At 72.0% G+C, this 55433-nt stretch carries 54 protein-coding genes and 1 riboswitch (2 of these 55 cut by a window edge); of the genes, 27 read left to right on the plus strand and 27 right to left on the minus strand.

The window, feature by feature from the left end; translation table 11 throughout:
- The 3 genes from glk to zwf form a co-directional block, all read right to left on the minus strand.
- A protein-coding gene (gene glk / locus AB0J71_RS08390; RefSeq protein ID WP_352330445.1) for a glucokinase crosses the window boundary here: on the minus strand, positions 1-281 show its beginning. It extends 685 nt beyond the left edge of the window; the window shows 281 of its 966 coding nt (coding positions 1-281); its start codon is at positions 279-281; its stop codon lies off the left edge, out of view.
- Positions 282-369: 88 nt separating this feature from the next.
- Positions 370-2313 carry a phosphogluconate dehydratase gene (gene edd / locus AB0J71_RS08395; RefSeq protein WP_352330447.1) on the minus strand — a complete coding sequence of 648 codons (1944 nt, stop codon included), beginning with the start codon at positions 2311-2313 and terminating at the stop codon, positions 370-372.
- Entirely contained in the window at positions 2310-3788 is a 1479-nt protein-coding gene (gene zwf / locus AB0J71_RS08400; protein ID WP_358009482.1) for a glucose-6-phosphate dehydrogenase, read from the minus strand. The genes edd and zwf overlap by 4 nt, the downstream gene beginning before the upstream one ends.
- A gap of 140 nt (positions 3789-3928) precedes the next feature.
- Between zwf and AB0J71_RS08405 the strand changes: the two genes are divergently transcribed.
- Positions 3929-5140 (plus strand): ROK family transcriptional regulator, encoded by a 1212-nt coding sequence (locus AB0J71_RS08405; protein WP_364389748.1) that lies wholly within the window; start codon positions 3929-3931, stop codon positions 5138-5140.
- On the opposite strand, the gene AB0J71_RS08410 is transcribed toward AB0J71_RS08405, so the two are convergent.
- Positions 5137-6711 (minus strand): ATP-binding cassette domain-containing protein, encoded by a 1575-nt coding sequence (locus AB0J71_RS08410; RefSeq protein ID WP_364413416.1) that lies wholly within the window; start codon positions 6709-6711, stop codon positions 5137-5139. The two genes, AB0J71_RS08405 and AB0J71_RS08410, sit on opposite strands and share 4 nt — an antisense overlap.
- 52 nt (positions 6712-6763) lie before the next feature.
- On the opposite strand from AB0J71_RS08410, the gene AB0J71_RS08415 reads away from it, so the two are divergent.
- Positions 6764-7390 carry a TetR/AcrR family transcriptional regulator C-terminal domain-containing protein gene (locus tag AB0J71_RS08415; protein ID WP_364413418.1) on the plus strand — a complete coding sequence of 209 codons (627 nt, stop codon included), beginning with the start codon at positions 6764-6766 and terminating at the stop codon, positions 7388-7390.
- Positions 7391-7439: 49 nt separating this feature from the next.
- Here AB0J71_RS08415 and AB0J71_RS08420 read toward each other — a convergent pair whose 3' ends face one another.
- Positions 7440-8048 (minus strand): hypothetical protein, encoded by a 609-nt coding sequence (locus AB0J71_RS08420; RefSeq protein ID WP_364413420.1) that lies wholly within the window; start codon positions 8046-8048, stop codon positions 7440-7442.
- A 79-nt stretch (positions 8049-8127) separates the two neighbouring features.
- Entirely contained in the window at positions 8128-8844 is a 717-nt protein-coding gene (locus AB0J71_RS08425) for a DUF2470 domain-containing protein (RefSeq protein WP_364413422.1), read from the minus strand.
- Between the two features lie 52 nt (positions 8845-8896).
- Here AB0J71_RS08425 and rpsD point away from each other — a divergent pair, with 52 nt between their 5' ends.
- Both rpsD and AB0J71_RS08435 read left to right on the plus strand, forming a co-directional pair.
- Complete coding sequence (gene rpsD / locus AB0J71_RS08430) at positions 8897-9511, plus strand: 30S ribosomal protein S4 (RefSeq protein WP_352330645.1); 615 nt, start codon at positions 8897-8899, stop codon at positions 9509-9511.
- Between the two features lie 2 nt (positions 9512-9513).
- Positions 9514-10755 (plus strand): low temperature requirement protein A, encoded by a 1242-nt coding sequence (locus tag AB0J71_RS08435; protein ID WP_364389752.1) that lies wholly within the window; start codon positions 9514-9516, stop codon positions 10753-10755.
- On the opposite strand, the gene AB0J71_RS08440 is transcribed toward AB0J71_RS08435, so the two are convergent.
- Positions 10729-11520, minus strand: coding sequence for an ion transporter (locus tag AB0J71_RS08440; protein WP_352328274.1), 792 nt, complete (start codon positions 11518-11520; stop codon positions 10729-10731). The genes AB0J71_RS08435 and AB0J71_RS08440 overlap by 27 nt on opposite strands.
- A 118-nt stretch (positions 11521-11638) precedes the next feature.
- Between AB0J71_RS08440 and AB0J71_RS08445 the strand changes: the two genes are divergently transcribed.
- Complete coding sequence (locus AB0J71_RS08445) at positions 11639-11947, plus strand: DUF4190 domain-containing protein (RefSeq protein ID WP_352328275.1); 309 nt, start codon at positions 11639-11641, stop codon at positions 11945-11947.
- Here the strand turns inward: AB0J71_RS08445 and AB0J71_RS08450 are convergent.
- Positions 11876-12580, minus strand: coding sequence for a TetR family transcriptional regulator (locus AB0J71_RS08450; protein ID WP_352328276.1), 705 nt, complete (start codon positions 12578-12580; stop codon positions 11876-11878). The two genes, AB0J71_RS08445 and AB0J71_RS08450, sit on opposite strands and share 72 nt — an antisense overlap.
- A 66-nt stretch (positions 12581-12646) precedes the next feature.
- Between AB0J71_RS08450 and AB0J71_RS08455 the strand changes: the two genes are divergently transcribed.
- Both AB0J71_RS08455 and AB0J71_RS08460 read left to right on the plus strand, forming a co-directional pair.
- Positions 12647-13384: an ATP-binding cassette domain-containing protein gene (locus tag AB0J71_RS08455; protein ID WP_364389755.1), complete on the plus strand. Its 738-nt coding sequence runs from the start codon at positions 12647-12649 to the stop codon at positions 13382-13384.
- The gene (locus AB0J71_RS08460) at positions 13384-14109 is read left to right on the plus strand and encodes an ABC transporter permease (RefSeq protein WP_364413424.1); all 726 of its coding nucleotides are present in this window, start codon (positions 13384-13386) and stop codon (positions 14107-14109) included. Before AB0J71_RS08455 ends, AB0J71_RS08460 begins: the two co-directional genes overlap by 1 nt.
- Before the next feature lie 54 nt (positions 14110-14163).
- Here the strand turns inward: AB0J71_RS08460 and AB0J71_RS08465 are convergent, their stop codons facing one another.
- On the minus strand, positions 14164-15522 hold the full coding sequence (locus tag AB0J71_RS08465; RefSeq protein ID WP_352328279.1) for a S8 family serine peptidase: 1359 nt from the start codon (positions 15520-15522) through the stop codon (positions 14164-14166).
- Positions 15523-15707: 185 nt separating this feature from the next.
- On the opposite strand from AB0J71_RS08465, the gene AB0J71_RS08470 reads away from it, so the two are divergent.
- The gene (locus AB0J71_RS08470; RefSeq protein WP_352328280.1) at positions 15708-17744 is read left to right on the plus strand and encodes a spermidine synthase; all 2037 of its coding nucleotides are present in this window, start codon (positions 15708-15710) and stop codon (positions 17742-17744) included.
- Between the two features lie 204 nt (positions 17745-17948).
- The gene (locus AB0J71_RS08475) at positions 17949-19295 is read left to right on the plus strand and encodes a hypothetical protein (protein ID WP_364413426.1); all 1347 of its coding nucleotides are present in this window, start codon (positions 17949-17951) and stop codon (positions 19293-19295) included.
- Between the two features lie 63 nt (positions 19296-19358).
- Here the strand turns inward: AB0J71_RS08475 and AB0J71_RS08480 are convergent, their stop codons facing one another.
- Positions 19359-20912, minus strand: coding sequence for an LCP family protein (locus AB0J71_RS08480; RefSeq protein WP_352328089.1), 1554 nt, complete (start codon positions 20910-20912; stop codon positions 19359-19361).
- Positions 20913-21046: 134 nt separating this feature from the next.
- Positions 21047-22120, minus strand: coding sequence for a neutral zinc metallopeptidase (locus AB0J71_RS08485; protein ID WP_364413428.1), 1074 nt, complete (start codon positions 22118-22120; stop codon positions 21047-21049).
- Here AB0J71_RS08485 and AB0J71_RS08490 point away from each other — a divergent pair.
- On the plus strand, positions 22119-22274 hold the full coding sequence (locus tag AB0J71_RS08490) for a hypothetical protein (protein WP_364413430.1): 156 nt from the start codon (positions 22119-22121) through the stop codon (positions 22272-22274). The genes AB0J71_RS08485 and AB0J71_RS08490 overlap by 2 nt on opposite strands.
- A gap of 516 nt (positions 22275-22790) precedes the next feature.
- Positions 22791-23660, plus strand: a complete 870-nt coding sequence (locus tag AB0J71_RS08495; protein WP_352328087.1) for a LysR family transcriptional regulator — start codon at positions 22791-22793, stop codon at positions 23658-23660.
- A 67-nt stretch (positions 23661-23727) separates the two neighbouring features.
- Here AB0J71_RS08495 and AB0J71_RS08500 read toward each other — a convergent pair whose 3' ends face one another.
- Positions 23728-25074: an ATP-binding protein gene (locus tag AB0J71_RS08500; RefSeq protein WP_364413432.1), complete on the minus strand. Its 1347-nt coding sequence runs from the start codon at positions 25072-25074 to the stop codon at positions 23728-23730.
- On the minus strand, positions 25067-25741 hold the full coding sequence (locus tag AB0J71_RS08505; RefSeq protein WP_364413434.1) for a response regulator transcription factor: 675 nt from the start codon (positions 25739-25741) through the stop codon (positions 25067-25069). Before AB0J71_RS08505 ends, AB0J71_RS08500 begins: the two co-directional genes overlap by 8 nt.
- A 127-nt stretch (positions 25742-25868) precedes the next feature.
- Between AB0J71_RS08505 and AB0J71_RS08510 the strand changes: the two genes are divergently transcribed.
- The 3 genes from AB0J71_RS08510 to AB0J71_RS08520 are packed head-to-tail and all read left to right on the plus strand — an operon-like array spanning position 25869 to position 29033.
- On the plus strand, positions 25869-27029 hold the full coding sequence (locus AB0J71_RS08510) for a DUF2092 domain-containing protein (RefSeq protein WP_352328084.1): 1161 nt from the start codon (positions 25869-25871) through the stop codon (positions 27027-27029).
- Complete coding sequence (locus AB0J71_RS08515) at positions 27026-28003, plus strand: ABC transporter ATP-binding protein (protein WP_352328083.1); 978 nt, start codon at positions 27026-27028, stop codon at positions 28001-28003. Before AB0J71_RS08510 ends, AB0J71_RS08515 begins: the two co-directional genes overlap by 4 nt.
- Positions 27990-29033 carry an ABC transporter permease gene (locus AB0J71_RS08520; RefSeq protein ID WP_364413436.1) on the plus strand — a complete coding sequence of 348 codons (1044 nt, stop codon included), beginning with the start codon at positions 27990-27992 and terminating at the stop codon, positions 29031-29033. The genes AB0J71_RS08515 and AB0J71_RS08520 overlap by 14 nt, the downstream gene beginning before the upstream one ends.
- Positions 29034-29091: 58 nt before the next feature.
- On the opposite strand, the gene AB0J71_RS08525 is transcribed toward AB0J71_RS08520, so the two are convergent.
- Entirely contained in the window at positions 29092-29823 is a 732-nt protein-coding gene (locus AB0J71_RS08525; RefSeq protein WP_364389763.1) for a YcnI family protein, read from the minus strand.
- A gap of 49 nt (positions 29824-29872) precedes the next feature.
- A complete protein-coding gene (locus tag AB0J71_RS08530) occupies positions 29873-30409 on the minus strand; it encodes an MFS transporter (protein ID WP_352329536.1) in 537 nt (178 codons plus the stop codon).
- A 132-nt stretch (positions 30410-30541) separates the two neighbouring features.
- Between AB0J71_RS08530 and AB0J71_RS08535 the strand changes: the two genes are divergently transcribed.
- Positions 30542-31033, plus strand: coding sequence for a hypothetical protein (locus AB0J71_RS08535; protein ID WP_364413456.1), 492 nt, complete (start codon positions 30542-30544; stop codon positions 31031-31033).
- Here AB0J71_RS08535 and AB0J71_RS08540 read toward each other — a convergent pair.
- From AB0J71_RS08540 to AB0J71_RS08555, 4 genes are all read right to left on the minus strand, one after another.
- The gene (locus AB0J71_RS08540) at positions 31027-31770 is read right to left on the minus strand and encodes an ATP-binding cassette domain-containing protein (RefSeq protein ID WP_352329538.1); all 744 of its coding nucleotides are present in this window, start codon (positions 31768-31770) and stop codon (positions 31027-31029) included. The two genes, AB0J71_RS08535 and AB0J71_RS08540, sit on opposite strands and share 7 nt — an antisense overlap.
- A 2-nt stretch (positions 31771-31772) precedes the next feature.
- Positions 31773-32561 (minus strand): ABC-2 family transporter protein, encoded by a 789-nt coding sequence (locus AB0J71_RS08545; RefSeq protein WP_352329540.1) that lies wholly within the window; start codon positions 32559-32561, stop codon positions 31773-31775.
- Entirely contained in the window at positions 32554-33249 is a 696-nt protein-coding gene (locus AB0J71_RS08550) for an ABC-2 family transporter protein (protein ID WP_352329542.1), read from the minus strand. Before AB0J71_RS08550 ends, AB0J71_RS08545 begins: the two co-directional genes overlap by 8 nt.
- 189 nt (positions 33250-33438) lie before the next feature.
- Positions 33439-33849: a hypothetical protein gene (locus tag AB0J71_RS08555; protein WP_364413438.1), complete on the minus strand. Its 411-nt coding sequence runs from the start codon at positions 33847-33849 to the stop codon at positions 33439-33441.
- 103 nt (positions 33850-33952) lie between these two features.
- Here AB0J71_RS08555 and AB0J71_RS08560 point away from each other — a divergent pair, with 103 nt between their 5' ends.
- From AB0J71_RS08560 to AB0J71_RS08575, 4 genes are all read left to right on the plus strand, one after another.
- Positions 33953-34927: an alpha/beta hydrolase gene (locus tag AB0J71_RS08560; protein WP_352329546.1), complete on the plus strand. Its 975-nt coding sequence runs from the start codon at positions 33953-33955 to the stop codon at positions 34925-34927.
- A 148-nt stretch (positions 34928-35075) separates the two neighbouring features.
- On the plus strand, positions 35076-35912 hold the full coding sequence (locus AB0J71_RS08565; protein ID WP_364389767.1) for a siderophore-interacting protein: 837 nt from the start codon (positions 35076-35078) through the stop codon (positions 35910-35912).
- A gap of 221 nt (positions 35913-36133) precedes the next feature.
- Positions 36134-37696 (plus strand): serine/threonine-protein kinase, encoded by a 1563-nt coding sequence (locus AB0J71_RS08570; protein ID WP_364413440.1) that lies wholly within the window; start codon positions 36134-36136, stop codon positions 37694-37696.
- 73 nt (positions 37697-37769) lie between these two features.
- Complete coding sequence (locus tag AB0J71_RS08575; RefSeq protein WP_352351545.1) at positions 37770-38123, plus strand: hypothetical protein; 354 nt, start codon at positions 37770-37772, stop codon at positions 38121-38123.
- Positions 38124-38236: 113 nt separating this feature from the next.
- On the opposite strand, the gene aceA is transcribed toward AB0J71_RS08575, so the two are convergent.
- Positions 38237-39523: an isocitrate lyase gene (aceA, locus tag AB0J71_RS08580; RefSeq protein WP_364389771.1), complete on the minus strand. Its 1287-nt coding sequence runs from the start codon at positions 39521-39523 to the stop codon at positions 38237-38239.
- Between the two features lie 267 nt (positions 39524-39790).
- Between aceA and AB0J71_RS08585 the strand changes: the two genes are divergently transcribed.
- Together AB0J71_RS08585 and AB0J71_RS08590 are read left to right on the plus strand one after the other, a co-directional pair.
- Positions 39791-41263, plus strand: coding sequence for a helix-turn-helix domain-containing protein (locus tag AB0J71_RS08585; protein ID WP_352351541.1), 1473 nt, complete (start codon positions 39791-39793; stop codon positions 41261-41263).
- A gap of 34 nt (positions 41264-41297) precedes the next feature.
- A complete protein-coding gene (locus AB0J71_RS08590) occupies positions 41298-42245 on the plus strand; it encodes a glucosyl-3-phosphoglycerate synthase (RefSeq protein ID WP_352329061.1) in 948 nt (315 codons plus the stop codon).
- Positions 42246-42321: 76 nt separating this feature from the next.
- Here the strand turns inward: AB0J71_RS08590 and AB0J71_RS08595 are convergent, their stop codons facing one another.
- Positions 42322-42894 carry a TetR family transcriptional regulator gene (locus tag AB0J71_RS08595; RefSeq protein ID WP_352329063.1) on the minus strand — a complete coding sequence of 191 codons (573 nt, stop codon included), beginning with the start codon at positions 42892-42894 and terminating at the stop codon, positions 42322-42324.
- 87 nt (positions 42895-42981) lie between these two features.
- On the opposite strand from AB0J71_RS08595, the gene AB0J71_RS08600 reads away from it, so the two are divergent.
- Entirely contained in the window at positions 42982-44184 is a 1203-nt protein-coding gene (locus AB0J71_RS08600; protein ID WP_364413442.1) for an MFS transporter, read from the plus strand.
- Positions 44185-44303: 119 nt separating this feature from the next.
- On the opposite strand, the gene AB0J71_RS08605 is transcribed toward AB0J71_RS08600, so the two are convergent.
- Positions 44304-45491, minus strand: a complete 1188-nt coding sequence (locus tag AB0J71_RS08605) for an MCE family protein (RefSeq protein ID WP_364413444.1) — start codon at positions 45489-45491, stop codon at positions 44304-44306.
- 140 nt (positions 45492-45631) lie between these two features.
- Here AB0J71_RS08605 and AB0J71_RS08610 point away from each other — a divergent pair, with 140 nt between their 5' ends.
- On the plus strand, positions 45632-46840 hold the full coding sequence (locus AB0J71_RS08610; protein ID WP_358292788.1) for an acyl-CoA dehydrogenase family protein: 1209 nt from the start codon (positions 45632-45634) through the stop codon (positions 46838-46840).
- A 136-nt stretch (positions 46841-46976) separates the two neighbouring features.
- On the opposite strand, the gene AB0J71_RS08615 is transcribed toward AB0J71_RS08610, so the two are convergent.
- Together AB0J71_RS08615 and AB0J71_RS08620 are read right to left on the minus strand one after the other, a co-directional pair.
- Positions 46977-47411 carry a GNAT family N-acetyltransferase gene (locus tag AB0J71_RS08615; RefSeq protein ID WP_352326063.1) on the minus strand — a complete coding sequence of 145 codons (435 nt, stop codon included), beginning with the start codon at positions 47409-47411 and terminating at the stop codon, positions 46977-46979.
- 147 nt (positions 47412-47558) lie between these two features.
- Positions 47559-48971 carry an MFS transporter gene (locus AB0J71_RS08620; RefSeq protein ID WP_364413446.1) on the minus strand — a complete coding sequence of 471 codons (1413 nt, stop codon included), beginning with the start codon at positions 48969-48971 and terminating at the stop codon, positions 47559-47561.
- A 92-nt stretch (positions 48972-49063) separates the two neighbouring features.
- On the opposite strand from AB0J71_RS08620, the gene AB0J71_RS08625 reads away from it, so the two are divergent.
- The gene (locus AB0J71_RS08625) at positions 49064-49654 is read left to right on the plus strand and encodes a helix-turn-helix domain-containing protein (RefSeq protein WP_364413448.1); all 591 of its coding nucleotides are present in this window, start codon (positions 49064-49066) and stop codon (positions 49652-49654) included.
- A 24-nt stretch (positions 49655-49678) separates the two neighbouring features.
- On the opposite strand, the gene AB0J71_RS08630 is transcribed toward AB0J71_RS08625, so the two are convergent.
- Positions 49679-49822 (minus strand): hypothetical protein, encoded by a 144-nt coding sequence (locus AB0J71_RS08630; protein ID WP_352331354.1) that lies wholly within the window; start codon positions 49820-49822, stop codon positions 49679-49681.
- Between the two features lie 373 nt (positions 49823-50195).
- Positions 50196-50348: riboswitch (cyclic di-AMP (ydaO/yuaA leader) on the plus strand.
- Between the two features lie 13 nt (positions 50349-50361).
- Between AB0J71_RS08630 and AB0J71_RS08635 the strand changes: the two genes are divergently transcribed.
- The 3 genes from AB0J71_RS08635 to AB0J71_RS08645 all read left to right on the plus strand — a co-directional run bounded on the left by AB0J71_RS08635 (position 50362) and on the right by AB0J71_RS08645 (position 53488).
- The gene (locus AB0J71_RS08635; protein ID WP_352331352.1) at positions 50362-51024 is read left to right on the plus strand and encodes a CHAP domain-containing protein; all 663 of its coding nucleotides are present in this window, start codon (positions 50362-50364) and stop codon (positions 51022-51024) included.
- Between the two features lie 240 nt (positions 51025-51264).
- Positions 51265-51618, plus strand: a complete 354-nt coding sequence (locus tag AB0J71_RS08640; RefSeq protein WP_352329950.1) for a VOC family protein — start codon at positions 51265-51267, stop codon at positions 51616-51618.
- Positions 51619-51703: 85 nt separating this feature from the next.
- Positions 51704-53488 carry a DUF4132 domain-containing protein gene (locus AB0J71_RS08645; protein WP_364413450.1) on the plus strand — a complete coding sequence of 595 codons (1785 nt, stop codon included), beginning with the start codon at positions 51704-51706 and terminating at the stop codon, positions 53486-53488.
- A 130-nt stretch (positions 53489-53618) separates the two neighbouring features.
- On the opposite strand, the gene atpE is transcribed toward AB0J71_RS08645, so the two are convergent.
- Positions 53619-53852 (minus strand): ATP synthase F0 subunit C, encoded by a 234-nt coding sequence (gene atpE / locus AB0J71_RS08650; RefSeq protein WP_352329951.1) that lies wholly within the window; start codon positions 53850-53852, stop codon positions 53619-53621.
- 206 nt (positions 53853-54058) lie between these two features.
- A protein-coding gene (locus tag AB0J71_RS08655) for a M28 family metallopeptidase (protein WP_364413452.1) crosses the window boundary here: on the minus strand, positions 54059-55433 show its 3' portion. 197 nt of this gene lie beyond the right edge of the window; the window shows 1375 of its 1572 coding nt (coding positions 198-1572); the start codon falls outside the window, past its right edge; it ends in the stop codon at positions 54059-54061.

The raw sequence follows: 55433 nt of genomic DNA on the forward strand, positions 1-55433 counted from the left end.
GGGATGCCCAGGTCGCGTACGGACCCGGCCCACGCCGAGTTCGTCAGCCGGTAGCGGTCGCCGTCGATCGGCCCGGCCAGCGCCAGGCACGCCGCGCCCGGCCGCGCCCCGCCCGCGTGCTCGGCGAGGTAGGCGTCGACGGCGTCGGGCAGGGTGGGGTAGGCGGAGCCGGCCAGCACCGCGACGTTCGAGGGCCGGGCCTGCGGCGAGGTGACCAGCCCGAACCGGGCGTTGGTCCCCCCGATGTCGGCGACCAGCCACGGAAGGTCAAAGGCACTCATCTCACACCTCCGATGCTCACGCCTCCGATGCCCACGACGACGGGGCCAAGATCGTACGCCGTCGTCACCGGAAGGATGCCACGCACGCTCACCGGCTCCGCCCGGCGGCCCGCGTGCTCACGGGCGCGCCGCTCTCCAGGTGGGAGGCGCCCGCCTCGGCGGGGAAGCCCAGCCCGGGGCCGTGGTGCGGCGACTCGGCGCCGCTCACCCCGAAGATCCCGGCGCCCTGCTCGGCGTGCCCGGCCATGCGGCGGAACGTGGCGAACAGCTCGCGTCCCGTGCCGACCCACTCCGCGTCGCTCAGCGGCCGGCCCTCGGGCGTGCGCCGGGCCAGCTCCTCGGCCGGCACCAGCAGCTCCAGCGTCCCGGCGGCCGAGTCGAGCCTGATCACGTCGCCGTCGCGGACGATCGCGATCGGACCGCCGTCGGCGGCCTCGGGCGACAGGTGGATGGCCGCGGGGACCTTGCCCGACGCGCCCGACATGCGGCCGTCGGTGACGATCGCCACCCGCTGCCCGCGGTCGAGCAGCACGGCCATCGGCGGCGTGAGCTTGTGCAGCTCGGGCATGCCGTTGGCGCTGGGGCCCTGGTAGCGGATGACGGCCACGAAGTCCTGGCCGTCCAGCTCGCCGGCCTCGAAGGCGCGCAGCAGGTCGAGCTGGTCGTCGAACACCTTGGCCGGGGCCTCGATCACCAGGTGCTCGGGCTTGACCGCCGACACCTTGCTGACGGCCCGGCCGAGGTTGCCCTCGACCATGTGGATGCCGCCGTCGGCCGAGAACGGCTCGGCGACCGGGCGCAGCACGTCGCGGTCCTTGCTGCCGCCCGTGACCGGCTCCCAGACCAGCTCGCCGTCCACCAGCGAGGGCGCCTGGCGGTAGCGGTCGAGGCCGGGGCCGGCGACGGTCAGCACGTCGCCGTGGAGCAGGCCCTCGTCCAGCAGGTCGCCGATGAGCACCTGCATGCCGCCGGCGTCGCGGAAGTGGTTCACGTCCGCCTGGCCGTTGGGGTAGATCTTGGTCAGCGACGGCACGACGCGCGACAGGCAGGCCAGGTCGTCCCAGGTCAGCACGATGCCCGCGGCGGCGGCCATGGCGACCAGGTGCAGCGTGTGGTTGGTGGAGCCGCCGGTGGCCAGCAGCGCCACACAGGCGTTCACGATCGACTTCTCGTCCACCAGCTCGCCGATCGGCGTGTACTCCGGGCCGTGGGCGGTGATCTCCACCGCGCGGCGGCCGGCCGCCTCGGTCAGGGCGTGGCGCAGCTCGGTGTGCGGGTTGACGAACGTCGAGCCGGGCAGGTGCAGGCCCATGACCTCCATCAGCGCCTGGTTGGAGTTGGCGGTGCCGTAGAAGGTGCAGGTGCCGGGGGAGTGGTAGGACTTGGCCTCGGCGTCCAGCAGCTCCGCCCGTCCGACCTTGCCCTCGGCGAAGAGCTGGCGGGTGCGCGCCTTGACCTTGTTGGGCAGGCCGGAGGTCATCGGCCCGGCCGGCACGAAGATCGCCGGCAGGTGCCCGAAGTGCAGCGCGCCGATGAACAGGCCCGGCACGATCTTGTCGCAGACGCCCAGCAGCAGCGACGCGTCGAACATGTCGTGCGACAGCGCGATGGCGGCCGCCATGGCGATCACGTCGCGGCTGTAGAGGGACAGCTCCATGCCGGCGCGGCCCTGCGTGATGCCGTCGCACATCGCGGGCACACCGCCGGCGACCTGCGCCACGCCGCCCGCCCTGCGCACCGCCGCCTTCAGCTCGGGCGGGTAGGTCTCGTACGGCTGGTGGGCGGAGAGCATGTCGTTGTAGCTCGTCACGATCGCCACGCCGGGTTTGGCCGTGCCTCGCAACAAGGGCTTGTCCTCATCGGAGGCGGCGGCGAACCCGTGCGCCAGGTTCGCGCAGCCCAGGTGGGCGCGCGCCGGGCCCTTGGCCCGCGCCGCCTCGCCGTCGCGCCGGATCCGCGCCAGGTAGGCGGTACGGCTGGCCGCGCTGCGCTCGGCGATCCGATCGGTGATCTCCTGGATGACGGAATTCACAGGTCTTCCTCCTCGTGCCAGGCGCGACCGCTGCGGCCGAGCAGTTCGTGGGCCCCGGCGGGGCCGGTGGTTCCTGCGGGGTAGGGCTCGGGCAGGTCGGCGGAGGACTCCCAGGCCGCCAGGATCGGATCGATCCAGCGCCAGGCCGCCTCCACCTCGTCACGCCGCATGAACAGCGTCGGGTTGCCCGCCAGCACGTCGGTCAGCAGCCGCTCGTAGGCCTCCGGCACCCGCGCGGTGAACGTCTTGCCGAAGCTGAGCGACAGCGGCACCGGCTTCAGCGTCACCTCGCCCGCGCCCGGCTCCTTGGCCATGATGTGCAGCTCGATGCCCTCCTCGGGCTGCAGCCGCAGCACCAGGCGGTTGGGCGTGCCGCCGGGGAAGATGGAGTGCGGCACGTCCTTGAACTGCACCACGATCTCCGACCGCCGGTACGGCATACGCTTGCCGGTCCGCAGGTAGAACGGCACCCCCGCCCAGCGCCAGTTCTTGATCTCGGCCCGGATCGCGGTGAACGTCTCCACCCGCCGCGAGGCCTCGGTCGTCGGCGTGGAGGCGGGCTCGTCCAGGTAGGACGGCATGCCGCCGGCCTCGGTGTACTGGCCGCGCACGGTGAACCGGTCCACCTCGGTCCCCACGATCGGCCGCAGCGACTGCAGCACCTTGACCTTCTCGTCCCGGATGGACTCGCGGTCGTTGCGCGACGGCGGTTCCATCGCGGTCAGCGTGAGGAGCTGGAGCAGGTGGTTCTGCACCATGTCGCGCAGCGCGCCCGCGTGGTCGTAGTAGCCGCGCCGTCCCGGCGTGCCGACGGTCTCGGCGGCGGTGATCTGGACGTGGTCGATCCACAACGAGTTCCAGATCGGCTCGAGGAAGGCGTTGGCGAAGCGCAGGACCAGCAGGTTCTGCACCGTCTCCTTGCCCAGGTAGTGGTCGATGCGGAAGATCTGGCGCTCGTCGAAGATGGCGCCGACCTCGTCGTTGATCCGCTGGGCGCTGGGCAGGTCGCGGCCGAGCGGCTTCTCCAGCACCACCCGCGAGAGCGGGGTGACCAGGCCGGCCTCCTCCAGCTCGCGGCAGAAGGGGCCGAACGTCATCGGCGGGCTGGCCAGGTAGAACACCCGGTCGCGCTGCTCGTGACCGGCCAGCAGCCTGGTCAGCGCGCCCCAGCCCGACTTGTCCTCGCCGCCGACGTCCACCGAGACGTGGTGCAGGCGGCCCAGGAAGCGCTGCCAGACGGCGGGGTCGTCCACGGGGACCTGGTCGCGTACCTCGGCGTCCACCTTGCCGCGGAAGTCGGCGTCGGTCAGCCCGCCCCGGGACATGGCGATGACGCGGGTCTCGGGGGACAGCCGGCCGTCCCTGTCGCTGTGGTAGAGCGCCGGGATCAGCTTGCGCATGGACAGGTCGCCGGTCCCGCCGAAGACGACGAGATCGGCGGTATGGGCGGGGCTGGCGGTCGAGAGGGGGGACAAGGCGAAGCTCCGTTGATCTACCAAGGAAGGACAGAACGGACACTAACGAGAGTTTGGGTCGTGCACAAGCAGGGTTTTGGCATCTGAGATGAAAAAGTCTTCACTTTTCATTACCGAAGCCCATGTGATTCACTTGGCCGATGCCTCGACGTACCGCCGCGACCCTCGCCACGAGTGGCGAGGTGCTCCGCCTCATCCGCACAGGTGAGGCCGTCACGCGCGCCGACCTCGGCCGGGTGACCGGTCTGTCGCGCCCGGCGGTGCAACTGCGCGTCGGCGAGCTGCTCGACCGCGGCCTGGTCGTCGAGCGCACCGACGCCCCCTCGACTGGCGGGCGCCCGCCGGTCCGGCTGGAGTTCAACGCCGGGGGCGGCGTCGTCCTGGTCGCCGCGCTGGGCGCGAGCCGCACCCGGGTCGCGGTCTGCGACCTGGCCGGGCGCGAGCTGGCCGGCCGCGACTTCTTCATCGACGTCGAGCAGGGCCCCGACGTCGTGCTCCCGCTGCTCATGGACACCTGGGACGAACTGCTCGGCGACCGCCCCCGCTCCTGCGTCAGGGGCGTCGGCATGGGCGTGCCCGCCACCGTCGAGTTCGCCCAGGGCCGCACCGAGAGCGCCCGGGTGATGGCCTCGTGGACCGGCGTGGTCATCCCGCCGATCATCCGCGAGCGGTTCCCCGTGCCGGTGCTCGTCGACAACGACGTCAACGTGCTGGCCATCGGCGAGCACCGCGGCGCCTACCCCGACCTCGGCGACCTCATGTTCGTGAAGGTCTCCACCCGCATCGGCGCGGGCGTGATCGCCGGCGGCGAGATCCTGCGCGGCGCGCTCGGCGCGGCCGGCGAGATCGGCCACATCCCCGTGCTCGACGGCGGCGGCGTGCTCTGCCGCTGCGGCAACACCGACTGCGTCGACTCCGTCGCCAGCGGCACCGCGCTGCTGCGCGACCTGCGCGAGGCGGGCAAGGACGTCGGCACCATCGCCGACGTGACCGCCCTGGTCCGCGCGGGCGACGCCGAGACGATGGCCATCGTGCGCACGGCCGGCCGCCGCATCGGCGAGGTGCTGGCCGGGGCGGTCAACATCCTCAACCCCTCGGTCGTGGTGCTCGGCGGCGACATGGCCGAGGCGTTCGGCCCGCTGGTGTCGAGCATCCGCGAGGTCGTCTACCGCCGCTCCACCGCCCTGGCCACCCGGCGGCTGCGCATCGAGCCGAGCCGGCTCGGCGCGGGCGCGGGCATCAGCGGCTGCGCCGTGATGGTGCTCGACCACGTGCTCTCGCCCGAGGCGGTCGACGAGACGATGACGGTCTCGACGCTGCGCCGCGAGCGCGGGCTGGCCGGCGCCGGCTAGAGGTCCCAGCGCGGTTCGGGGCTCTCCCGCACCACGCCGTCCGCGCCGAAGATCAGGTGGCGGTCCAGGTCGTCGGCGAACCAGCGGTCGTGGGTGACCGCCAGCACCGTGCCGGCGAAGCCGTCCAGGCCCTCCTGCAACGCCTGCGCGCTGGCCAGGTCGAGGTTGTCGGTCGGCTCGTCGAGCAGCAGCAGCGTCGCCCCCGACAGCTCCAGCAGCAGGATCTGCAGCCGTGCCTGCTGGCCGCCGGACAACGTCTCGAACCGCTGCCCGCCCGCCGGGGCCAGCTCGTAGCGGGCCAGCGCGGCCATGGCGTCGTTCCTGGTCAGCGCGAACGTCTCCGACACCAGCTCGCCGATGGGCCGACCGTGCAGGTCGGGCCGCAGGTGGGTCTGCGCGAAGTGGCCGGGCAGCACGCGGGCGCCCAGGCGGGCCACGCCGGTGTGCGCGACGGGCTCGCCGGCCAGCAGGCGCAGGAAGTGGCTCTTGCCGGTGCCGTTCAGGCCGAGCACGCCGACCCGCTCGCCGTAGGCCACCTCGGCCGAGAAGGGCCGCACCAGCCCGGTCAGCTCCAGATCCACGCACGTCACGGCCCGCTTCCCGGTACGCCCGCCGCGCAGCCGCATCCGTACGTTCTGCTCCTTCGGCGGCCGGCTCGGCGGCCCCGCCCGCTCGAAGCGCTCCAGCCGGGACACCGCCGACCGGTACGCCCCCGCCAGCGCGTCGTTGTTCGCCGACCGCTGCCGCAGCACGTGCAGCAGCCGGCGCAGCCGGGCCCGCTCGTCCTCCCAGCGCCGCCGCCGCTCCTCCAGGCGCTCGCCGCGCCGCCTGCGGGCCTCGGCGTAACCGGCGAAGCCGCCGCCGTGCACCCACACCTCGCGGCCCTCGACGGTGACGACGCGGTCGGCCGCCTCGGCCAGCAGCCGCCGGTCGTGCGAGACCAGCAGCACGGTCTTGGCCGAGCTCCTGATCGCCCGCTCCAGCCACTGCTTGGCCGGCACGTCGAGGTAGTTGTCCGGCTCGTCGAGCAGCAGGATCTCGTCGGGGCCGCGCAGCAGCGCCGCCAGCATCAGCCGTTTCTGCTCGCCGCCGGACAGCGTGGCCAGCCCCCGGCCGGCGACCTGTTCGTAGGGCAGCCCGAGCGCCTCGGTCGCGCACGCGTCCCACACCACCTCCAGCTCGTAGCCGCCCACGTCGGCGTAGTCGGCGACGGCCTGGGCGTAGGCGAGCTGGCGGGGCTCGTCGTCGCACAGCGCGATCGCCGCCTCGGCGCGGGCCCGCTCGGCCGCGGCCGCCCGCACCCGCGCGGGCGCGACGCCCAGCAGCAGGTCGCGCACGCTGCCGGTGCCGAGGAACTGCCGCATCACCCCGACGCCGCCGCCGGTGGTGATGCGCCCGTCGTCGGGCCGCAGGTCGCCCGCGATCAGCCGGAGCAGCGTCGTCTTGCCCGCGCCGTTGGGGCCGACCAGCGCCGCCTTGGCGCCGTCGCCCACCTTGAACGACGCCTCCAGCAGCAGCGGACGCCCGTCCGGCAGCAGGTACGTCACGCCGCTCACCTCGATATGACCCATGTTCCATTACTAGACCATCGATCCGGTTCGCGTACAACGTATTATCCGTCGTGTGGACAACGTTTGGGTTCGCCCCCGCAAGGACGCCAAGCCGAGGCTGACGCTCGACCGGATCGTCGCCGAGGCCGTCGCGCTGCTCGACGAGGAGGGCGTGGCCCGGCTGACCATGCGCCGCCTGGCCGAACGCCTCGACACGGGCTCGACCACCCTCTACTGGCACGTCCGCACCAAGGAGGACGTGCTGGACCTGGCGCTCGACGCCGTCTTCGGCGAGGTGCCGCTCCCCGGCGGGCACGACGACTGGCGGGCCGCCGCGCGCGACCTGATGAACGGCTGGCGCGCCGCCCTGCTGCGCCACCCCTGGTCGGCCACCATCCTCGACCGCCCGCTCCTGGGCCCCAACGCCCTGGAACGTACCGACTTCCTCTACCGCACCCTGTCCGGGGCCGGCCTGGACGGCCCGCAGGCCGCCTACAGCCTGTCCAACTACGTCATGGGCTCGGTCATCATGCAGGTCACCTGGCAGCGCCGCGAAGGGCTCGACACCGACGCCTTCCTGCGCGAGGGGGCCGCCAGCTACCCGGCGCTGGCCGAGCACGGCCTCGGCCACGACTGGGACGCCACCTTCGCCACGGGCCTCGGCTACCTGTTGCGCGGCATGACGCACGACGCCGCCTGAACCGCCCGCAGCGGGCCGTCAGCAGCCGTCGCACCCCGGCGACAGGCGGTCATCCCCTGGGCTTGTGGGTCCTGGACGGGTGGCGGCCCGGCGGCGTGCCGTGCGGGTGTGACGACGGAGTCGCCGCCGGATCGCCGCTCCAGGACGGCGTCGGCGCAGTGCTGGGGCGAGAGCCGTGCGAGGGCGACGACGACGATGGCGAGGACGGCGAGGGGGCCGGGGTCCGGCCGGGGGAGGCGACGACGGCGCCGGGGGTGGCGCCGGCGACGGTGCCGGACGTGGTCGAGCGCGGCCTGCGCGTGCCCCGCCCGCCCTCGGGCCGGACGCCGTCAGGCGTGGAACCGGTCACGGCGGGCCCCGTGCGAACCCGGGTGGGCCGGGCCGTGGCGGTGGCAGCAGGCGTGAGGGGGGTGGCCGTGGCCCTCTCGGAACCCACGGCGACGGGCCCCGGATCGCCGGAGGTGCGGCCCGGACCGTGCGGCCAGTGCACCGGGTCGAGGCCGGGCGAGCTGAACGCGTCGCCCATCAGCGCCCCCGCCCCGGCCAGCATGAGCGTGCCGAGCAGCACCCCGGCGGCCATCAGCGCCCGGCCGCGCCGCGCGCCCCCCTCCGCCGGGGAGGAGGCGGTCCGCGTCGTCGATCGATGGGTTCCGCTCACGTACCCCGATGGTAGTGACGTGCGGGCATGGGTCGGGCCGTGGCGGACGTCCAGGGGGAAAATTCAGCGTCAATCGTGATCAACAGCCGCACAGCAGCCCGCGCAGCGCCGTCTCCAGGCACAGCCCGGACCGGGCGGGGACCGGCCACGGGAAGCGCACCAGCGACTCGTCCACCCGCACGGTGGCGCCGTACCGGTCGAGCTCCCACAACCACACCTCGCCGGGCTCCTCGCCGAGCTGCCTGGCCACGCCCGCGGTGAGCTGCGGCCGGTGGGAGTCGTTGACGTGCGCGATCACCCGTTCGGCCGTCTCGGTGAGCGGGTCGGGGGCCGCGCCGAGGTAGTCGTCGGCGTCCAGCAGGCCGGACTCCTGGCCGGTCAGGTAGACGACCTGGGCCACGTCCAGGCGCAGCAGGCGCGGGGCGCCGGGACGGCCGTACCGCTCCAGGGCCTCGAACAGGCCCTCGTCGGCGCTGTGCGCGGCCACCGCGACCGCCGCGGAGCGGGCCTGCGACTCCGGCACGGCCTCCGCCCACCCGTGCACCTCGATCATCGCCCGCGGATGTGTCACCGCGCCGAGCTGCCGCATGGCCGTCAGGTTCACCGCGACCACGGCGTCCTCGCGCAATCCGTGCAGGGGTTCGCCGGGCCGGACCAGCAGCACCGGGCGGCCGCTCTCGTCCACGCCGCCCCGGGCGGGGGCGCAGGCGCCGTCCACCGTGAGTTTGGCCAGCGTCGAGGTCGAGGCGAGAGTACGGATCCGCTCGGCGAGGGGCAGCATTGAGATCACATCCATTGGTAGGTTAGGCTCACCTAAGTAAGGATTACCTAACCACATCGAGGTGAACGTGCGCTACACCGGCCCGAAGGTGCGACTGTCGCGTCGCGCGGGCGTCCCGCTGACCAGGAAAGCCGTCCGCTACTTCGAGCAGCGCCCCTACCCGCCGGGCGAGCACGGCCGCAAGACCAACCGCCGCACCACCGGCGACTACGGGCTGCGGCTGATGGAGAAGCAGAAGCTGCGCTGGTACTACGACGTGTCCGAGCGGCAGCTGCGCCGCTACTGGGACCTGGCGGTGCGCAAGCCGGGCGCCTCGGGCGCCGAGCTGGTCACCATCCTGGAGACCCGCCTGGCCTCCCTGGTGCTGCGGGCCGGCCTGGCCCCGTCGATCTACGCCGCCCGCCAGTACGTCAACCACGGCCACATCGCCGTGGACGGCCGCAAGGTGGACATCCCCAGCTACCTGGTCAAACCAGGCCAGATCATCACCGTGCGGGAGCGCTCGCGCCGGATGCAGCCCTTCGTGGCCGCCGCCGAGGGCGTGCACGCCGACGAGCGGATCGCGCCCTACCTGTCGGTCGACCACGCCGAGCTGCGCGTCACCCTCCTGCACCGGCCCGAGCGCGAGCAGATCGCGGTCCCCGTGGACGAGCAGCTCGTGGTGGAGTTCTATTCTCGTTAGCCGTGACTGAAGCGGGAGAGCGCCACGCGAGCTGGCTTGAGCTGTTCTTCGACCTGGTCGTCGTCGTGGCGGTCGCCCAGCTCGCCCATCGGCTCCAGCATCCGACCTGGACGAACGTCGTCCTGTTCGTGGTGCTCTACTACGCGGTGTGGAGCGTCTGGACGTCCTTGACGCTCTACTCCAACGTCCGGGCCGGCAAGACGCGGGTGCGCAGCATGCTGGTCGGCATGTTCGGCATCGCGGTGATGGCCGCCGCCGCGCCCGACGTGGCCCACGAGATCGACAAGGCGGCCGGCACGCACGACGGGTGGTTCATCGCGGCGTACATCGTCTGCCGGATCAGCGCCTCCCGGTCGATCCAGCACGCCGGCACGATCATGACGGCCTGGCCGGCGGCCCAGCTCGGCGCCGGGCTGTTCCCCTGGGTCGCCTCCATCTGGGCGGACGGCTCGACCCGCTACGGCCTGTGGGCTCTCGGCATCCTGCTCGACGTGGTCTTCTCCGTCGTCAACAGCCGTCGGCCCGAACGTTTCCTGGCCGAGATGCGCGGCCAGGCGCACCGGCTGGCCGCGCGCGAGGAGCGCCGGGTCAGGGCCGGCCGCCCGGCCCGCCCGCTGCCCCGGCCCGCCGCCGCCGTGCTCGACCCGGCCCACCTGGGGGAGCGGCTCGGCCTGTTCGTGATCATCGTGCTGGGCGAGGCGGTCATGCAGGTCGTCGTCTCGGCGTCGGGCCACTCGTGGGGGCCGGAGCTCGCCGTCGCCGCCGCGGCCGGCTTCGGGCTGATCGTCGCCCTGTGGTGGCTGACCTTCCAGTACGGCCTGACCACCGTGCCGGGGGCCGCCGAGCGCGGCCTGCCGCCGTACGTCGCGCTGCCCGCACACTTCGCCATGACCGCCGGGGTGACGGCCACGGCCGCCGGGCTCGGCGTCGTCGCCGCCGAGCCGGCGCAGTCCCTGCACCACGGCGCCGGCTGGGTGCTGGGCGGCGGGCTGGCGCTGTACTTCGCCGCCTCGGCCGTGCTCGGCGTGGCCCTCCGCGCCGGGTGGCGGTGGATCTGGGGATGGGCGGTGCCCACCGCCCTCGCGCCGCTGGGCGTCGCCGCGCTGTCGGGGCTCGTCCCCGGGTACGTCTCGGTCACGCTGCTGCTGGCCGTGGCCCTGTGGCGGCTGGTCTACCGGTCCGGCCGGACCGGCTCCGAACATTCTGACCAGGTGCGCTCAGCCGGTGACGTCCTGCCGGCGTAGCTCGGCGACCTCGCGGCGCAGGGCGGTCAGCTCCTCCAGGATGCGCTGGGTGTGCAGGTTGTTGTCCTGCTCCAGCGCGGCGCGCTCCTCGGCCGACTCCTCGTCCATGGCGCTGACCACGACCGCCATGAACAGGTTCAGCACCACGAATGTGCAGACCAGGATGAAGATGGTGAAGAAGATCCAGGCCGTGGGGTGGGCGCCCATCACCTCGCGGGCGATGTTGCCCCAGTCGTCCCCGGTCATCGTCTGGTAGAGGGTGAACAGCGAGGTCGGCAGGCTGCCGAAGCGCTCGGGGGAGTCGCCGCCGTACAGCTTGGTGGCCATGACGGCGGCGACGTACAGGACCAGGGAGAGCAGCAGCACGATCGAGCTCATCCCGGGCAGGGCGCGCAGCAGCGCCGAGACCACCCGGCGCAGGCTCGGCACCACCGACAGCAGCCGCAGGGCCCGCAGGATGCGCAGCGAGCGCAGCACCGACAGCCCGCCGGTCGCCGGGACCAGGGCGATGCCCACGATCAGGGTGTCGAACAGGTTCCACGGGTCGCGCACGAACGCCGAACGCTCGACGTAGACCTTGGCCAGCAGCTCGGCCACGAAAATGTAAAGGGCGGTGTGGTCGATCACGACCAGCAGGTGGCCGAACTCCCCGACGACGGCGGGAACGGTCTCCAGGCCGAGGGTGGCCGCGTTGACCAGGATGACGCCGACGACGAAGCGCTGGAAACGCCGGTCGGCGAGGAGGGCGCGGACGCGTTCACGCACGGGGGCAAGCTCCTAAAGATCGGTCATGTGCCGTTCCATGATGCAGCAACATGATCAAGGAGGTGCCTGTGGTATAAATCGCACCTGACAGTCACAGGGGCAAGGGGGCACAAGGGGCATGTCGTATCCGAACTACGGTCCGTCCTATTACGGCCCGCCGCCCCAGAGCCACCCCAACGGCACCACGATCCTCGTGCTCGGCATCCTCAGCCTGGTGGTCTGCGGCATCCTCGGCCCCTTCGCCTGGTCGATGGGCAACAAGGCGCTCAAGGAGATCGACGCCAGCGGTTACGCCTACGACAACCGCGGGGCGGTGCAGGCCGGCCGCATCTGCGGCATGATCGCCACGATCCTGCTAATCCTCGGGGCCGCCTTCATGGTCCTCGGGCTCGGGGCCGGCCTCCTGTCGGCCGTCTTCTCCAACTGAGGGCCGCACGCAGTAGTCCCCGATGCCCGACTCCAGCAGGTCGAAGGCCGCCGTGGCCTGGGCCCGCAGGTCGGGCGCGATCGTCTCCCAGCTCTCGCCGGCCAGCATCCGGGTCACCGCGTGCGTGGTGAGGATCCTGGTCGTGCCGAGGATCTGGGTGGCCACCATCTGCGGGGTCAGGTCGTCGGGGTCGGCGTCGAGCTCGTCGGCCAGGGCCCGGGCCAGCGCCTGCTCCCGCGCGACGTGCAGCTCGCGCAGCTTGGCCACCAGTGACGGGCTGCCGTTGACGATGCGGGCGAACACGTCGCCGCCCTCGTTGAGGCCGTAGCGCCAGTGGCGTGAGTCGAGGGCCTCCAGGAAGTCGCGCCGGAAGGCCCGCGCCACGCTCTCGCCGGGCCGCCGCCCGCGCACCACCTGCTGCGGCAGGTCGGTCACCAGCTCCTGCCGGTCGGCGAACAGGTCTTCCTTGGTCGGGAAGTAGTTGAACACCGTGTTGACGGACACGTCCGCGGCGCGGGCGATCTCGGCCACCGTCACGGGGTCGAACCCGCGCGTCATGAACAGGCCCATCGCCACGTCGGCGATGCGCTGCCTGGTCTCCCGCTTCTTGCGCTCCCGCAGCCCCTCTTCCATGCCGCCATGATACCGAACTTGCAGTGACTTCAAAATTGTGGCTACTCTAATTTTGGAGGCGATCACATGTTGAGAACCACAGGTCTGACCAAGACCTTCGAAGGCGGCGTGGAGGCCGTCAAAGGCGTCGACATCTCGGTGGAGGCGGGCGAGATCGTCGGCTTCCTCGGGCCCAACGGCGCCGGCAAGACCACGACCATGCGCATGCTGACGACCCTGCTCCGCCCCACCTCGGGCACGGCCACCGTGGCGGGCCGCGACCTGCTGGGCGACCCGCGCGAGGTGCGCCGCCGCATCGGATACGTCTCGCAGGGCGGCGGCGTCAACGTCATGGCCCCGCTCGCCGAGCAACTGGAACTCCAGGGCATGCTGTACGGCCTGAGCCGCGCCGAGGCCAGGTCCCGGTACCGCGAGGTGCTGGCCCGGCTCGGCCTGGCCGGCATGGAGGAACGCGTGGGCGCCGCGCTGTCGGGCGGCCAGCGGCGCCGCTTCGACATCGCCTTCGCCCTGCTGCACGACCCCCGTCTGCTCTTCCTCGACGAGCCGACCACCGGCCTGGACCCCCAGAGCCGCGCCAACCTGTGGGAGCACGTCCGCTCCCTGCGCGAGGAGCACGGCGTGACGATCTTCCTGACCACCCACTACCTGGACGAGGCCGACGCGCTCTGCGACCGGCTGCTGATCATCGACGACGGCCGGATCGCCGCCGCGGGCACCCCGGCCGAGCTCAAGGCGGGCCGCACCCTCGACGAGGCGTTCCTCGACATCACCGGCCGGTCGCTGCGCGAGGAGGCGGGGGTCTGATGCTGCGCGACACCTGGGTGCTGTTCCGCCACTCGCTGCGCGCCACCCTGCGCCAGAAGCTCGGCATCGTCTTCGGCGCCGTCCAGCCGCTGCTGTTCCTGGTGCTGTTCGGGCCGATCTTCGCCACGTTCGGCACCTGGGAGGTGCTGGTGCCGGGGCTGATCGTCCAGCTCGGCCTGATGAGCATGGGGCTGGCCGGGTTCGGGGTGGTCTTCGACAGGCGCTTCGGCGTGCTGGAACGGCTGCGCGTCACCCCGGCCAGCCGCCTGGCCCTGCTGCTCGGGCGGGTGCTGGACAACGTCGTGACGATGGCCGTGCAGACGACGATGGTGCTGGCCGTCGGGTTCGCCTTCGGGATGCGGGTGCCGGTCGCCGGGCTCGCGGCCGGGTTCGTGCTGGTCGTGGTGCTGGGGGCGAGCCTGGCCGCCCTGTCGTACGCCGTCGCGCTGACCATCGGCGAGCAGCTCTTCGCGCCGGTGATGTCGACGGCGGTCGTCCCGCTGGTGCTGCTGTCGGGCGCGTTCCTGCCCATGTCGATGGCGCCCGGCTGGCTGGACGCGCTGTCGCACCTCAGCCCCTTCAGGTACGTCCTGGAGGCGCTGCGCGACCTGTTCGCCGGCCACTACGCCACCGGCACGGTCGGGATCGGCGTGGCCGTCACGGCCGGGCTCGCCGTGGTCGGCCTGACCGTCGGGGCCCGCGTGTTCAACCGGGAGACGGCGTGAGCGGGCCGCTCCGGGACGGCCCGCCCGTGCTCTGGGGTGTACGCAGGGCCGCGCTCAGGCCGCGGCCTTGGCCCGCCGGTGCAGCGCGGCCAGGATGCCCGCGGGATCGACCGTCCCGTAGCCGTAGTCGTAGTCGAAACCCACCTCGCTGCGGTCCTCGGCGGTGCGCCGCAGCAGTGCCCGCAGCTGCGCCGGCGACAGCTTGGCGGCCGGCCACCGGGTGCGCACCGCGGCCACCAGCCCGGCGGCCACCGGCGTCGCCGCCGAGGTGCCGGTGTCCGGCTCGCCGTCGCCGAACGCCCGCGACCCAGAGAAGTGCGTGTACGCGCACACGTCGGGCTTGCGCGCGGTCAGCCGCCCCGGCCCCTGCGAGGAGTAGCCCACCCGCTCGCCGTTGACGTCGACCCCGCCGATCGACAACGCCTTGGGATGGGAGTTGGCGCCCCCGATGGGCCGGTTGGGGAAGGCGCACCGGCCGTCGGGACACTGCCTGCCGCAGTTGCCCGCCGCGAACAGCACGTCCGCGCCCGCCCGGTCGAGACTGGCCACGACCAGGTTGAACGGGTGGGCGGCGTTGTCGGAGTAGTTGCCCGGATGCCCGACCGGGAAGTCCCACTCGGGGGAGAACGACCCCCACGAGTTGCTCACCACCAGCGACCTGGACGCCGCGGGCTGGGCCTCCAGCACCGTCCGCAGGTGCGTGAAGGCGGCCACCGCGTCCGACAGCAGCCCGTCGAGCGCCGAGCCGCCCGGCCGGGCCGACCGCAGCAGCGGGACGTCGATCAGGGACGCCTGCGGCGCGGCGATGAGCGCGTCGAAGGCGCACATCGTGCCGTGGTCGACCTCGAACTGGCCGGCCCGGCCGGGGACGCCGGAGGGGTTCCAGCTGCGTTCGGCGTCCAGCGTGACGGCGCGGCCGAGCTGGCGGGCCACGTGCGCGGCGTTGACGCCGGTGTCCAGGACGGCCAGCGCCACCCCGGCGCCGTCGAACCCCTCGGCGTGCAGCCCGGCCACGTTCAGCAGCCGCTCGACGTCGTGCCAGTCGCCCACCGGCGGATCGCCGCCGCAGGTCAGGCTGGACTCGATCACCGGGTCGGCGAACACGCCGACGACGTCGGGACGCAGCGTGGGCAGCAGCGTGACCCGCGAGGTCAGCTCGTCGTCGGAGATCGTGCCGCGGACGAGCACGGAGGCGTCCTCGGCGGCCAGCGAGAAGTCGAGGGGCTGGTGGAGGGAGAGGGGATCGCCGCCGGCCGCCGGGACCGGCCTCGGCACGGCGACCGGTGTGAAGGCCGTGTCGAGCTCGACGCCGGGCAGGCCGTCGGCGACGTCGGCCGTGGTGGCGGTCTGGCCGGGATCGGCGACGGCCGCGACCAGATCGGGGGAGGGACGGAGCTGGATCAGGACCCGCATGAGTCACCACCGAACGTAATGGGGGTAAACGAACGACCCAACATTCCTGCATCCGTCAAGGCGCGTCCAGCCCCTTACGGCGGTTGTGAACTGCGAAAACACCGCATAACTGGCGAAGCGGACCATAATTGTTTCCGGGGCGTCAGGCTTCCTTGTTCTCGGTCTGTTCACTACGGTGATGCATCATGACGCTCCAGGCGCAGACGCCGGTTTCCGACGGGGAAAGACAACACTGGCTGCCGGTCCGGCCGAGGCTCGTCCTCGCCAGTGCCTTCATGCTCTTCCTCGAACTGGCGCTCATCCGGTGGACCGGCTCGAACATCGTTCATCTGAGCTATTTCACCAATTTTGTCCTGCTCGGTTCTTTTCTGGGAATCGGGCTCGGATTTCTGCGCGTGGGGCGCTCGCGCCGCCAGCCCTATTACTCGCCGGTCGTCCTGCTCGTCCTGGTGGCCCTCGTGCTGGCCTTCCCGGTGACGGTCGACCGCAACACCGAGGGCGTCCTGTACTGGACGAGCCTGGGCACCGTCGGGCCGCCCGCCTGGCTGATCCTGCCGGTGATCTTCATCGCCGCGGCGGCGGTGCTCATGGGCCCCGCCGAACTGGTCGGGCGCTGCTTCCCCGAGCTGCCGCGCCTGGAGGCCTACCGCTACGACCTGATCGGCAGCCTCAGCGGCATCGCCGCGTTCACCGCGCTGTCGTTCCTGTCGGCGCCGCCGGTGTTCTGGGGGGTGGTCGCGGCTCTGTGCTACGGCCTGCTCCTGGCGCCCCGGCCCCGCTCGCTCTACCTGGGCCTGGTGGTCCTGCCCTCGCTCCTGGTCGCCGGCCTGCTGCTGTCGGAGACGCTGACGGCCGGGGCGCTGTGGTCGCCGTACTACAAGGTGACCTACAAGGCGATGCAGATGCTCGGCGTGCCGGTCACCGACATCTCCGTCAACGGCATCCCGCACCAGCAGGCCGTGCCCGCCTACGCCCGCCTGCAGTGGGAACGCCAGTACGGGCTGCCCTACGAGCGCACCACCAGGCCGCCCAAGGACGTGCTGATCGTCGGCGCGGGCAGCGGCACCGACGTGGCCATCGCGCTGTCCAAGGGCGCCCAGCACGTCGACGCCGTCGAGATCGACCCCAAGCTGCGCGAGCTGGGCGGCAGCCTGCACCCCGACAAGCCCTACGCCGACCCGCGCGTCACCACCCACATCACCGACGGCCGCGCCTTCCTGGAACGCAGCGGCGACCGCTACGACCTGATCCTGTTCGCCCTGCCCGACTCGCTCACCCTCGTGTCCGGGGCCAGCTCGCTGCGCCTGGAGAGCTACCTGTTCACCGCGGAGGCCATGCGGGCCGCCCGCGCCCACCTGCGGCCGGGCGGCACGTTCTCGATGTACAACTACTACCGCGAGAGCTGGCTGGTCGACCGCCTGGCCTCGACCATGCAGACCGCCTTCGGCCACAAGCCGTGCGTCGACGTGGTCAGCACCGCCGGTCAGCAGGCCGTCATCACCGCCGGCCTGACCGCCGCCGACCAGCGCTGCGCGAGCCAGTGGCCCGGCGCCGCCGCCGGCACCCCGGCCCCCGCCGACGACGACCGCCCCTTCCTCTACCTGAAGGACCGGACGATCCCGCCGATCTACATCATCACCCTCGGCCTGATCCTCATCGTCAGCCTGCTGGCCGTCCGCGTCGTGGCGGGCCCCTACGGGCGCATGAAGCCCTACGCCGACCTGTTCCTGCTCGGGGTGGCGTTCATGCTGCTGGAGACCAAGAGCGTGACCGGCTTCGCGCTGCTGTTCGGCACCACCTGGGTGGTCAACGCGATCGTCTTCGCCGGGGTGCTGGTCGCCGTGCTCGCCGCCGTCGAGGTGACCCGCCGCTTCCGCACCCCGCCGCTGCCCGTCATGTACGCCGTCCTGCTGGCCGGCCTGCTGCTGGCCTGGCTGGTGCCGAACGCGTGGCTGTTGTCGCTGCCGGTGCCGTTGCGCGCCGTGGCGGCCGTGACGGTGGCGTTCCTGCCGATCTTCGCCGCGAACGTGGTCTTCGCCAAACGTTTCTCCGACACCGCCGACGCCACCACGTCCTTCGGCGCGAACCTGCTCGGCGCGATGGTCGGCGGCTGCCTGGAATACCTGGCGCTGGTGATCGGCTACAAGGGCCTGCTCATCGTGGCCGCCCTGCTCTACCTGGGCGCCCTGGCGCTGATGCCGCGAAAGACCGCGCTCGTGTGACAAAGGGAAATGGTCCGCGGCGGTCCGGTGTAATGCCTTGACCGAGGGTCAGGATGAATTGTCGGCGGCGCGGGTTGATTTGTCGCCGCGGGCGAGGTGAGCTGGAGACGTCATCGAATCCGGAAAAAGATCGAACGATATTCAGAAAGGCGGGCACGCGAATCGGGGGTCACATCCGGTAACCCACGAGAAAAGGTGACAGTCATGGCGACACCAGGGGCGGCCAGGATCGACGTCGAGCGCGTTCAGGCACAGGAGTCCGGGCCCGCGCCCGCCGGACGCGCGCAACAGATCGCCGGAGCGCTCCCCACGGGGGTGTTCTTCGCGCACGACCCCGCCGGCTCCGGGGAGCACCGCGAGCCCGACGCGCGGTGGGAGCTCACCTCCGCCTGGCCCTACCAGGGCCGGCTCGCCACGGGGACGGCCGCCGTCCATCTCGCCGCCGGCCACGACGCGCTCGTCCGTGCCATGATCTTCGCCGACGGGTTCGGCCTCGGGCCCAGCGACCTGGCCGGGCTGTGGGGACGGCTCGACGCGCCGTACCCGCCGCACGGCGACCGGCTGCTCAGCCGGCTCCTCGCCCAGGGCATCGACGTCGTGCTGCTCGGCTTCGCCGCCCGCCACACCCACCTCCAGGCCAACGCCGGCGTCGCGGCGGCGTGCGTGGGCCGCGCGATCTCGGAGCGGCTCGGCACCACGCCGCTGATCGTCGGCGGCCTCGGCGCGGGCGGCCTGGTCACCCGGTACGCGCTGGCGGAGATGGAACGCCGCCGCGAGGACCACCAGACGACGACCTACCTGTCCTACGACTCGCCGCACAACGGCGCCTGGCTCCCGCTCGTCCTGCAACAGCTCGCCCACTTCGCCGAGGCCCTCGCGCCGGCCGCCCCCGGCACGCCCGGCCAGGCCGAGCTGATCAGGAGCCCGGCCGCGCAGCAGCTCCTGTGGGGCTGGGTCCCGGACGGGCGCTACTCCGGGCCGGTCGCCACGGCCAGCCCGCTGCGCCTGGCGTTCATCGAGGACCTGCGCGCCGCCGGCTGGTTCCCGCTCAGGCCGCGCAAGCTCGGCGTCTCCAACGGCGCCGCCGACGGCACCGGCCGCAACGTCCCGCCCGACGCCCTGGCCTTCGAGTGGACCGCCCTGGACGGGCTGGCCGGCGCCACCGTGCGCACCCAGCCGGACCGGGGCGCCGGCCGGCGGGTGGGCGGCATGCGAGCCGTCCCGCTGTGGGCCAGCACCAGCCGCACCAGCGACGTCGCGCCCTTCGACGGGGCGCCCGGCGGCACGCTGGCCTGCTACGGCATGGTCGCCGACGCGTTCGGCGCGCCGATCGCCGGCCGGTTCCGGTCGGCCTGCTTCGTTCCCACCGTGAGCGCCCTCGCGCTCCAGTACGACCCCGTGGACTGGACCGTGGACCTCTACACCGACATCACCGCCCTGTCGCCGGAGCAGAGTGAGCTGGACGACTACCAGTGCGACTCCGACAACTCCGAGCACGGCACGGTCACCGGCACGCTCGCCGACTGGATACTCGGGCACCTGACGAAGTGACCCGAGGCCGCGGGCCCTCGCGGTCGCAGCCCCGCCGGAGCCGGGCTCCGGCGGGGGTGGCGGTCACAGGCCGCACAGCTCCGTCAGGGACTTCGCGCCGCCCCGCTGGCTGTTGCGGGTCGGGGTCTCGGTCGGTGTGGCGCCCTGGGCCTGCGTACGGGTCCGGGACGGCGTGGCCGTCGGGGAGCCGGGGGACGCGGTCACGTTGGCGGTCTGGGCCTGGCGGGCCGAACGGTCGGAGTCGGCGATCGCCTTCCTCGCGGCCGCGCGGATCTTGACCCAGTCGGGCCTGCCCGAATAGAAGTCCGGCGGCACGAACTGCAGGCTGGTGATCTTGGCGTCCTTGACCTTGAGCGCCAGGTCCGCCAGCGGCGCGACGAGCGGGCGCGGGATGTTCGTCTGGGCCAGCCGCTTGGCCGCCCCGGCGATCTTGGTGAAGTTCGTCAGGATCACGCCGGGCGTGGCCTGCTGGGCGAAGGCGCCGATCACGCAGCGCTGGCGTCCCATGCGGGAGAAGTCGTCGCTGTTGACGCGGGAGCGGCCGTACCACAGGGCCTCCTCGCCCGACAGCTTGCGGTAGCCGGCCTTGATCGTGCCCGCGGTGCCGAAGTGGCCGCCCCACTTGACGTCCTCCTCGACCCGGATCTTCAGGCCGCCGATGGCGTCCACCAGGGCGGCGAAGCCGTACATGTTGATCAGGGCGTAGTAGTCGATCCGGAGGTTCAGGGTGTAGCCGATGGCGTCCATGAGGGCCCGCGGGCCGCGGTTCTTGCCGCCCATGAGCTGCGGGTTGTCGTTGGCGTACTGCCAGACCTCGTTGAGCAGGCCGCCGTTGGGCAGCTCGGCCATGTAGCCGTTCGGGAAGTGCTTGTGCAGCGGCGAGGACGGGGGGAAGCGCACGTGCTGCAGGTTGCGCGGCAGGCTGAACAGCACGGTGTTGCCGGTCCTGGTGTCCACGCTGGCCACCGTCATGCTGTCGGTGCGCACGCCCACGCGGTTGCCCGCGGCGTCGCCGCCGACCAGCAGGAAGTTCACCCGGGTCTTGCCGTCCCAGGGGTCCTCGGGGTTCTTGATCTGGACGGGGTTCTCCGGGTCCGGGTGCGAGGGGAAGATCGCGTTGACGGCGTTCCGCCCGGCCAGCACGTAGTTGGCCGTCAGCGCGAACGGCGACATGACGGCCACGCACAGCACGCCCACGACGATCCCGGTCACCACCTGGCCCTGCTGGTTCAGTCTGTTGGGGCCCAGCGCCACGTACGAGACGGCGATCACCGCGAACCAGGCCAGCGCGCACGCGGCCGCGATGACGATCACCGTGACCATGGCGCCGTCCTCGGCCAGGCCCGTCAGGTTGCTCAGGTCCCGGGTCAGGCCGAAGGCCAGGGCCGCGAGCAGGATCACCGCGTACGCGCCGATCATGATCAGCCCGGTACGACGGCGCCCGGCCCGCAGATGCGCGGCGCCGGGCACCAGGGCGGACAGAGCCGTCCAGCCGATCACGGAGGCGGTCGTCAGGGGTTTGGCGAAGCGCGGCGCGGGGGAGGAGCCCTTGCGCGGGCGTGGAGTCCGCCGTTTGGCGCCTCCGGGCACGGCGTCCACCCGATCGCGCTTGCTCACACCGGCTCCTTCACACGCCTACCAGGCAAAAAATGACGTTCGCCCCATGTCGGGCACAAGATTGCCAGGATTCTAGCCCCCATACCTGGACATCAGAGACAACTCTTCAACATGAGATGAACGCCACGTGTCACTCAGGAGGTCGTCGAGGACGGCGCCAGCCACGTGTTGCACTGGTACGTCTTGTCCCTCTCCCACCCCTGCCGGAACCAGCGGTTGTTGTTGGCGGGCGTGCCGTGGTCGCGCGGATAGCCCGGGTAGTCGCCCACCTGCGCGTAGAACCAGAACAGCCGCGAGCGCAGCGAGGACGGCACCGGGTAGGACGAGGCGACCGAGCGCATCCACATGCCGCCGAGACAGGTGGCCTGCAGCTCCAGCTTCCTGCTCAGCGCGAGCTTGCCGCTCTGGCTGGAGGAGTTCATGGTGCCCTGCCACCAGGAGTCCATCACGCCGGTGATGTTCTGGACGTGGTGGCCGTACTCGTGGGCCATCATGCTGATGATGCCGCCGTGCCAGGAGATGATCTGGCCGTAGCCGCGGGCGTTGCCGTTGCCCCTGGACATCGCCGAGGTCGAGGCGTAGATCGTGTTGTTGCGCGGGCAGTAGTAGGGCACCATGCTCCCGGCCGACGGGTAGTCGCCGCACGCGCCCCGTCCGCGCCCGGCCGCGACGGCGTAGTGCGGCGGGCTGAACGCGATGCCCTGCCGCTGCAGGATCGGCCCCCACGCCTGGTCCATGCACCGGCCGGTCTTCAGGATCAGCGCCTTGAGCTGGCTGTGGCTGAAGATGTTCGTGTTCCCGGCCCGGCAGTTCACCCGGGGCAGGCTGCCCGCCCGGTAGAGGGTGTTGTTCTTCAGGCTGGTGTTGAGCGTGACCTGCTTGGGCGGCGTCACCGTGTCCTGGGTCGGCCGCTCGGTGGGCCGCTGCGACGGCTCCCGCGTCGGCTGCTGCGTCGGCTCCTGGGTCGGCTCCTGGGTCGGCTCCCGGGTCTGTTCCTGGGTGGGCTCCTGCGACGACGAGGTGTCGTGCGTCGGCTCGTGACTCGGGAAGGGCTCGTCGGTCCGCGACGGCTCGTACGACGGCAGCGCGACCGGCGTGGTCGTGTCCGGGTGCGAGGACGACTTCAGCATCGCCGCCCCGATGACGATCAGCACGAACAGCGCCGCCAGCGACCCGAACACGGCCCCGAGGACGCCGGCGACCCCCATGCCGGACTTCTTCCTCGGCTGCTGCGGCCACTGCCTCGTGGGCATGGGCGGCATGGGCGGCATGGGCGGCATGGGCGGCGGCGGCTGGTACTGCTGCCCGTACTGCGGCGGCGGATACTGCGGGCCGCGCGGCGGGTGTCCCTGCGGCGGATAGCCCTGCGGAGGCTGCGGCGGTCCCTGCGGCGGTCCCTGCGGCGGCCCGTGCGGGGGACCCTGAGGGGGGCCCTGCGGGGGCGGCGGCTGCGGCGGATAACCCTGCGGCTGGGGGTGCTGCGGCGGATAGGGCTGATGGCCGGGCGGCGGCCCCGGCGGAGGCCCCTGGGGCGGGGCCGGCGGCGCCTGCGGGTAGGGCTGGCCGCCCTGCGGCTGCGGCTGCCGGTAGCCCGGCGGCGGCCACGGCCGCGAAGGGGGCCGCAGGGGCTGCCCGGGCCCTTGTGGCGGAGGTGGATATTGCCCGTTTCCTGTCACCGTGTCTCCCCGTTAAGCCGCTTGTCTGCAATGCACGGCTTTGCGGCAGACCCCAAAGGATCTTTGCCAAATTTGGGGCAAAAGCATACTGATTTATCACCCGTCACGGATGTAGCGGTACTCGGTCACGCTCCGAAATCAATCGAGGTGATCTCTGCTATCTACCGGTCCCGGAGCAGGGCGGTGTCCTAGCTTCGTTGGCATGAATCTCCAGCAGCTCCGCTATGTGGTCGCGACTGCGGAGCACCGCACCATGACCGACGCGGCCAGGTCGCTCTACATCGCGCAGCCTGCGCTGTCCCGCGCGATCCGCGATCTTGAGCGAGAGCTCGGCATGACGCTCTTCGCCCGCTCCGGCCGCGGCGTGGTGGTCACCGCCCAGGGCCGCCGCGTGGTCAAGCTGGCGAGGGAGGCGCTCGACGCCGTGCACGAGATCGAGGGCCTGGCCAACCACGCCGGCGTGACGGAGGCCGAACTGCGCATCGCCTCCACCCCGAGTCTCGAACCCGGACTCGCGGGGCGGCTGCTCCCTGCCTACGCGGCCGAGCACCCAGGGGTACGCGTGCACATCGTGCGCTGCGACGGCCGCGACGGCGTCGTCAGCGCCATCCGGGATCAGCGGGCCGACCTCGGGCTCACCGATCTGCCCGTGCCCACCGACCTCATCACCCACCCGCTCGAACGCCAGGAGATCGTGCTGATCTCCCCGCCCGGGCTCGACCTGCCCAACCCGGTCCCCATGGGCAAGCTGCACGGCATGCGCCTGGCGCTGCCCGCCCGCGGCAGCTCGCGGCGCAGGGAACTCGACGCCATGTTCGGCAAGTACGCCGTCACCCCCGTGGTCGTCCTGGAGACCGACGAGCGCAACGGCTGGCTGAACGCGGTCCGCGCCGGCCAGGCCTCCCTGCTGTGGTACCGCGGCATGGCCGATCAGGCCGCCAGGGCCGGCCTGGTGGTGCGCTCACTCGAACCGGCCGTGCGGCGCGTCATCGCCGTGGTGCACGCACGCCGCCGCCTGCCCCTCATCGCCCAGGACTTCCTGTCCACCGCGGAGAAGGGCACAGCCGCCTGACCAGGAACGTTCCATGATCCCCCGCAACTCCCGCCGTTGACCCCCAGCCCGCCTCCGGCCCGCCCGCCTAGCGGGACACCGGAAGGCGGACCACGGCACGCAGACCCGGCGCCGCGTCCTGCAGGACCACCGTCCCCCCGTGGGCGCGCACGGTCTCCCGGACGATCGCCAGCCCCAGGCCGGCCCCGCCCTCGTCCCTGCTGCGCCCGGAGTCCAGCCGGGTGAACCGGTTGAACACCCGCTCCCGGTCCTGCTCGGGGATGCCGGGCCCGTCGTCGGTCACCGTCAGCACGCCGTCGGCGGTCAGCGCCACCTCGACCTTCGAGGAGGTGTGCCGGGCGGCGTTGTCCATCAGGTTCGTCAGCACCCGGCTCAGGTCGAGGGCGTCCCCGCGCACCACCACGGGGTCGCACGCGGTCAGCCGGGCCTCGCCGTACCGCTCGGCGACCTGGCGCACCACCTCGTCGAGGTTGACCGGCTCGTCGCGGGCCGGCACGCCGCCGCGCTCGTCCAGGCGGGCCAGCGCGAGCAGGTCCTCGGCCAGCCTGGACAGCCGCAGGGCGTCCTCCAGCACGCCCTCGGCGGTCTCCCGCCAGTCCTGGCCCTCCGGATGGCCGAGCGCCACCTCCAGCTGGAGCCGGATGCTGGCCAGCGGGCTGCGCAGCTCGTGGGCGGCGTCGGAGACCAGCGCGCGCTGGCGCTGCTCGGCCTCCTCCAGCCGGGCCAGCATGCCGTTGAGCGTGGTGGCCAGGGCGTACACCTCGTCGCGCGACTGCGGCACCGGCAGCCGCCGGGACCGGGCCGTGTGCGTGATCTCGGCCGCGACCCGGCGCAGCGACGAGATCGGGCGCAGCGTCCTGCCGATCATCAGCCAGCTCGCCACCGCCAGCAGCACGACCAGCGCGGGCGTGCCGACCAGCAGGACGCGCCCGGCCACGCCCAGGCTCGTCTGGATCTCGCCGATCGGCCTGGCGGCCAGCACCGTCTGCCCGTGGTCGGCGCTGAGCACCACCACCCGCAGCGGCCCCGCGATCGCGTACGGCCGGCCGTCGAGGAACGTCGCCCGCCCCTCGCGCAGCACCCTGGCCCTGGCCGCCGCGTCCAGCAGCGGCACCAGCCGGTCGGCGCCGTACGTGACGTGCGTGATGCGCCCGCTCCGGTCGAGCACCTGGACGATCGTGCCGTCGTGCGTGGTGATCGGGCTGGTCAGCGTCCCGGCGTCGGCCGCCACGCGCACGGTCTGGGCCTGCTGCCGGGTCGAGGCGTCGACCGTGTCGATCAGCGCCCGGTCGAGCACCGACAGCAGCACCGAGGCCGACAGCGCCAGCGCCAGCCCCAGCACGGCGGCCGCCGCGACCGTCAGCCTGAACCGCAGCCCCTGACGCCGCCACCAGGCCATCGGGGTGTCAGCCACCGTCGCCCGCCAGCCGGTAGCCCGCGCCGCGCACGGTCTGCAGCACGTTCCTGCCGAACGGGGCGTCGACCTTGCGCCGCAGGTAGCCGACGTAGACCTCGACCACGTTGGGGTCGGTGTCGAAGGTGTCCCACACGTGTTCCAGGATCTCCGACTTCGACACCACCTCGTCACGGCGGCGCATCAGGAACTCCAGCAGCGCGAACTCCCTCGGCGTCAGCTCCACCGGCGTCTCGCCCCGCTGCACCTTCCGGCGGGCCGGGTCGAGGGTCAGGTCGCCGGCCGCCAGCACCGACGGCCGCCGCCCCGAGTCGCGCCGCAGCAGGGCCCGGAGCCTGGCCACCAGCACCACATAGGAGAAGGGCTTGGTCAGGTAGTCGTCGGCGCCGAGGTCGAGGCCGTCGGCCATGTCGTACTCGCCGTCCTTGGCCGACAGCATGAGGATCGGCACCCAGTTCTCCTCCGCGCGCAACTGCTTGCACACGTTGTAGCCCGACAGCCTCGGCAGCATGATGTCCAGCACCACGACGTCGTAGTCGCCCTGCCGGGCCGCGTGCAGGCCCTCCTCGCCGTCGTGGGCGAGGTCCACGGCGAACCCCTCGGCCTGCAGCCCGCGCTGGAGGGCCGCGGCCATCCGCCGCTCGTCCTCGACGACCAGTACTCTCATGTGCTGATTCTCCCGTCCCTGAGCTGAGACGCCGCTGAGAAGGCTGAGAGGCGTCTCAGACAGTCTCAGGCCGGCCACAGGATGCATGCCGCAGGCTCTGGTCATCGACATACCGTTAAGGAGTGAGATGCGCAGAGGCACGTTCGTGAGGTGGGGAGTCCCGATCGCCGCGGCGGCACTGATCGGTGGCGCGATCGGAGCCGGCCCGGTCATCGCGGCGGTGAGCGGCGAGCCCGTCCTGCCCGAGCGTTCGGCCCAGCAGCTGCTGGCCGACGCCGTGGCGGCGACGAGCAAGGGAGGCGGCCTGCCGCCCATGTCCGGCACGGTGCAGCAGACGGCCTCGCTCGGCCTGCCGTCGCTGCCCCAGACCGGCGGTGAGTCGCCGCTGAGCCTGCTGTCCGGCTCGCACGAGATCAAGGTCTGGTACGGCGGCGCCGACCGGTTCCGGGTGGCCATGCCGACCCAGCTGAACGAGACCAACCTGATCGTCAACGGCGACCAGGGCTGGTACTGGGAGAGCGCCACCAACACCGCGACCAGGTTGACCGTCAAGCCCGGCACGGGCCAGGAGCACAAGCTGCCCGGCACGCCGCCGGTCCAGCTGACGCCGCCGCAGGTGGCCGAGCAACTGCTGGCCAAGGCCGGCGAGCACACCGCGGTCCGCGTGATCAACACCGCGGAGGTGGCGGGCCGTCCGGTCTACCAGCTCGTCCTCGCGCCCAAGGACGAGGGCTCGCTGGTGCAGGAGGTGCGGCTCGCGCTCGACGGCGAGACCTACGTCCCGCTCCAGGTCCAGGTCTACGCCAAGGGCTCGGCAGAACCGGCCTTCCAGGTCGGCTTCACCCAGGTGACGTTCACGCCGCCGGCCGCGGAGAACTTCGCCTTCACCCCGCCCGCGGGCGCCAAGGTGGAGGAGAAGGACCTCAGCGAGCTGGGCGACGCCAAGCGCGCCGAGCAGCACGCCGAGCAGGCCGAGAGGGTCGCGGGCGAGCTCAAGGTCGTCGGCGACGGGTGGACGACCGTGGCCGTCCTGCCGTTCAAGCCGGAGGACCTCACGGCGGCCGGCCGGCCGGCGGGCGACGGCTCGACGCCCCGCGACGGCTCCCAGGCCGACGTGGGGGCGCTGGCCGACGCCGTCCTGAAGTCGGCCACGCCGGTGAGCGGCACGTGGGGCTCGGGCCGGCTGATCAGGACGAAGCTCGTCACCGTCCTGCTGACGGACGACGGCCGGCTGCTGGTCGGCGCGGTCACCCCGGAGGAGATCACGCAGGCGGCGGGCGTCAGGTGACCACCGCCGTCACGCAGGAAGCGGGGGCGCCCTTCGGGGCGGCCCCGCCCTCCGGGGAGCACGCCATCGTCACGCGCGGCCTGACCAAGCGCTTCCGCGGCGGCCAGGTGGCCGTGGACGCGCTCGACCTGACGGTGCCGCGCGGCTCGGTCTTCGGCTTCCTCGGGCCCAACGGCTCGGGAAAGACCACGACCATCCGCATGCTGCTGGGCCTCATCGCGCCCACCGAGGGGGAGCACTCCCTGCTCGGGCTGCCGCTGCCGCGGGCGCTGCCCCGGGTGGGGGCGGTGGTGGAGGGGCCGGCGTTCTACCCGTACCTGTCGGGCGAGGCCAACCTGATGCGCTTCGACGCCGCCGACCCCACGGCGGTGCGCCGCACCGCGCGGGCGCGCGTCGCCGCCGCGCTCGACCGGGTGGGCCTGTCGGCCGCGGCCGGCAAGCGCTACCGCAACTATTCGCTCGGCATGCGCCAGCGGCTGGCCATCGCGGCCGCGCTGCTCGGCCCGCGCGAGCTGCTCGTCCTGGACGAGCCGACCAACGGCCTCGACCCGCAGGGCACCCGCGAGGTGCGCGCGCTGGTCAAGGACATCGCCGCCGGCGGCACCACCGTCTTCGTCTCCTCGCACCTGCTGGCCGAGGTCGAGCAGATGTGCACGCACGCCGCCATCATGCGGACCGGCAGGCTGGCCGCCCAGGGCACGATCGCCTCGCTGAACGGCGGCCTGGCCACGCGCGTCCGGGTCGAGACGCCCGACGTGGCCGACGCCGCGCGGGTGCTCGGCGGGCTGGGGCTGGCCGACGTGCGGCGCGGCGACGCCGACGTGACGGCCGAGCTGGGCGGCAACGCGCCGGAGCGGATCAACGCCGCGCTGGTCGGCGAAGGGGTCGCCGTACGGGGGCTGGCCGTGCTGCGGCCGAGCCTGGAGGACGTTTTCGTCGGACTGACGGGGGAGGGCTTCGATGTCGACGGCTGACACCTCGGCGCCGGACGCTGAGACACACGCGACGCAGCCGCGGGACACCGGGACGCCGCAGACGCGGGACGGCCGGTCCGGTGGGCGCATGCCCGGCCTGGTGCCCGTGACCGAGACGCTGCGCACCGTGGAGCGGCGCACCCCGGACCCGGCCGCGGCGGTCCCCGCACACAGCGCCTGGACGGACGCCACGGGAGGCCCGCGGCGAGCCAGGTGGGCGTTCTGGCGGCTGCTCGGCTCGGAGCTGGGCCTGACCTTCCGCCGGCCGCGCAACCTGGTGATGCTGGCCGTGCTCGCCTGCGTGCCGGCCGTCCTCGGCCTGGCCCTGCGCGCGTTCGGCGGCGACGACCGCGACGGGATGGGCGGGTTCATCCAGAGCGTGGCGGGCAACAGCCTCATGCTCACGTTCGTCGCGTTCTCGTTCCTCGTGCTGCTGCTGATGCCGGTCGCCGTCAGCGTGGTCGCCGGCGACTCGGTGGCCGGGGAGGCGGGCGGCGGCACGCTGCGCTACCTGCTGGCCGCGCCGGCGGGACGCACCCGCCTGCTGGCCGTCAAATACCTCAACGCGGTCGTCTTCGCCTACGCCGTCACGGCGGTGGTGGCGCTGTCGGCGCTGGTCACCGGGCTGATCCTGTTCCCGGCCGGGCCGGTGACGCTGCTGTCGGGCACGACGATCTCCATGGGCGAGGGGCTGCTGCGCATCCTCATCGCCGTCGGCTACGTCGGGGCCGGCATGGCGGCGCTGGCCGCCGTCGCGCTGGCGCTGTCGACGTTCACCGAGGTGTCCATCGGGGCGGTGGCCGCCACGCTCGTGCTGGTGGTCGTCTGCCAGGTGCTGCGGGCCTTCCCCGAGCTGAGCGCGGTGACGCCGTACCTGCTGCCGACCAGGTTCACCAACTTCGACGCGGTGCTGCGCAGCCCGATGGACCTGTCGGCGCTGCGGGACGGGCTGCTGGCCTTCGGCGCCTACATCGTGCTGTTCTGCTCGATCGCGTGGGCGCGCTTCTCCGGCAAGGACATCACGTCCTGACCGGGCGGCGCGTCCCCGGCCGGGCGGGCTGCCCGGCCGGGGACGCCGCGTCGCGCGGTCAGGCCGCCCGGCGGCGCAGGCCCAGGGCCCCGACGACGACGCCGATGACGCCGACGACCAGCCCGGCGCCGCCCAGCAGGCGGGCCGTGCCGTCGGAGGAGGAGGCCGAGGAGGCCGCCACCGGCGCCACCGACGGTCCCGTGGCGGCGGCCGGAGCGGCCGAGGCCGACGCGCTCGCGGCGGAGTGCTCGTCGCCGCCGGAGGCCGGGACGAGCTTCAGCGTGGGAACGGGGTGCTCGGCCTCGGTGCCGTCGGACTTGGGCGCGTCGGCCCAGTCGACCACCTCGCCGCCGGAGTACGTCTGCTTCGTCGGGAACGTCAGCGAGTCGACGTCCTTGGGCAACTGGCCCATGGACACCTCGAACTCCTGGAACTCACCCGGGTTGATCTTGCCGCCGGACCACACGACCGTGGTGACGGCCTCCTCCACGTCGCCGTACTCGGTCTTGACCGGCTTGGGCAGCTTGCCCTCGGTGACCTTGACGTCCCAGCCCGGCACGGGCTTGACCGACACGAACGCCAGCGGATGGTCGGTGGGGAAGCTGACCTGGACCTTGGTCGTGGCGGCGTTGTCACGCTCGTTGGGCACCCGGAAGGCGACCTTGGTGAACCCGCCCTGCTCGGCGGTGCCCGGGGTGATGGAGACGTGGGCCAGCGCGGGCAGCGCCAGGCCGGCGGTGAGGGCGGTGGCGGCGGCGAGCACGGTCGCCGCACGACGGACGAAGGACATGGCGGAACTCCACTTCGGTGAAGAACAGGGGTCTACGGGTGTCAGCAGGTCAGGCGGGAAGTGGAGGACCACGCCTGGCCACCCGGTGCCGGAACCCCGGCTGCGGGGGGACCACCCTGGTGTGCACGACCGGAACGCCCGGCCGCACCGCGGGCACGACCGCGAGCAGCGGCGGCACGAGCCGCAACCCCAGCCGGCGCAGCAGCGACCACAGCACGATCTCGCCGCGCGACAGCCACCAGCCGGTCATCAGGGTCGCCGTGAGGTGCGCGAGCAGCATGCCCGCGTTGACGGCCAGCCCCTGGCCGTGACCGTGCTCGAAGACGTAGGAGGACGGGCTGCCGCCCGCGAACAGCTCGTGCAGGCCGAACTGCGCCACCCCCAGCACGACGTTGATCACCGGCGCCGAGCGCTCCCTGCCGGACAGCGCCAGCCCCAGGCCGGACACCGCCACCAGGCCCAGCGCCGCCGCCCACGGCCCCGGACGCCCCCCGCCGCCCGCCACGTGGGCCAGGGCAGCGAGGGTCACGCAGACGGCGGCGAAGGCGGCCGTCCGCGCGAGCCGGAGGGGGAGTCGCGCACGCATGTGTGCCACATGGTCTCACGAGGCACCCGCGGATGAGACCCCTACTTCCGAGCGGGCTGATGCCTGGTCCGGAAATGGCTTTTGTCGCTAGGGTCGGTGCCGAGCGCGTTGACATTCGCGTTGACATTTGAGGTGAGAACGTTGCGGCACTTAGCAGGTTTGCTCATCGGCGTCGTGGTCACGGCGGCCGTCCTCGGGGGTGGCGGATGGGCCGTGCAGCAGGCCCTCGCCAGTGCGGCGATCACCCCGCCGCCGCCCGACAACCAGAAGATGTGGATCGCCCTCGGCGCCATGGCCGCGGTCGGGCTGGTCGTCGGCCTCGTCGTGGCCGGCCGGATCTCGCCGCTGGCCACGTTCGTGCCCTCGATGGTGCTGCTGGCCTGGACCGTCGTCTACGCCCTCGACACCGGCAGGGCGCTGTCGCTCATCCCCGACCAGGCGTCGGTCCACCAGGTCGTCCTGGACGCCGGCGCGGGCGACAGGACCCTGCTCACCACGGGTGTGCTGGCCCTGCTCGGCGTGGTCCTGTTCATCCCCGTGCTGATGCCCTCCCGCTGGTCGCGCCCGCACGACGACCTCGACGACGACGACTACGAGACCACGCGGGAGGGCGGCTACTACTGAGCGCCGGTGTAGAGCCTGGTCACCACGTCCTCGATGGTGGCCTGCTCCGGCGCGGTGGCCATGAGCTCGGCGAGCGTCCCGTCGAAGGCCAGCCGGCCGTGGTCGATCAGCATGATCCGGCGGCACAGGCGCTCGATGTCGCCGAGGTCGTGCGTGGTCAGCAGCACGGTGGTGCCGCGCTCGGCGTTCTGCCGCTTCAGGAAGCCGCGGATGCTCGCCTTGCTGACCACGTCGAGGCCGATGGTCGGCTCGTCCAGCACCAGCACGTCGGGGGCGTGCAGCAGCGCCGCGGCCAGGTCGCCGCGCATGCGCTGCCCCAGGCTGAGCTGACGCACCGGGGTGCGCAGGAAGGAGCCGAGGTCGAGGGTCTCGGTCAGCTCGGCCAGCCGGACCCGGAACGTTCCGCGATCTACTTTGTAAAGGTGCCGGACCAGTTCAAAGCTGTCCTTGAGCGGCAGGTCCCACCACAGGGTCGTGCGCTGGCCGAACACCACGCCGATGCGCCGGGCGAGCGTGGTGCGCCGGCGCGAGGGGTCGAGCCCGGCCACCCGCACCGAGCCCGAGGTGGGGGTGAGGATGCCGCACAACATCTTGATCGTGGTGGACTTGCCCGCGCCGTTGGGCCCGAGGCAGCCGACGAACTCGCCGGCCGGCACGCTGAACGACAGGTCGCGTACGGCGTGCACGACGGCGCGTCTGACCTTGAACGAGCGTCCCGCTTCGCGCAGTTCGATCATTGCTAACTCCCCGTCGATCGGTAGTGCCTGATGCCCTGCCGCCAGGCCGCCGCGGCGGCCAGGGCGAGGACCAGCGCGGCGGCCGGTCCGAGGAAGCGCATGAACCCGGGCGTGCCGAACGGGTCGTCCCGGCCCAGGACGTAGAGGCCGGGCTGCCAGTTGACGAAGGCCAGGGGCAGCGCGTACGTGACGCCGCGGACCAGGTCGCGGGCGTAGATGCTGAGGGGGTACTGGCTGAGCTGGTGGGTGCCGTAGGTGAAGGCGTTGACCACCTCCGGTGCGTCGGTCAGCGCGAACTGCAGCGCGCCGGCGAGCGTCCAGAGCGCGGTGAAGATGACGACGCCGGTGACGATCATGACGGGGATCATCCAGGCCCGGCGCCAGTCGAGGCCGAGCGCGGCGACGGCGTAGGCGAGCACGGCCAGGGCCTGGACGACGCGGCCGATCCTGGTGGGCGCGAAGCGGTCGGCGGCGATCTGGATCCAGGCGGCGGCCGGGCGGATGAGGATCGTGTCGAGCGTGCCGGCCTTGATGTGCTGGCTGATGCGGTCGAGGTTGCTGACGAAGGTGTCGCAGAGGGTGAAGGAGACGGCGGAGGCGCCGTACAGGAACAGCACCTCCTCGCGGGTGAAGCCGGCCAGGGTGGTGGTGTTGGCGAAGACGACGAGGATGGCCGCGACGTCGATCGCCCCCGTGACCAGGCCGAACACGACCATCAGGGCGAAGGAGAGCCGGTAGGCGGCCGCGGCGCGGGTCCAGGTCCAGGCCAGCAGGAAGTACGTCCTAACCACCCTGGATCACCACCTTGTGGCGGACGGCGCGGGTGGCCAGCAGGCCGAGGGCGAACAGCGTCGCCGCCCAGAACGCCTGGAGGGCGAGCGTCTGCCCCACGGGGGCCTTGCCGAGGTAGAGGTCGGCGGGCGCCTGGACCATGGAGGCCCACGGCAGGGCTCTGACCACCTCGCCCAGCGGTCCGGGGAACAGGTGGAGGGGGAGCAGCATGCCGCTGCAGAACGTCGTCAGGACCAGGGACACGACGGCCACGCCGCGGTCGTCGGCGAGCCAGCAGACCGACAGCGCGACGAGGTAGCGCCAGCCGAAGCTGATGAGCACGCCGACGAGGCAGCCGGTCAGGGCCGCCGCCCATCCGGCCGGGGAGGCGGGGGTGGTGATGCCGAACAGGGCCGCGCCGAGCAGCAGCGGCGGGAGGCTGCGCACCAGCAGCAGGTACGCGGCCCGGCCCAGGTCCTCGGCCAGCGACCAGAGCGGGAGGGAGGCGGGGCGGACGAGGTCGAGCGCGATGTCGCCGCTGCGGATGCGCTCGGGGATGGTCAGGCCGCCGCCGAACAGCATCATCGGGCCGATGAGGGCCTGGGTGACGAAGCAGTAGGTGACGGCGTCGGTGACGTCGTAGCCGGCCAGGCCGGGGCGGGCCTGCCACAGGGCGATGAGGACGTAGGCGCGCAGGACGCCGAACACGCTGTTGGTGAACGCGCCGGCGAGCGCGGCCCGGACGTAGACGGCGTGTTTGCGGAAGCCGTACCGGACGAGGCGGGCGTAGAGGGGAACGATGGCTCACCTCCGGGGAGTGAGGACAAGGTCACGCGTCGTGTCGGGGGTCGGGCACGGGTCGGCCTTGGCGGAAGCCTGGAATTATCCGCCGATGGGTCAGCGGTCCGCAACGCGATATACGAAGCGCAGGCCCGTCCAGGTCTCGTCGATGGCCGCGACCTTGTTGTCGACCAGCCCGGCGGCCAGGCCGAAGTCGCGGACGAGGCGGTCCGACAGGTCGGTGGGGATGCCGGCGGCGGGTTTGATCCGGCAGATCCACAGGCCGCCGTTCCCGGCCAGCGCGGCCTTGGCCGGGGGGAACGCGCGGTGCAGGATGGCGACGTCGGGGTAGAAGAGCAGGACGACGTCGTACGGGGAACGTGCGCCGGCGGGCGGGCCCTGCTCGTGGTGCACGGTGGCGGCGGGTTCGCCGAGGCCGAGGCCGGCGGGGGCGGCGAGGGCCAGGACCTGGTGTCCCGGCTTGATGCCGAGCTTGCGGGGCAGCGGAGTCCCCGAATATCCCGCCATATCCCCAGAGTCGCACAAGGCCGGAATATTCGCGTCAGCGATGAGATCCTTACTGGCCGGTAGAGCCATGGCGTTCCGGGAAGAAAAGGGGTGGAGGACCGTCATGCGCATCAACAAGGACGTGGCACCCGACTACCCCTTGAGCTGGCAGGCCAGGGCCCTGACCTCGGTCATGTGGGGCACCCTGAAGCCCGCCTCCTCGGTGCTGATGCGTCATCCGCTGGCCCTGATCGGCGCGGCCCGCCTGGGCGAGCTGGCGCAGCTGATGCCGCTGCGCCTTCCCGAGCACGCCGTCGTCGCGCCCGCCGAGGGGCCGGACTGCGGCGGCGAGTGGGTCCGCGCCGGCCGGGTGGACGAGCGCAAGGCGCTGCTCTACTTCCACGGCGGCGGCTACTTCTCGTGCTCGCCGCGTACCCACCGGCCCATCACCTGGCGGTTGTCGGCCGTGGCCCGGCGGCCGGTCCTCGCGCTGGACTACCGGCAGGGGCCGGTGCACCCGCTGGCCGACTCCCTGGCCGACGCGCTGGACGCCTACGAGTGCCTGATGCGCAATGGGCACGCCCCCGAGGACATCGTCATCGCCGGGGACTCGGCGGGCGGGCACCTGACCCTGGCCACCCTGCTGGCGCTGCGCGACCGCGGCCTGCCGACGCCCGCCGCGGCGATCTGCCTGTCGCCGTGGACGGACCTGACCGACATCCCGCGCCGCGCCAACCGCTGGCACGACCCGATGTTGCCGGCGGGCCGGGTGCGGTGGCTGGCCCGCCACTGGACCTGCGGGCTCGACCCGTGGGACCCGCTCGTCTCGCCGGTGCACGGCGACTTCACCGGCCTGCCGCCGCTGATGATCGTCACCGGCTCCACGGAGGTGCTGCGGGACGAGGCCCGCCGGGTGGCCGAGCGGGCCCGGGAGGCGGGGGTGCCGGTGCGGTACGAGGAGTGGCGGCGCATGCCGCACGCGTTCCCGATCCTGGCCGACGTGCTGCCGGAGGCGCGGCTGGCCTTCCGGCACATGTCGGCGTTCCTGGAGGCCGTCGCGGCTCGTGCGGCGGGGCGGGGGGATTCGGCGGCGGCCTGACTGGGGCTGCTGTGTCGGGGTAGTTTGAGCTGATATTTCGCAGTTTGGGGTTGTACGTGGAGCAAGGCGGCCAGGCGTTGCGGTGGCCAGGCCCGTCAATCCCGCTGTAAGGTTAGGTATACCTAACTAACATATGGGGGCTGAAGTGATGGCTGACAAGCCCACGGACCACCATCGGGGCGTCGTCCTGCGGACCGAGCGGCTCTCCCCGCACATGATCCGCATCGTGGTCGGCGGTGACGGCCTGCGCGACTTCGCCTGCCGCGGCCTCACCGACCATTACGTGAAACTCGTCTTCCCGCACGAGGGCGTGGACTACCCCGAGCCCTTCAGTGTCAAGAACGTGCGCGAGACCATGCCGCGCGAGCTCTGGCCGCGCCTGCGCACCTACACCGTGCGCGCCTGGGACCCCGACGCCCTCGAGCTGACCCTCGACTTCGTGCACCACGGGGACAAGGGCCTGGCCGGGCCGTGGGCCGCCGCCGCCGAGCCCGGCGACGTCGTGCTGATGCTGGGCCCCGGCGGCGGCTACGCGCCCGACCCCGGAGCCGCCTGGCACCTGCTGGTGGGCGACGAGAGCGCGCTGCCGGCCATCGCCGCCTCCCTGGAGGCGCTGCCCGACGGCGCCCTGGCCCACGTCCTGCTGGAGGTGGACGGCCCCGAGGACGAGCTGAAGCTCGGCACGGCCGCCGACGCGCGGATCACCTGGCTGTACCGGGGTGCGCGGCCGGTCGGCCAGGCGCTGGTGGAGGCGGTGCGCGCGCTGGAGTTCCCCGAGGGGGACGTGCACGCGTTCGTCCACGGCGAGGCCGGTTTCGTCAAGGAGCTCCGCCGTCACCTGCGCCTGGAGCGGGGCGTGCCGATGGAGCGGCTGTCCATCTCCGGCTACTGGCGCATCGGCGTGGACGACGAGGGCTGGCGGGCGGTCAAGAACGACTGGAACCGCGAGGTCGAGGCCGACGAGGCCCGCGCCCTGGCCTCCTGACCCCTTTTCCGGACGAAAGCCCCTCAACCACAACAAGCCACTTCAGAACGTTCCATCCCAGCACTTACTAACCCTCCGGGCACGAACGCCTTACCTTCGATACCCCTTGCGCAAGACATGCGGAAAGGGCCCCCGGATGCCGCCACAGTGTGCCTTGCCGTGTCCCCCACAGGAGAGGCGAGACCCGGATGGCGCGTGGTGCGAGCGACATGCCTCCTGGCGTGCGACCGCTTACGGTGGGCGACCCCGTCGTCATCGGCCGGTACCTTCTCCTCGGCCGCCTGGGGACGGGCGGGATGGGAGTGGTGTACCTGGCCGAACACCCGCAAGGGGGCCTGGTCGCGCTCAAGACGCCGCACGCGGTACATCTCCACGATGCCACGTTGCGGGCGCGTTTCGCCGAGGAAGTGGCTTTCTCGCGGAGATTGGTGCCCTTCTGCACCGCCGCCGTCATCGAGGACGGCGTCGAGGGCGGCCGTCCGTACCTGGTCACCGAGTACATTCCGGGGCCCGCGCTGTCCCAGGTGGTCAAGGCCGGGGGAGCGCTCACGCCCGACCTCGCCTACGGCGTGGCACTCGGCGTGGCCGCCGCGCTCGTCGCCGTGCACGAGGCCGGTCTGGTGCACCGCGACCTCAAGCCCGGCAACGTGCTGCTGTCGCCCGCGGGGCCGCGGGTCATCGACTTCGGCATCGCCCGCGACGTGGACACCCTCGCCGCCCACACCCAGGCCGGCCAGGTCATGGGCAGCCCCGGCTGGGTGGCGCCCGAGCGGCTGACCGGCGGCCCCGCCCTGCCCGCCTCGGACGTGTTCGCGTGGGGCTGCCTGGTGGCCTACGCCGCGAGCGGGCACCACCCGTTCGGCGGCGGCGAGGCCGACGTGCTGACCCGGCGCATCCTGTTCGACCCGCCGCGGCTCGACGGCGTGCCCGTCCTGCTGCGCCCGGCCGTGGAGGCGGCGCTGGCCAAGGACCCGGGCTCCCGTCCGGGATCGGCCGAGCTGCTGCGGGCGCTGCTGGCGTCCGGGGGAGTGGGCGATCCGTGGGACCTGCGCCGGGCGGTCTCCGACGTGCTGGACGGGAGCTGGGCCGAGGTGCCGTACCCGGCGGGCGGCGGGGCGGGCCGTCCGGTCGCGCCGGGGGCGGAGCCGGGCGGGTCCGAGCGCAGGCGCAGGCGCAGGGCCAAGGCGGGGGCGCAGCTGTCGCACGCCAGCTTCGCCGCGCTGGTGACGGTCTCGCTCGCGGCGGTCACCGTGATCGCGGCCTCCGGCGGGGACGCCCTGAGCCTCGGCGGCGGCTCGCTGCTGCCCGAGCCCGCGGTCGTGCAGCCGCAGGGCAGCGCCCGCACGACCGAGCCGCCCACGGCGACCCCCGGCGGCATCCGGCCGTCCGTGCACGTGGCGCCCCCGGCGAGCGCGGCGAGCGCGGCGAGCGCGGCGAGCGCCGCCACGCCGTCGGTGTCCGGGACGCGTTCCCGCACGCCGGGCGGGCACTTCGCGATCCTCACCCCCGACCCCGACCGGTGGCCCGACGACTTCCGCCGGTCCCGCCCGTCCCGTCCCGCTCGTCCGTCCGGCACGTCCGGGCCGGGCGATCTGGGCGATCCGGGCGGGGAGCAGCCCGGTCCGTGCGCAGGTCCGGCAGGTCGCCGCCGCGGGGGCGCGGGCCGCCGCGACTGCCCGCGGCCGTCGGGCTCGATCAGCACGATCCCCCAGGACGGCCCCGGCGAGTCGCCCGGCCCCACCGGCTCGGGCCCGGCCACCCCGACGGCCACCGGAGCGTCCTGACGGCGCATGCCTCATGATCGAGGTGAGCGGGGGAAGCGTGGTGACCCTCCCGCACCCGAGAGCGAGGCCGTACATGAGCTACTACGACATAGAGGGCAACCCCATCAGCCCGGCGCGGGCGCAGGAGCTGCTGGCCGACCGCGCCCGCCGCACGATCGGCGACGACCGCGTCGGCACCGCCGCGGGAACGTTCCGCATCCGCACCCTGCACCTGGTGCTCGACCAGGCCGACGGCGGGACGGTGCCGCTGCTGTTCGAGTCGACCGTGCGCCTGTCGCCGCCCGGCGCCGATCCGGGGACGGGCGGCGAGGAGGTGCTCAGCCTGCACTGGTCCACCAGGCAGCAGGCCGAGGACGCGCACGCCCAGCTCGTCCGCGACATCACCGAACGGCAGGACCTGCCGTCGTGGGCCCGGGAGGGCGGCTGAGCGCACCGCGGGCGTCGAAGAGAAAAGGGGCCGCGCCGGGCTGGGGGAGCCGGCGCGGCCCTTCGCCGGGGGAACCTTCCCATGCCCTGGAGGTGGCCGGCGAGATCAGGGGATCAGTGGTGGAACTGCTCCTCCTCGGTGGAGCCCTTGAGCGCGGTCGTCGAGGAGTCGGGCGCGACGGCCGTGCTGACCAGGTCGAAGTAGCCGGTGCCGACCTCGCGCTGGTGCCTGGTCGCGGTGTATCCGCGCGTCTCGGCGGCGAACTCGGCCTCCTGGAGCTCGACGTAGGCCGTCATGCCGTCGGTGGCGTAGCCCTGGGCGAGGTCGAACATCGAGTAGTTCAGCGAGTGGAAGCCGGCCAGCGTGATGAACTGGAACTTGTACCCCATGTGCCCCAGCTCGCGCTGGAACTTGGCGATCGTGGAGTCGTCCAGGTGCTTCTTCCAGTTGAACGACGGCGAGCAGTTGTAGGCCAGCATCTGGTCCGGGTAGCGGGCCTTGATCGCCTCGGCGAACTCGCGGGCCACGTCCAGGTCCGGCGTGCCGGTCTCCATCCACAGCAGGTCGGAGTAGGGGGCGTAGGCCAGGCCGCGGGCGATGCAGGAGTCCACGCCGTTGCGCACCCGGTAGAAGCCCTCGGCGGTGCGCTCGCCGGTGGTGAAGGCCTGGTCGCGCGGGTCCACGTCACTGGTCAGGAGCGTCGCGGCCTGTGCGTCGGTCCGCGCGACGATCAGTGAGGGGACGCCGCACACGTCGGCGGCCAGCCGCGCGGCGTTGAGCGTCTTGATGTGCTGGCCGGTCGGGATCAGCACCTTGCCGCCCAGGTGGCCGCACTTCTTCTCGGAGGCGAGCTGGTCCTCCCAGTGCACGCCCGCGGCGCCGGCCGCGATCATGCCCTTCATCAGCTCGAACGCGTTCAGCACGCCGCCGAAGCCGGCCTCGGCGTCGGCCACGATCGGCGCCAGCCAGTGCGGCGCGTCCGGCACGCCCTCCGACCAGGTGATCTGGTCGGCGCGCAGCAGCGCGTTGTTGATGCGGCGCACGACGGCGGGCACGGAGTTGGCCGGGTACAGGCTCTGGTCCGGGTAGGTCTGGCCGCCGAGGTTGGCGTCCGCGGCCACCTGCCAGCCGGACAGGTAGATCGCCTTCAGCCCGGCCTTCACCTGCTGGACGGCCTGGTTGCCGGTCAGCGCGCCGAGGGCGTTGACGTAGTCCTCGGTGTGCAGCAGGTCCCACAGGCGCTCGGCGCCGAGCCGGGCCAGCGTGTGCTCCTCCTGGACGCTTCCCCGCAACCGGATCACGTCCTGCGCGCTGTACGTGCGCTCGACGCCCGCCCAGCGAGGGTCGTTCTGCCACTTGTCCTGCAGCTGCTCCGCAGCTCCCTTGAGGCGATCGTTCATCGTTCGCTCCTTTGTCGTCCCCTGGGGCTCACGTCGATGATCTGCCCGGATGTCACAGGTTGACAGGCTCGAACGTGGAGAAGAATCGCCGAAGTTTCCAGGATGTGCATTACTCGCGGGTATTCAGACGAGAAGAAATCGTAAGTTTTCCTGTTGGCCTAGACCAATCCTCATCCCGAACCGCACGCGGCTCTCGCGTCCCGCTGCGACGCGCCCTGAGTGCCCAAAGGCTAGAAAATGGGCCGAATTTCTGTCTAAGATGCCTGTATGGCGTCCCTGCTAGGCGAAGAACCGCTGTCTTTGACGCAGGAGCTCGATCTGATCGCGTTCGGCCAGCGTCTGCGCCACCTGCGCAAACAGCGCGGCCTCACCCTGTCGGACCTGGGCTCGCGCGTCAGCAGGGCGCCCAGCCAGCTGTCGCTGCTCGAGAACGGCAAGCGCGAGCCCAAGCTCTCGCTGCTGAAGTCCCTGGCGACCGCTCTGGGCGTCCCCGTCGAGGAGCTGCTGCGCCGCCAGCCGCCCAACCGGCGCGCCCAGCTGGAGATCGCGCTGGAGGAGGCGCAGCGCGACCCCATCTACGCCGGTCTCGGCCTGCCCCGGCTCAAGGTCTCCGCGCGCGTGCCCAACGACGTCCTGGAACACCTGCTCGGCCTGTACGGCGAGCTGCGCGCCCGGCAGGCCCGCGGCACCGCCACTCCGGAGGAGGCCAGGGCCGCCAACGCCGAGCTGCGGCGGAGGCAGCGCGAGGTGGGCAACTACTTCCCCGACATCGAGAAGGCCGCGGCCGAGGCCCTCGACGCCGTCGGCTACCGCACCGGCGCCCTGTCCCAGAGCACGATCCAGGGCCTGGTCACGCACTTCGGCTACACCGTCCACACCGCCCAGGACCTGCCGCGGTCGGTGCGTTCCATCACCGACCTGCGCAACCGGCGCATCTACGTCAAACACGAGCAGCTCGGCATGCACACCCCGCGCACGATCCTGCTCCAGACGCTCGGGCACCTCGCGCTCGGCCACGGCAAACCGCGCGACTTCGCCGACTTCCTGCGCCAGCGCACCGAGGCCAACTACTTCGCCGCCGCCGTGCTCGTGCCCGAACGGGCCGCCGCCCCCTACCTCCAGGAGGCCAAGGCGGCGCGGGCGCTGTCGGTGGAGGACCTGCGGGACGTGTTCGCCGTCTCCTACGAGATGGCCGCCCACCGCTTCACCAACCTGGCCACCCACCACTTGGGTCTCGTCTGCCACTTCGTGCGCAACGACGCCGGCGGCACCATCTACAAGGCGTACGAGAACGACGGCATCGTCTTCCCCGCCGACGAGCAGGGAGCCATCGAGGGGCAGCGCATGTGCCTGCAGTGGTCGGGGCGGCAGGTGTTCGCCTCGCCCGACCGGTTCTCGGTGTTCTACCAGTATTCCGACTCGCCCACCGGCACCTATTTCTGCGTCGCGCACGTCGATCCCTCGCGGGAACGGGACTTCGCCATCACGCTGGGGGTGCCGTACCGGGAGTCGCGGTGGTTCCGGGGCCGGGAGACCACCAACCGCACCAAGTCCAGCTGTCCCAACGGCGACTGCTGCCGCCGTCCGCCCGCTGAGCTGGCCGAACGCTGGGAGGGCTACGCCTGGCCGTCCGCGCGGGCCAACTCGCACATCCTGGCCGCCCTGCCGCCCGGGTCGTTCCCGGGTGTGGACGAGGCGGACGTCTATACCTTCCTGGAGCGTCACGCGACCCTCGCATAAGCTGACAAGCGGGGGAACGGGGGAGGTGTCGCACATGCTGCCTGATGTGCGGAAATGGTGGCATCGCCGAACTTCGTGCGCCGCGGACTGGCCGCTGGACGACCTCGTGGCGGCCAAGGGGCGGACCACGGTGAGCGTGGTCCTGCCGGCCCGCGACGAACGGGAGACCGTGGGGGAGATCGTCCAGGTGATCCGGCGTGAGCTGGACGGCCTGGTGGACGAGCTCGTCGTCATCGACTCGTGCTCGGCCGACGACACCGCGCGCGTGGCGGCGCGGGCCGGGGCCGCCGTGCACGCCCAACGCGACATCCTGCCCGACCTGGCACCGCTGGAGGGCAAGGGCGAGGCGCTGTGGAAGTCGCTGGCGGTCACCTCCGGTGACGTGGTGGCCTTCGCCGACGCCGACATCAGGCACTTCCGCGCCTCGCTGGTCGCCGGGGTGCTCGGCCCGCTGCTCACCGATCCCACCGTCGCCTACGCCAAGGGCTGCTACGACCGCCCGCTGGACGGCGCTCCCAACGGCGGCGGCCGCGTCACCGAGCTGGTCGCCCGCCCGCTGATCAACCTGCACTGGCCCGAACTGGCCGGTTTCGTGCAACCTCTCGCCGGAGAGTACGCCGGCCGCCGCTCGGCCCTGGAACGCGTGCCGTTCCTGACCGGGTACGGGGTGGAGCTCGGCCTGCTCATCGACCTGCTGGACCTGGCCGGGCTCGACGGCCTGGCCCAGGTGGACCTGGGCTCGCGCGAGCACGCCCCGCAGTCGACGGAGGCGCTCGGGGGGATGGCGGCCCAGATCATGCTGGCCGCGTGGTCGCGGCTGCGGCGGCAGGGGAAGATCGAGGCCCGTCATGCGCCGGGGGTGGAGCTGGCCCAGTTCCGGCGGTGCGAGGGCGGCCACGACGTCCTGACCCGCCAGGTCGCCATCGGGGAACGCCCCCCGATGCTCACCCTGCCCCGCCCCGCCGTCCCAGCGCCTCCGTGAGGGTTGCGGCGCGCCGGGTGGCTGGTTCGCCGCATCCGCCGCCCGGCCGCGCCGGGGGGCGGATGGGCGTGCGGCGCTACTTGAGGGCCGCTGTGACGAAGGCGCCGATCTGGTCGCGGAGGGCGTCGTGGTCGTCGGCGGCGTCGCCCAGGATGATCCGCCCGAGCTGCGGCATCATCGACGGGAACAACGCGAGCCCGGTCAGCATGAACAACGTGCGCGACGTCGCCTTCGACGGCTCCTCGCCGCGCCCCTCGGCCAGCGAGGCGGCCTTGCGCGCACACCGCTCGACCCTGGCTTCCTGGCCGGGCAGCAGCTCCTGGCCGCGGTAGTTGAGCGCCTCCCACATGAGCAGCCGGACCAGGTCGGGATGGCGCCGGTAGTAGTCGGTCAGCCGGGCCACGTAGTCGACGGGGTCGGCGCCGGGCAGGGCGATCTGCGAGGTCAGGTCGTCGAGCGCCTCGTTGATGACGGCGTCGAACAACTTCTCCTTGTTGCCGAAATGCCCGTAGATGCGCTCTTTGTTGACGCCGGCACGCTCCGCGATGCGATCCACGCGCGCCCCCGCCACGCCGTACGCGGCGAACTCCTCGCGGGCGGCTTCGAGCAGGGCGGCCCGGGTGGCGGCGGTCGAGACCTTGGGTGACATGCCACCATTCTGCCACCAACAACTAGTTGGTTGAAAACCAACTAACTAGTTGACGTCCAACTGGTTGGTTGGCTACCGTCCCTTGGCATGGCACTCACGCTTCCCCGTACGGAGGCCGCTCCGGCAGTCCGTACCGATTACGCCCGCTTCGGCCGCACCCTGTTGGCGTTCACCCTCACCGCGGTCCTGTGCAGCGGGCAGTTGTACATCGTGATCCCCCTGCTGCACGACATGGCGACCGGCTGGCACACCTCACCAGGCGGCCTGACCTGGCTGGTCACCGCGTTCGGCGCCGGGTACGGCGTCGGGTTCCTGGTGTTCGGCCCCCTTTCCGACCGGTACGGCCGCCGCCGCCTGCTGCTGGCCGGTCTGCCGCTTGCCGCGCTGACCAGCGCATTGGTCGCGTTGAGCCCGAACGTCGAGGTGGCCCTGGTGTTGCGGGCCCTGCAGGGGGTGGCCGTGGCGATGTTCCCGCCCGCCGGCATGGCCTACCTGGCCGAACGTCTTGAGCCCCGGCGCCGCGTGGTCGCCATCGCCGCGGTGACCGGCGCTTTCCTGGCCTCGGCCGTGTTGTTGCAGGTCGCCGCGCAGGTGCTGGTCGAGACGATCGGCTGGCGGGGGCTGTTCCTGCTGTCGGCCGCCGGTTTCGCCCTCGCCGGGCTCGGCCTGCGCGCCGCCATGCTGCCCGACCTGCCGCGCGAGGCGGCCGGGTCGCTGCTGTCGGCCTACCGCGCGGTGCCCGGCCTGCTGTTCGACCGGGTGCTCGCGCTGCGCTATCTGGCCACGGTCATGCTGATGGCCGGGTTCGTCGCCGTCTACACCGGGTTGCAGATCTACGGCGGCACGTCCGCCGCCGACCTGCTCACGTTGCGCGCCTCCGGGCTGCCCTCGATCGTGCTGATGCCGGTGCTCATGCCGTGGCTGGCCCGGATCCCCACCACGGCCAGGGCCGCCGCGTTCCTGGCCGTGGGCGCGCTCGCCCTGGCGGCCGTCGCGTTCACCGGAGCCGGCGCCCTCGGCCTGCTCCTCCTGCTGGCCGTCTACGTCGCCGCCATCACCGGCGGCCTGCCCAGCATGAACGAGGCCATCTCCGCCCAGGCCGGACCGGCCCGCGGCACGGCGCTCGCCCTGTTCTCCTTCGCCCTGGCCGTCGGGGGCAGCGTCGGCCCGCAGCTCGCGGCCGCTTTCGGCGGGTTCACCCCGCTGGTGTACGGCCTGGCGATCGGCATGGGCCTGGCCGCCCTGGCCGTCCTCACCTCCGCCCACCGCCCCACCCGTACCACCCGCTGACCCACCCCCCCCCCCTCAACCCGCCCTTCCTCCGGAGCCACCCCGCCCTCAGGCCCCCACTGGACGCCGGCGCGGCACTGCCGCTCGGCGTCTGATGGGGGCCGAGTGGCGAGAGGCGGTCAGCGGGTCGTGACGAGGCCGCCGAGCGACAGGTCGGGGCGGTCGACCTGCACGTCGGGCAGCAGCCACGACGTGTCGAGCGCCACCGTGTCGTTGAGCGCCCGCGCCAGAGGGTTGAGCGCGCCGAGGAGCGACTCGCAGCCGCCGTCCATGGAATGGGCCAGCGAGCACAACCACATCGCGACGTCGTCGGTCTGGCCGTTGAGGTTGAACCGGGCCCGGAACGTCGCGCTCACGGGGTCGTAGGCGTTGTTCGCGTTGTTCAGGGCGAGCGGCGCGGTGTCGAGGAACGTGCCGATGGACGCGCGCTGACGTACCAGCAGGGTGGTGAGGTGGGCGAGCTCGCGGGTGTTGGCGGCGATCTCACCCCTGTTGTCCTCGACGAAGTCGGCGACCTGGGTGAGCGTGGAGGACAGCTGACCCAGCACCGCGCGCAGCTCTTCGCGCTCGCCGTCGAGCTGCGCCGACACGCCCGCCAGGTCCTTCATGAACGCCCGGATCCGCGCGTCGTCGCGGGCCATCGCCCCGGTGATCGTGGCCAGGTCGCGGACGGTCTGAGCCAGGTCGTCGCCGTCACCGGCCAGGACGGAGGCCGCGTCGGACAGGCCCCGCACGGTGGCCCCCACCGTCTCGCCCTGCCCGCCGAACGTGCCCGCCGAGACCCGCAACAACCGCGCCAGCGCCCCCCGCTCATCCGCCGCCACCCCACCCGGCCCCGGCCGAGGCGGACCGAGCCCAGGCGAGCCGGACCGCGTGGAGCCGGAAACCGGTGGGGCGAGGGCCGCGGCGAGTCGGTCGTAGCCGCGTAACGCCTCGTCGATCTCGACCGGCGAGCGGGTACGGCCGAGCGTGCCGCCGTCCTGAAGTACGGGCCCGCCCCGGTACGGCGGCGTGAGCTGCACGAACCGATCGGCGATCAGCGACCGCGCCACGATGACCGCCTGCGCGCCCGCCGGGACCTTGCGCCCGGCGTCGAGCGCCAGCTCCACCCGGACCTGCGCGCCCGCCGGGCTGACCACGGTGACCCGCCCGACCCGCACCCCGAGAACCCGGACGTCGGACCCCGGATACAGCCCCACGGCGGCGTCGAAGAAGGCGACGGCGCGCACGCCCGCACCCGGCCTGAGCAGCAGATACGCCGCCCCCAGCACGAGGACGGCGAGAAGTGCGGCGAGCCGGCGGTCCATCGGCCTTCCTCGATCGACATGGGCGTACGGTTACCGGAACATTACCGTGAGTCGCCGGACCGCCGCACCTTCCGGCCGAGCCCTACTCGCCGGTAGGGTGTTACCGACGGTAACAAGGGAACGGCCAGGGAGTGGACGCGATGACCGGGTTCTGTCCGGAGCTCAGTGACGACGTGATCGAGGTGCGTGACTGGGTCCACGCGTTCGCCCGCGACGTGATCCGCCCCGCGGGCGCCGAATGGGACGAACGCGAGCAGACCCCCTGGCCCGTCATCCAGGAGGCCGCCAAGATCGGCCTGTACTCGCTGGACTTCTTCGCCACCCAATGGTTCGAGCAGAGCGGCCTGGCGCTGCCGGTGGCGTTCGAGGAGATCTTCTGGGGGGACGCCGGCATCGGCCTGTCCATCGTCGGCACCGGCCTGGCCGCCGCGGCGCTGTCCGCGAACGGCACGCCGGAGCAGCTGGGGGAGTGGCTGCCGCAGATGTTCGGCACGGAGAACGACGTCAAGCTGGGCGCCTTCTGCGCCTCCGAGCCCGACGCCGGCTCCGACATCGGCGCCATCCGCACCCGCGCCGTGCACGACAACGGCGACTGGGTGCTGAACGGCGTCAAGACCTGGGCCACGAACGGCGGCATCGCCGACGTGCACGTGGTCGTCGCCTCGGTGGACCCGTCCCTGGGCACCCGCGGGCAGGCCAGCTTCGTCGTCCCGCCCGGCACGCCGGGCCTGTCGATGGGGCAGAAGTTCCGCAAGCACGGCATCCGCGCCTCGCACACCGCCGAGGTGATCCTCGAGGACGTGCGCGTGCCGGGCTCGTGCCTGCTGGGCGGCAAGGAGAAGCTGGACGCCCGCCTGGCCAGGGTCCGCAACGGCGAACGCGCCGGCGAGCAGGCCGCGATGCGCACGTTCGAGACCACCCGCCCGTCGGTCGCCGCGATGGCCGTCGGCATCGCCCGCGCGGGCTTCGAGTACGCCCGGGACTACGCCCGCGAACGCGAGCAGTTCGGCCGCAGGATCGGCGACAACCAGGCGATCGCGTTCCTGCTCGCCGACATGGCGACCCGCGTCGACGTGGCCCGCCTGCTGACCTGGCGCGCCGCCTGGATGGCCCGCAACGGCAGGCCGTTCGAGCAGGCCGAGGGGTCGATGTCGAAGCTGGTGGCGGGCGAGACGGCGGTGTGGGTGACCGAACAGGCCATCCAGATCCTCGGCGGCGCCGGCTACACCAGGGAACACCCGGTGGAACGTTTCCACCGCGACGCCAAGATCTACACCATCTTCGAGGGCACGTCGGAGATCCAGCGCCTCATCATCGGCCGCGCCGTCACCGGCCTGCCGGTCCGCTGAGGACGTCTGTTCACCCGGGACGACGGAGCCGGCCACCGGTGGCCCGGAAGTGCGGACAACCGGTGAGGATCGGCGAACGGCGGCCGGACCGGGGAGAACGCCTGGAACCTGTTCTCCCCACGTGCCGGAGCAGGGGTCACTTCGGTTGCCAGCGACAGATCTTCTTGGTGGTGAGGGTCGCGCCGATGCGGGCGTAGAAGCGTTGGGCGGCGACGTTGGCCTCGCCCACCTCCCAGCGGATCACCTTGCCGTCGGCGGCTTCGGCCACAGCCTGCATCAGCTGTTCGCCTACGCCGTCGCCGCGCTCGGAGCCGGTCACGTACAGGTCGTCCAGGGCGAGGTAGTCCTGGCCGGACCAGAAGCTGATGCGCTCCAGCCAGGAGACGTAGCCGACGGCCCGGCCGCTCCGCTCGGCGATCAGGTAGGTGATCTCCGGGCGGGCGAGCAGCCGCTCCAGGTCCTCGACGCCTACGGTGACGGCCGAGGACTGGCCTTGGTGTTCGGCCAGGCCGCGCATGAGGTCGTGCACGATGGCGGCGTCCTCGGGTGTGGCACGACGGATCGTTGTCACAGTGATCCCTTCCGGGTTCAGGAGCGGGGTGGTGTGTTTCAGGTCCGCTCGCCGGCTGCTGGGCGAGCTTGGTCGTGGTGGAGGAGTTGCCGGCGGCGCAGGCGGGTCGACGAGCCGCCGTGGCGCCGGCAACCAGGCGGTCCCCGCTCACTGAGAGCCGGCTTGCGCCGCAGGTGACGGGCGGCCGGGCGTTACCAGCGCCGCGACGGCCGCGCCGACGGCCGATGCGATCGCGGCCACGGTGAATCCGCTGGTGAAGCCGTTCAACGTGGTCCCGGCCAGGCTCGCGGCTGCGACGCTGGAGATGACGGCGGCTCCGATGGACGCGCCGAACTCGTGGAAGGTGCTCACGATGCCGGAGGCGATCCCGGCCTCGTGGGGCGCCACCTGACCGAGGGCGGTCGCCGAGGCGATGACGAACATCGCGCCGGTGCCCGCCGCCGCGACGGCCACGCCTGCCACGACGCTGACGACGTTCGTCGAGAAGGCCGGTACGGCCATGCCGATCGCCGCGACCGTCAGACCGGCGACGGCCAGGGCGCGCCCGCCCCACCGGCCGAGCAGGCGTCCGGTCAGGTTGGCGCCGAGCATCGTCGCCACCGCGACCGGCAGGAACAGCAGCCCGGCCTGCAGCGCGCCGTAGCCCAGAGCGTGCTGGAAGTAGAAGGTTCCCAGGAAGAACACAGCGATCATCAGTGCCGTGGCCATCAGGATGAGGAAGGCCCCGACCGCCACGGGTCGCCGGGCGAGCAGTCGCACGTCCATCAGGGGCGAACGCGCCCGCCTCTGCCACAGCACGAACAGCACGTAGCCCACGGCAGCCGCGAGCACGAGCCACCCGGTGAGCGCGCTGAGCCATCCCTTCTCGCCGGCGGCGATGAGTGCGTAGATCAACGACCCGCTGGCGGACGTCACCAAGATCGCACCAAGGACGTTCAGCCGGGGCCGGGAGGCGGGCGAAGGCGTACGCGCCGGGAGCAGTACGGCGAGGACCACGGCGATCACCAGGCCGATGGGCACGTTGACGTGGAACACCCACGACCATCCGGGCCCGGCGGTGAGCAGGCCGCCGAGGAGTACGCCGAGCGCGGCGCCGCCGCCGCCGAGCGCGGACCAGACGCCCAGGGCCTTGTTCCGCTCCTCTCCGTCGAACAGGGCGACCACCAGCGACAGGGCCGCGGGCGACAGCAGCGCGGCCCCGACGCCCTGTGCCACCCGACCCGCGAGCAGCGTGCCCGCCGACCCGGCCAACCCTGTGACCAGCGACGCGACGCTGAACAGCAACAGGCCGGCGATCACGATCCGCTTGGCGCCCAGCAGGTCCGTGATGCGGCCGCCGAGCAGCATGAGCCCGCCGAAGGTGAGCGTGTAGGCGCTGACTGTCCAGGTCAGCGCCTCGCGACTGAGGGCGAGGTCCGTTTCCATGTGCGGCAGCGCGATGGCGACGACGGTGACGTCCAGGATCAGCATGAGCTGGGCCACGCCGAGGAAGCCGAGGATGCGCCACCGGGCCGGCAGTGGCTCGTGGAGCTCTGCCTGGTGCACTGCAGATTGGGTCATCAAATCCTCCAGCTGTTATCTCGTATGTCCATATACGAGTTCTGCTGGGACACTATAAGCCGTATATGCGTATACGAGATAGGGTGGGGGGCATGGCTGCCTCTCCTGCTCGCTCCAGGCGCCGTGTCGATGCCGAGCGCAGCATCGCCCGCATCGTGTCCGCGGCACGCGAACTGATGCGCTCGGACCCGCATGCGACCACCGACGACATCGCCCGTGCCGCCGGCGTCGGGCGGATGACCCTGTACGGACATTTCCGGACCCGGGCCGACCTCATCGAGGCGGCACTGGTCGAGGCGCTGCGAGACGGCGACGAGCTCCTGGCCTCCGTCGACCTGACGGGCGCCGCGCGCGAAGCCATGGGGCGTCTGCTGGCGTCCAGCTGGGAGTTGGTGGCCGAATCAGCGGCCCTGCTGGCCGCCGCCGAAGGAGTCCTGCCCGCTGGGCGGGTCCGGGAGCTGCACGACGAACCCGCCCAGCGCATGGCCGAACTCGTCCACCGTGGCCAGGATCAAGGCGTCTTCCGTACCGACCTGCCCGCCGCCTGGCTGGTGAGCCTCACCCACTACATCCTGCACGGCGCGGCGAACGAGGTACGGCAAGGACGCCTGGCCCGGAACGATGCCGCCGAAACAGTCACGAAGTCCATCCAATCGGTACTGGCCGCGCCGGTTCCGGGGTGAGGTGGCGGACCTCGTGGACAGGGTTCAGAGCAGTTGTGCCTGTACGAATCCGGCGAGCAGCACAGCGAAGCCGCCGATCTCGCCCACGATGAGCGCCGTCATGAACGCCGTCGTGCCGCGGACGGGATGGCGGAACTGATTGCCGGTGTCCCGGCGCCGACCGCTCAACTCGACGAAGAAGCCGGCAGGAGCACGACGATGGTGTCGTCCCCCGGGCGTACGACGCTACGCATGACGGTCGCGGGAAGAGGTTCGGCGGCGAGGCTGGCTCTGACCCATCGTGAGAAGCGGTGAGCGGGCTCGGTGCCCTCCTCCGTCGTGGGTGTGCCGGGCGGTCGGGCGGCGTGCCAAGGTAAAGAATTCGTGGGTAAAACGCCGGTCTGACAGGCGTTTTCGAAGCGCTTCTTCCAAGTTGGCTTGTACTGCTCTATGCCATTCACATACCTTCAATGTCAGTTACGACGTAGGCCCGGTGAGCATCCGCGCCACAGTACGTCCCGACCATTGCCGAGACCGCGTCTGATCTGCGTGAACACGTAGAACGGCGTGGCCGCCGAATCCGCTCGGACAAACACGCGGAACCGGGGACCCACATTCTGTGGGGTGAATCGGAGCACCTCCCGCGAGGGCATCCGTAGGGCACTTCCACGCCCGAACCCGTCAGCTAACCCGGTAGGCGGAATGGAAGCAAGGAGCAATACCTCTTCATGACCATCAACGCCTTCACCCGTGCCCTTACGCCCGCCGCCCGCCTCGTGCTCGGCGTGAGCGTCGCTGCCGGTGCGGCTCTCGTCGCAGGCCCGGTCTTCGCCGATCAGGCGTCCGGCGCGCGTTCCGACACCGTCGCCTCGCACAGCGTCGAGCAGAAGACCGCCGGGCAGGTGAGCGCGCAGTCGGTGCTGAAGATCGCCGAGTCGCAGATCGGAGTGACCGAGAACGCCGCGGGCGGCGGCACCCCGTTCCACAGCTGGTACATGTCCTCGCCTCGGGCGAAGGAGACCATGGCCCGCGACGGCGGCAGCCTGCAGTCCTACGCCAACGCCCCGTGGTGCGCGATGTTCGTCTCCTGGGTGGGCGAGAAGGCCGGCGCTCGGTCCACCGTCGGCTGGGACGCCTACACCGTCACCTACGCCAAGTGGTTCGAGGCCAACAAGCGCTGGGGGAGCGAGGCCAAGCCGGGCGCCGTCGTCTTCTACTCCTGGGACGACAAGTCCGTCGAGAGCATCGACCACGTGGGCCTGGTGAAGCAGGACAACGGCGACGGCACGATCACCGCGATCGAGGGCAACACCGGCAACGGCAAGGTCGAGCAGCGCATCCGGCCCAAGTCCCAGGTCGTCGGGTACGGCTACCCGCAGTACAAGGCCTGACGGCAGGCCGAGGACTCCTCTCCGTGCGACGGTGAGGGCAACGGAAGTGGCGCAGGGCGAGGCCCTGCGCCACTTTCGCGTCTCGCGGAGCAACGCCGTGAGACCGGCGCGCTCGTGCCGGCCCAGTTCATGCTCCGAAGCAGCGCAGTACGGCGTCGACCATGGCCGAGGCGGCCGGATGGCGGTAGGAGGCCGGGCCGCCACGAGGCCGGGCCGGCGGTCCTGTCTATGCTCAAGCTCATGGCACTGGAATGGGAACAGATCATCGTCGACTCCGCCGACCCGGTCGCTCTCGGGCGCTGGTGGGCCGGGGCTCTCGGCTGGGTCGTGGTCGACGAGACCGAGGAGATCATCGAGATCCGGCCTGAGCCGGACCGGATGCCGGGGCTGCTCTTCGTGCCGGTCCCCGAGGGCAAGACGTCGAAGAACCGGCTCCACCCCGACTTCCGCCCCGACGACCAGGAGGCCGAGGTCGCCCGGTTGCTCTCCCTCGGCGCCCGGCGCGTCGACAGCGTGCAGGACGAGCAGCACTGGGTGACCCTCCTCGACCCGGAGGGCAACGAGTTCTGCGTCCTGGGCGAACGGAAGCACTGAGCAACACCCGGGTCTGCGGGCGGCCCGCTGGCAGTCGTCCAGAACGACGATGTTCGTTCGGACGTCGTGCGACTACGATCATCGGATGACGTTCGCCGGCAATTGGGATCATCTGGAACCGGCTACCAGGGAGGCCTACCGGCGTTTCGACGCCCTCACCGAGCAGGGCCTCGACCCCGGTCCCGACACCGACTGGCGCCTCTACGGCACCTACGCCCACACCAAGCTCTGGCTCGGCCCGCACGGCGGCCACGACTACGACGAGCGCGTCCTGCGCCTGGTCCGCACCGTGGCCGCGCGCGCCGTCGACTGGACGCCCGACGACGCCTGGAACCTGGCCGAACGCGCCGGCTACTGGGCCCGCCAGGGCCACACCCGCCACGAGGAGCTCTACCGGATACCGCTGGCGGCCGCCCACCTGCTCCATCCGCAACAGCGCCGCGACCTGTTCGGCCACCTGACGGACCTCGGAGAGCTCCAGCCGCTCCTGGAGAGGCTGCTCACCGAGGAGGGCTCAGCCGGCGCGGTCAGGAACGTGATCGGGGAGGCCGACCCCTTCGCCACGATGCTGGCCGAGGAGTACGGCGTCCGCCTGGCCGGAATGTTGCCGCTGCTGCGTCACTGGGCCACCGCCGACACACCGGCCCCAGGCGACGGCTGGTTGCCGGTCGTCGGCGGCCTGCTCACCCCTGAGGCCGTCGTCCTGGTCCGCGAGCTGATCACCCGCCTGGCCGCCTACCGGGGCGGCCCGTTCGTCTGCCACCACGCCGGCATCAGCTGGAGCGAGGACCGCTTCCTGAAGGGCCGGACCGTCTGGGTGGCGTGCGGCCTGATCCGGACCTGCGAGGTCATCGACGAGCCTTGGGTCCCGTCGCTGCTCGCCGACGCCGCCGTCACCTGCGGCACCGGCCATGACGGCCCCGGCTCCACCTGCCGCAGCGAGACCGTCGCCAACGAGGCTGTCGGCGTGCTGGCCCGCCGGGGCGGACCCGAGACCGTCACCCCGCTGGCGCTCGTTCAGACGCAGGTGCGGGCGGCGTCCGTACAGGAGAAGGTGACGCGCGCGCTCGATGCGCTCGCCGACGCGGCCGCTATGACCCGCGACCAGTTCCTCGACCGCACGCCGCTCGCCGCCACCGCCACGCCCCGAGAGGTCGAGCAGGCGCGCACGGTCGCGCGCCACCGCCTGGAGCAGGCGCTCATCCACCAGCGCGAATGGACCTGGCGTGAGGTCGGCGAGCACCTCCTCGACCACCCCGTCACCGGCCCCTACGCACGCGCCCTGGTGTGGCGGATCCCCGGCGGCCCTTCCGGGCTGCCCGTCAGGACCGTCGACGGCTGGGAACTGGCCGGGCAACGCCCCGAGGGCCCTGTCGCCTTGTGGCACCCGGCCGACGCGAGCGCCGAGGAGGTGGGCGCGTGGCGTGAGAGGGGGCCGGCGCAGCCGTTCGAACAGGTCCTCCGCGAGGTGTACGCGGAGGAGCCGGACCGCGTCGCCGGTCACGTCGTGCGCTACGGCCCGGCCCGGACGGAGCTGATCCGGCACGGCTGGACCGGCGTGTCGATCGGCTACTGGGAGCACGACTGTCACGAGGGGCAGGGTGAGGTGGTGCGCGACCTTGGGGGCTGGCAGGCCCGCTGGCTGCTGCGCGTCGTCGAGGGCATGTCCGACGAGGGCTGGGACCTGGACGCGCTGTGCGCGACCAACCCGATGACCTTCCACCGTAACGGCCAGGAGGTGCCGGCGACGTCGGTGCCGCCGCTGGTGCGGTCGGAGATCCTCCGAGAGGCCGACCTCACGGTCGCCGCCGCCTCGGCCGGCCAGGACGCCCAGCATCTGGTCGACTACTACGACGGATATTGGCACTAGAAGTCCTGCGGTGCCGACCCGACGATGCTCAGGATGACGGCCGCGGGTCGTGGGGGTGGCGTGACTCCGGAACGGTCATCGCCACCCATCTTCCGCTCGAATTCGCCATTCGCCTTGTGAAACGCGGCGATTACTTGAGGAACTGGAAGATGAACGGCGCCACCAGCCCGATCAGGGCAAGGGCCTCGGTGAGGACGAAACCGAGCAGGATGTTCTGGCGGATCAGCGGATACGCCTCGGGCTGGCGGGCGATGGCCTGCACGCCCTGGCCGAAGATGATGCCGACGCCCACGCCGGGGCCGATCGCGGCCAGACCGTAACCGATGGCGGTGATGTTGCCGGAGACTTGAGCGAGTACGTGCATTGCGCCGCCTTTCTGGCGTCCGGTGAAGCAGTGAATCGCTGGTCTGCTTGCATTCCAACCCGTGGACGCGAGAAAGAAAATATGGCGTTTCTCTAATTTATCCGCAAAATGCTCGTTGAACGGCGTACTGGACAAATCGATCTACATGTAGAACGCGTGAGCGGGTCCTTCCGTGCGCCCGCCGCGGGCGCACGGAAGGGCCGGGGTCAGCGGGTCTCCCTGCCTTCGATGGTCGCCCTGACGGTGCTCGTGGCGGCGCGGGCCTTGGCGGCCGGCCGGGCGGTGTCGGGGCCGGGCAGGTCGCGGCTGTAGGCGTAGACGACGGCCGCCGTGGCGACCGCGCCGGTGTTCAGCGCGAGTGCCTTGTCGTTGATGTTGGCGGTGGTGTCGCAGGCCTGGTGGTAGCAGGGGTCGTAGGGCTGTCCGGCGGTGCCGCCGAAGATCGCGGCCTCCTCGGGCGTCTTGATGCCCTCGGCGCCGGTGAACACGCCGCCGGAGGGGATGCCGGCCTCGATGAACGGGCCGTAGTCGGAGCGGCCGTCGAAGTCGGTGCCGTTGTGCCCCTGGTGCAGCAGGTCGAAGTACTTCTCGTAGAGCTTCTCGATCTCGTCGGAGCCGGGCGGGCCCGCCGGGGCGCCGACGCCGTCGGAGTCGTCGCCGTCGTAGATCTTGAAGGCGTAGTTGGTGGAGCCGAGCATGTCGTAGTCGAGGAAGAGCTTGATCTTGGACAGCTCGGCCGCGGGCAGGGTCTCCACGTAGTGGATCGAGCCGAGCAGGCCCAGCTCCTCGGCGCTCCACCAGGCGAAGCGCAGCCGGTTGCGGGTCGGGATCTTGCCCAGGGCCTCGGCGACGGCGAGCGTGGCGGAGGTGCCGGAGCCGTCGTCGTTGATGCCGGGCCCGGCCGGGACGGAGTCGAGGTGGGCGCCGGACATGACCACCTTGTTCGGGTCGCCCCACTTGGAGTCGGCGATGACGTTGTAGGTGGTGCGCATCTCGCTGACGGTGTCGGTCTTGATGTGGATCACGCCGCCGGTCGTGGCCAGTTCCTGGCCGACGGCGAAACTGGTGCCCAGGACGGGGATGGTGACGGGCGTGCCGAGGTTCCCGCGCAGGGTCGCGGTGCGGCCAGGCTGGCCCTCGTTGAAGACGATCACCGCGACGGCGCCGGCGGCCTTGGCGTTGTTCGCCTTGACCACGAAGTCGCAGGTGCCGCGCTGCAGCAGCGCGATGTTGCCCGGCGTGAACCCGGCGAAGTCGGCCGCCTCGCATCCGGAGTTGGAACTGCTGGGCGTCGGGCCGGGCGGCAGGACCAGGTCCACGTTCTGCAGCGACGCGGTGACCTCGCCGGACCCGGAGTAGGTCATGGTGGCGAACTCGCCGACGGTGGAGCCGTCGGGCGGGGTCGGGGTGAAGACGCGCGGGCTGGGGGAGACGCGCTCCATCAGCGCCGTGGACTTCTCCTCGAAGTAGGCGATGTCGAACGGCTGGAGGGTGACGTTGTAACCGGCCTTCCTGAGCCTGGCGGCGACGTAGTCCCGCGAGGCCAGGTGGCCGCTGGTGCCGGCGGCGCGGTTGCCGTTG

Origin of the sequence: Nonomuraea sp. NPDC049637, from assembly GCF_040675235.1 — a bacterium.
In the GTDB taxonomy this organism is placed as follows: domain Bacteria; phylum Actinomycetota; class Actinomycetes; order Streptosporangiales; family Streptosporangiaceae; genus Nonomuraea.

Excerpts from the sequence above, each read along its gene's own strand:
- AB0J71_RS08405 (WP_364389748.1), top strand. The coding sequence starts at position 3,929 with ATGCCTCGACGTACCGCCGCGACCCTCGCCACGAGTGGCGAGGTGCTC.
- AB0J71_RS08410 (WP_364413416.1), bottom strand. The coding sequence starts at position 6,711 with ATGGGTCATATCGAGGTGAGCGGCGTGACGTACCTGCTGCCGGACGGG.
- AB0J71_RS08425 (WP_364413422.1), bottom strand. The coding sequence starts at position 8,844 with ATGGATGTGATCTCAATGCTGCCCCTCGCCGAGCGGATCCGTACTCTC.
- AB0J71_RS08445 (WP_352328275.1), top strand. The coding sequence starts at position 11,639 with ATGTCGTATCCGAACTACGGTCCGTCCTATTACGGCCCGCCGCCCCAG.
- AB0J71_RS08450 (WP_352328276.1), bottom strand. The coding sequence starts at position 12,580 with ATGGAAGAGGGGCTGCGGGAGCGCAAGAAGCGGGAGACCAGGCAGCGC.
- AB0J71_RS08455 (WP_364389755.1), top strand. The coding sequence starts at position 12,647 with ATGTTGAGAACCACAGGTCTGACCAAGACCTTCGAAGGCGGCGTGGAG.
- AB0J71_RS08460 (WP_364413424.1), top strand. The coding sequence starts at position 13,384 with ATGCTGCGCGACACCTGGGTGCTGTTCCGCCACTCGCTGCGCGCCACC.
- AB0J71_RS08465 (WP_352328279.1), bottom strand. The coding sequence starts at position 15,522 with ATGCGGGTCCTGATCCAGCTCCGTCCCTCCCCCGATCTGGTCGCGGCC.
- AB0J71_RS08470 (WP_352328280.1), top strand. The coding sequence starts at position 15,708 with ATGACGCTCCAGGCGCAGACGCCGGTTTCCGACGGGGAAAGACAACAC.
- AB0J71_RS08475 (WP_364413426.1), top strand. The coding sequence starts at position 17,949 with ATGGCGACACCAGGGGCGGCCAGGATCGACGTCGAGCGCGTTCAGGCA.
- AB0J71_RS08490 (WP_364413430.1), top strand. The coding sequence starts at position 22,119 with ATGCCGGACTTCTTCCTCGGCTGCTGCGGCCACTGCCTCGTGGGCATG.
- AB0J71_RS08485 (WP_364413428.1), bottom strand. The coding sequence starts at position 22,120 with ATGGGGGTCGCCGGCGTCCTCGGGGCCGTGTTCGGGTCGCTGGCGGCG.
- AB0J71_RS08495 (WP_352328087.1), top strand. The coding sequence starts at position 22,791 with ATGAATCTCCAGCAGCTCCGCTATGTGGTCGCGACTGCGGAGCACCGC.
- AB0J71_RS08505 (WP_364413434.1), bottom strand. The coding sequence starts at position 25,741 with ATGAGAGTACTGGTCGTCGAGGACGAGCGGCGGATGGCCGCGGCCCTC.
- AB0J71_RS08510 (WP_352328084.1), top strand. The coding sequence starts at position 25,869 with ATGCGCAGAGGCACGTTCGTGAGGTGGGGAGTCCCGATCGCCGCGGCG.
- AB0J71_RS08520 (WP_364413436.1), top strand. The coding sequence starts at position 27,990 with ATGTCGACGGCTGACACCTCGGCGCCGGACGCTGAGACACACGCGACG.
- AB0J71_RS08525 (WP_364389763.1), bottom strand. The coding sequence starts at position 29,823 with ATGTCCTTCGTCCGTCGTGCGGCGACCGTGCTCGCCGCCGCCACCGCC.
- AB0J71_RS08530 (WP_352329536.1), bottom strand. The coding sequence starts at position 30,409 with ATGCGTGCGCGACTCCCCCTCCGGCTCGCGCGGACGGCCGCCTTCGCC.
- AB0J71_RS08540 (WP_352329538.1), bottom strand. The coding sequence starts at position 31,770 with ATGATCGAACTGCGCGAAGCGGGACGCTCGTTCAAGGTCAGACGCGCC.
- AB0J71_RS08555 (WP_364413438.1), bottom strand. The coding sequence starts at position 33,849 with ATGGCGGGATATTCGGGGACTCCGCTGCCCCGCAAGCTCGGCATCAAG.
- AB0J71_RS08560 (WP_352329546.1), top strand. The coding sequence starts at position 33,953 with ATGCGCATCAACAAGGACGTGGCACCCGACTACCCCTTGAGCTGGCAG.
- AB0J71_RS08565 (WP_364389767.1), top strand. The coding sequence starts at position 35,076 with ATGGCTGACAAGCCCACGGACCACCATCGGGGCGTCGTCCTGCGGACC.
- AB0J71_RS08575 (WP_352351545.1), top strand. The coding sequence starts at position 37,770 with ATGAGCTACTACGACATAGAGGGCAACCCCATCAGCCCGGCGCGGGCG.
- aceA (WP_364389771.1), bottom strand. The coding sequence starts at position 39,523 with ATGAACGATCGCCTCAAGGGAGCTGCGGAGCAGCTGCAGGACAAGTGG.
- AB0J71_RS08585 (WP_352351541.1), top strand. The coding sequence starts at position 39,791 with ATGGCGTCCCTGCTAGGCGAAGAACCGCTGTCTTTGACGCAGGAGCTC.
- AB0J71_RS08590 (WP_352329061.1), top strand. The coding sequence starts at position 41,298 with ATGCTGCCTGATGTGCGGAAATGGTGGCATCGCCGAACTTCGTGCGCC.
- AB0J71_RS08595 (WP_352329063.1), bottom strand. The coding sequence starts at position 42,894 with ATGTCACCCAAGGTCTCGACCGCCGCCACCCGGGCCGCCCTGCTCGAA.
- AB0J71_RS08600 (WP_364413442.1), top strand. The coding sequence starts at position 42,982 with ATGGCACTCACGCTTCCCCGTACGGAGGCCGCTCCGGCAGTCCGTACC.
- AB0J71_RS08605 (WP_364413444.1), bottom strand. The coding sequence starts at position 45,491 with ATGGACCGCCGGCTCGCCGCACTTCTCGCCGTCCTCGTGCTGGGGGCG.
- AB0J71_RS08610 (WP_358292788.1), top strand. The coding sequence starts at position 45,632 with ATGACCGGGTTCTGTCCGGAGCTCAGTGACGACGTGATCGAGGTGCGT.
- AB0J71_RS08620 (WP_364413446.1), bottom strand. The coding sequence starts at position 48,971 with ATGACCCAATCTGCAGTGCACCAGGCAGAGCTCCACGAGCCACTGCCG.
- AB0J71_RS08625 (WP_364413448.1), top strand. The coding sequence starts at position 49,064 with ATGGCTGCCTCTCCTGCTCGCTCCAGGCGCCGTGTCGATGCCGAGCGC.
- AB0J71_RS08635 (WP_352331352.1), top strand. The coding sequence starts at position 50,362 with ATGACCATCAACGCCTTCACCCGTGCCCTTACGCCCGCCGCCCGCCTC.
- AB0J71_RS08640 (WP_352329950.1), top strand. The coding sequence starts at position 51,265 with ATGGCACTGGAATGGGAACAGATCATCGTCGACTCCGCCGACCCGGTC.
- AB0J71_RS08645 (WP_364413450.1), top strand. The coding sequence starts at position 51,704 with ATGACGTTCGCCGGCAATTGGGATCATCTGGAACCGGCTACCAGGGAG.
- atpE (WP_352329951.1), bottom strand. The coding sequence starts at position 53,852 with ATGCACGTACTCGCTCAAGTCTCCGGCAACATCACCGCCATCGGTTAC.